Source organism: Streptomyces sp. NPDC002835 (assembly GCF_053591995.1).
This window is the reverse complement of sequence record NZ_JBSFUW010000026.1, coordinates 56,118-108,288: the sequence shown is the minus strand read 5'-3', so window position 1 is coordinate 108,288 and position 52,171 is coordinate 56,118. Positions and strand designations below refer to the sequence as shown.

The following is a 52,171-nucleotide window of genomic DNA, read 5'->3' as shown; positions in this document are numbered from 1 at the left end:
GGTCGTTCCGGGCTTGGTCCCGTCGTCGACGTCCGCGCGACGCATCCACTTCCACAACGTCATCGGATGGACTCCGAAATCGGTGGCCACCTGCTCGACCGTCACACCCGGACCGCGGTTCCTCGCGACCCGCACGACGTCCTGGCGGAACTCCTCCGGATAAGGCTTGGGCACAGCGACATCCTTCCCACCCGCCCCACAGGGCAAGCCAGTTCAGATGTCACCCGATCGTGCGGCAGACCCGTTCATCAGTGTGAGCGCTTCGGCGCCCACCAAACTTGTGACCCGCGGAACGAAGCTCGACGAGCCGACGTGCGTCGCAGTGCTCGTCATGACGCGTCCCGGCCGAAGAGGATGGACAAGGAGTCGGGGTTGTAGGCCGGCTCGTCAACAGGCACAGGAGTCTCCTCGCGTCGCTTCTCCTGACGGGCGTGGTGGGCAAGGCCGGCTCTGATGACGTCGTCCCTGGTCGGACGGTTGTAGATGTCCAGGGTCGACAGGTACTTGTGGCCGAGGATCTTTTGCACGTAGACCGGCGGCATGTTCGGGTCATCGAGCATGAGGAACGTCGCCGTGTGCCGCAGATCGTGAAGGGTCCAGTTAGCGCCCAGGAGATCGTTAGCGCGGTTGAACATCATGCGCGCCGCGTCGTACTCCAGCGGCCGCCATGGGCGCCGCAGCGTCCACCACAGCGGATGGTGGCGGCCCCGAGGGACGCCCTTCTTCCAGGCGGACTCTTGGTAGAGCCGCAGCCAGACGAACGCGTCCGGGGTGGCGGCCAGGTCTTGGTAGTCGCGGGTGCCCTTGCGGATCACACTGACGGTCTGCTCGCCAACAACCGCGCCGCCCTGCTTGACGGTGAGCAGCTCCTCGGCGCGGGCGCCAGTGGCGACCCAGAAGGCCAGCAAGGCGCGGTCACGGTGAGAACGGAGCCCGGCGAAGACCCTGGTGTACATCTCGTCGGGAATCCGCCGTGGGACCCGCTGCGGAACGGTCGGCCGGTAGAGGCCCGTGCGTCGGTTCCGGTGCTTCTTCTCACCATCACGCTGTGTCCCGGGCTGGGCCAAGCGGCGCCCACGGACCAACGGGAAGGGGTTCACCAGCAACGAACCAGTGTTGTCATCCAGATGGAAGTTGTAGAACTCCCGCAGCACCGTCTCGCAATGAGCACGGGTTGCCGGCGAGTACTTGGTCCCGACCGTGGGTTTACCAGTCACCGGATTCGGTGTCCCCGGCGCCGGCCTGTCACTGCGAGGTGGTGGGATCTCGGAGAGAGCCTTGCCGCGGTGGCGCCAATGGACACGCTCTGGCTTGTCCGCCACCTTCATCCACAACATGAAGTCCCGGGCATCTTCCCGGGTCGCACGGTCCCACTCGATCCCGAGCGCCCATAAGAACCGGAACCAGCGCAGCAGATCCATGCCGTATGAACGTGGCGTCAACGGCGAGCTGTCCCTCGCCATCAGCTCCTTGAGGTATAGCGCAGTGGGCTCGACCGGCCTCCCGAGTCGATCCAGCACCCTGTACGGCTCCCAGGGATCTCCCGTCTTCAGTAACTGGCCTGACTCAGGCAGGACAAAGTTCCTCAGGTCCCTTCCGGGCCGCTGCTCATCAAGCACATCGGGAAGCTAGCAGATACCCGGTCTGACCTGCGAAGACAGCTGAGTTAGTTCGGTTAACAGGCCTCGCGCGCCTCTTCGACCAGTGGCAGTACACGTGGACGGCCGTTCTGCTGACGGCCGTCGCGGTCGTCGGCGCCGTGGTCGCCGTGGCCGGGTCGCCGGACGAGACCGTGCGTGTGGTGGTCGGGGCGGGGGCCGCCGTCGTGCTGTGGCTCTCGTCTTTCCATGTGGCCCTGCGGGGTTGAGCGGCCGGGCACACGGCAAAGGCCGGTGCCGGGGACGCGTGGGGGACGCGTCCCGGGCACCGGCCCGGTGAACCGAGTGCGACGGATCAGCCGTCGCGACGGTTCTGTCAGTAGGGGCCGTTCACGTTGTCGATCGAGCCGTACCGGTCGGCGGCGTAGTTGCACGCGGCGGTGATGTTGGCGACCGGGTCGTACAGGTCGCGGGACGTGCCGGGGACGTGGTAGGCGTCGAAGGTCGGCTGGATGACCTGGAGCAGGCCCTTCGAGGGCGTGCCGTTGATGGCGTTGATGTCCCAGTTGTTGATGGCCATCGGGTTGCCGGAGGACTCACGCATGATGTTGCGGTGAATTCCCTCGTAGCTTCCTGGAATTCCGTGCTGAGCCATGATGTCCAGCGATTCCTTGATCCAGCCGTCGAGGTTGTTCGCGTAGGACGCGGGCTTCGCGGCGGCCTTCTCGGTCTTCGCCGCGGCGGCCTTCGCCACCGGCGCGCTCTTCCGCTCCGAGCGGTCCGCGCGGTCGGTCTCCGCGGTCCGGTCGGCCTTCTTGGGCGCGGCCTTTTCCTTGGCTTCCGAAGCGGCGCCGATCGTCAGCTCGAGACCCGGGTGAATCAGCGACGGGTCGCTGCCGACGGCCTTCCGGTTGTCCTTGTAGAGCTGCTTCCAGCCGCCGTCGACGGAATGCACGCCGGCGATCTTGGAGAGCGAGTCACCCGCGACCACGGAATAGATCACGGGGCCGGACTTCGCGGCGGCGGCAGGCGCGGTCACGGCGGCGGGCGCCACGGCCCGCTCGGCGAAGACGGGCTGCGCCGGGGCGGCCTGAGCAGTGGTGGCGCCCATGATCGGCAGGACGAGGGCCGCGCCGCCGGTGCTCGCGGCGATGATCCCGCGGGTGAGCGAACGGGCCTTGGTACGACGGTGCTTACCCTTTGCGGGCATGGCGAATTCCTCTCCGTCGCCTGCGAGGTGAGCTGTCGGGTTCGGGCTGGAGATGCCCGGCCGCATGGGAATGCGGCTTCACCCCGAGCCGTTCCGGATTCCGGATCGGCGACTTACCTGGTTCCCCCGCTCCTGCCGTACGTGAGTCGTTGTGGTCTGGTTTCCGGACGGCGGCAGGATTCGGCGGTCCACCCGGATTGACGGTGACCGTAAGCGAGAGCGTCCCGGCGAAACAAGTGGCGAATTGTCGATCACCATCCGAAAGGTGCTTTCGCGGGGGTGATTTCCCATTGTCATTACCGCGTCAAGGAACTCAAATCCCTTCCCGGTGAAGGGAAGTGGCGGTCGGGTGACATCGCCGTCGCACAGTGCCAGGTGACTGACATCACGGAGTGGCCGTGCAACCGTGGATACCGCGGCGCCGTCTCCGCGACGCCAACTCGCAACAATCGCCCGGAATTCACCTTCCGGTGCGAGTTCGGCCAAATTCTCCATAACGGACATTCACACCAAAGCGCCGTGGGATTCCCGGTGTCGGCCAGGAACCCCACGGCGCCGCCCACGGTCCGGCTCAGCCGACGGTGCAGGTCTCGTCGCCCAGGCCGAAGGCGTCGGGGCTGCCGTTCTCGCCCGACCACTCGCCGGTGAAACCGAAGCTCACGGAAGCGCCGACGGCCACCGTGCCGTTCCAGGAGACGTTGCCGGCCGTCACCTCCGCGCCGGTCTGCCGGTGTGTGGCATTCCACATCTGGCCGACCTTCTGACCGTCCGGGAAGGTCCAGCGCAGCTGCCAGCCGTTCAGGGCCGCGTCGCCCGTGTTGGTGAGCGTCACATCGGCCTGGAAGCCGCCCGACCACTGGTTGGTGACCTGGTACGTCACCGTGCAGTCGGCGTCCGCGGGCGGCTCGTCCGGGTCGGGGCCCGGACCGGGGCCCGGGTCGCCGCCACCGCCGTCACCGTCCGACGACTCGCCGTAGATGATGCCGCGCCCGTTGGTGGCCACGTACACCCGGCCGAAGACCCGCGGGTCGCCGGTGATCGCCGCCCCGGTCCACCCCCACTGGTGCGCGTCGTCGTTGATCCGCGTCCAGCTCGCCCCCGCGTCCGTGGAGCGGAAGATGCCGCGGACTCCGCCGATCTTCGCGCTGACGAAGAGCGTTTGGTACGAGGCGCCGGCCACCGCCTTGCCGAAGCCGACCGCGTCCGCCTCTTCCACGCCGGAGACCTTGGCGAAGGTCGCGCCGGAGTCCGTGGAGTGCCACAGCCCGTACGTCCCGTTCGCCGCGCCGCCCGCGAGCCAGATGTCGCCCTCCGTGCCCGGAACCGCCTTGAAGCGGACATTGCCCTCCGCCGGGAGGCCGGACGCCGTGGCGGTGAAGGTGGCCCCGCCGTCGGCCGACACATAGAAGGTCCCGGCCTTGAAGCCGTAGAACTTCTTCGGGTTCTCGCGGTCCGACTCGACGATCGCCCCTGCCGGGATGCCGCCGGCCGCCGCCCATGAGCTGCCGAAACCGGTCGTGTGGTGCACCCCGGCGCCGTCCGGGCTCCAGACGAAGCCGCTGCCGTCCGCCGCGGCGGCGACCGTGCCGCCGCCCGTCACGCCGGCGGGCTGCGAGCCCTGGAACCAGTTGGCGCCGTTGTCCGTGGAGAACCCGATGTGCGGGGCGGCGTCGGCGTTGCCGACCCGTACGACGGTGTCGGGAGCGGCCTCCGCGAAGTCCAGGCTCGTGGTCGCCGACATGTTGGGCCGGGTGAACATCAGCTCGGGCACGGCGTCGAGGTCGGTGTGGCGGAAGCCGCCGATGTCGAGCAGGCCGCTGAGCAGCGGCGCACCCGACGGCGGGCTCGCCAGGTCGTTGACGGCCGTCTCCTCGAGACCCTTGACCATCGGCGTGATCAGGATCTTCCCGCCGCTGTCCCAGGTCCGTAGATTCTCGGTGCCGTAGATCGTCGCGCCCGTGCCGTACATCATCCGATTGGAGTCGAACGGGTCGATCTCCAGCGCCTCCGTCATCCAGCCGAGCTTGGGTGCGACCTCGGGGGGTGACGGGTTCGCGCCCCAGGTGAGCCAGGGGACGGAGGAGACGTCCTGGATGTAGCGGAAGGACCGGTTCGGATAGCTCGTGTAGTCCCAGGCCCTGGTCCAGGTCGCGCCGCTGTCCGTGGAGCGGAAGATCTGGGTGTCGGGCCACCAGGAGCTGTACGCCGTGGCCATCAGCGTGCCGGGCCGCTGCCGGTCCACGCTCAGACCGCTGAAGCCGGAGTAGGTGTCGGCCTCGGCGGTCGGGCTGATGTCCGTCCACTCCCCCGTGGCCGTGTCGTAGCGGGCGATCCGCCCCTTGGCGCCGTCGTACGGGCCGCCGGTGTCGCTCAGGGTCAGACAGAGGTGACCGGTGGCGGAGTCGAGGACCCCTTTGTGGGCCAGGTATCCGGTCGGCTGTCCGGCGATCCGGGACCAGGTCGCGCCGGCGTCGGTCGAGCGGTAGACGGTGTTCTCCTTGTCGGCGACGCCGACGTAGATGTCCCGCGTGGCGCTGCCCGCGCTGCCGGACCGCTCGTCGAAGGTCACCCACACGACGCCCTGGTTGTCACTGGCGTACCCGCTGGTGTCGGTCGGGTCCTGGGCGTAGTTCCCCGGGTTCGGGAAGGCGGTGACCTCCGACCAGGTCACGCCGGAGTCGGTGGAACGCCAGAGGCCGTTGCCGCTGGGAGCGCCCAGGTAGAGCACGGAGTTCTTGTGGGGGTCCACCGCGAGGCGCTCCCCCATGGCGCGGCCCGGCATGTTCCCGCCGAGCTTGAAGGGGAGGGTGGCGGCCTTCCAGGTGGCGCCCCGGTCGGAGGAGCGCAGGACGGCGCCGTTGGTGGGGTCCCAGCTGTTGGTGTACGTGCCGACGGCGGCGTACACCTTGTCCGGGTCCACCGCGTCGGAGGCGAGGCTCGCGACGCCGGTCCAGCCCCATCGGTCCCAGTCGACCCAGTCGAGCAGCGGGGTCCATTCCTTCGCCGCCTGGTTCCAGCGGTAGGCGCCGCCTATGTCGGTACGGGCGTACGCGAGGTTCTTCTCCGACCGGTTGAAGACGATGCCGGGCACGAAGCCGCCACCGTCGATGCGCACGTTCTTCCAGGTGTAGCTGTCCGCGGCGGCGTTCGTGACCGTGTTCGCGGCTGCGTCCGCGGACGCGGACACATCGGATGGTTCGGCGGCCGGCGCGGGTGCCGTGGAGCGGGCCGCGGCCGGACTGCCGGTGGCGAACAGCCCGGCCGTCAGGGTCAGGGCCGCCAGTAGGGCGGCGAATGGTCTGGCGCTTCTGCGCACGGAAACGTCCTCTCCGAGCGGGACCGCCAGGGTGGCGGTACGAGACGGGGTGCGGCGTGGTGCACGGAGTGGGAGCGCTCCCAGTGCGGACGATGGTAGCGGCGCGGGCCGTCGGGGAGAAGGGGTGCCGCAGGGGCTGCCGCGCCGGATCGCGTCCCACTCATCCGATGAATGCCGCGACCGGTGGTCCGTGCGCTCAGTCGACCGGCCAGGTGTGCGCCGGGGCGTTCAGATGCATGTAGTCGAGGTACTGCCGTGTCATCAGGCGCAGCGCCTCGTGATGGTCGACGCGGGACGTGGCGTCGATGTGGTGGTACATCTCCGCCTGCCACACCGCTCCGTTGCGTCCGGTGACACAGCGCTGCTCGATGATGCCCAGCAGCGGCTCCCGCCACGCCGAATCCATGCCGGAGACCTCGAGCCCCCGGTGGGCCAGGGGCAGCAGGCGCCTCAGTACGAGTTCGGCCACCGGGACCTCGCCCATCCCGGGCCAGTACAGGAGGGCGTCGATGCCGTGCCGGGCGGCGGCGTGCAGATTGTCCTCCGCCGCCTGGAAGGACATCCGCGACCAGACCGGCCGTTCCTCGTCGACGAGGGCGCGGGTGAGACCGTAGTAGAACGCGCCGTTGGCGAGGGTGTCGGCGACGGTGGGCCCGGCCGGGAGCACCCGGTTCTCGACGCGCAGGTGCGGCTTGCCGTGGGTGACGGCGTACACGGGGCGGTTCCAGCGGTAGATGGTGCCGTTGTGCAGGGTGAGTTCGGAGAGGTCGGGGGTGTCCCCGCCGTCGAGCGTCTCGCGCGGGTCCTCGTTCTCGCACAGGGGCAGCAGGGCCGGGAAGTAGCGCACGTTCTCCTCGAAGAGATCGAAGACGCTGGTGATCCACCGCTCGCCGAACCACACCCGCGGCCGCACCCCCTGCACCTTGATCTCCTCCGGCCGGGTGTCGGTGGCCTGCTCGAACAGCGGGATACGGGTCTCGCGCCACAGCTCCTTGCCGAACAGGAACGGCGAATTCGCCGCGAGCGCGACCTGCACCCCGGCGATGGCCTGCGCGGCGTTCCAGTAGTCGGCGAACTCGTCGGGCGCGACCTGGAGATGGAACTGCGTACTGGTGCACGCCGCCTCCGGCGTGATGGTGTCCGCGTACGTGCGCAGCCGGTCCACCCCGTCCACCGCTATCCGCAGGTCCTCCCCACGGGCCGCGAAGATCTGCTCGTTGAGCAGCCGGTAGCGCGGGTTCTCCGACAGCGCCGCCTCTCCCACGTCCCGCTGCCGCAGCGTGGGGAGGATGCCGATCATGGCCAGATGGGCCCCGACCTGGGCCGCCCGCCGCTCGGCGTGGTTGAGGGCGTCGCGTATCTCCTGCTCCCATGCGTAGGGGCCGCCCGCGGTGAGGGTCCGCGGCGGGATGTTGATCTCCAGGTTGAACCGGCCCAGCTCGCTGTCCCAGGCCGGGTCCGCGATCGCCTCGAGCACGTCGGTGTTCCGCATCGTGGGCTCGCCGGCCGCGTCGACCAGGTTCAGTTCGATCTCGAGACCCACCTGCGGCCGCTCCGACTCGAACCGTGCCTCGCGCAGCATCTGCGCGAACGTGTCGAGGCAGGCCTGCATCTTGTCCCGGTACCGGCGGCGGTCGTCCCGGGTGAAGACGAGCGCCGGGACGTCACGCCCCATGGGCCCTCCCGAGTCTTGTGCGTCTCGTCGGGCAGACGGCTTCCCCTTCAGCGTCCCACTCCCCGGCAGGGCCTACCAGCGGTGGGGACGGAGTGCGCGTCCGCGAGCGGATGCAGTGGTACCGGCCCGAGGGCGTCACCCCGACGGCGCAGCACCGGGGCCGCCCGCCTCGTCCCCGGGACCGGGCCGCCCGAAGACAAGAGCGTGACACATCGACGCAGGACGCCGAGGGACATGACCGCACACGACACGACGGAGGGGAACGGTCCCATGCGCACTGACGGGGGCGACCGGGGGGAGCTGATCGACCGGGACGACCGGGTCCGCGACGGGGGCGACCGCATCGGCCGGGGCGCGGCGCTGCGGCGGTCGGGGCTCTGCGCCCTGGTGCTGCTGGCGCTCACCGGGCCGTTGCTTGGCGCCGCGTCGGCCGACGCCCCGCCGCAGGGACCGCGGGCGCCGGAGGCCGCCGGGGACATCGTCACCTGGGACGTGGAACTGGACGGGACCACGGAGGGCGCTGACGACGCCAACGTCCACCACTCCGGCACCGCCCTGCGCATCCGCGACACCGGCCTCGCCGCCGCGTCCGGCCGCACCGGCCGCGGCCAGGGCTCCGCCGTGCTGCCCGTACGTCACCTGGCACACGGGGTCGACCGGGTCGCCGCCGAGGTGACGGCGGAGGTGCCGCCGGGAGCGCAGGTGCTGGTCGACATCCGCGGCCGTGACGCCGGCGGCCGCTGGACCGAGTGGCGCGAGGCCTCACCGGGGGCTCCGGCCGAACTGCCGCGTACGGTCATGAACGTACAGGCACGGCTCCTCCTCCGCAGCGGTCCTGACGGAACGGGCCCCACCGTCGCCGGGCTGCGGCTCACCGCCGACTCAGCGGGCGTGGCCGAACCCGTGCCGGAGGCCGCCGCCCCGTTCAGCGCCCGTATCTTCGCCACCCGCGAGGGCCTGGTCGGCGGCACCACGGCCAACGGACATGTGATCCGGCCGAACGACCATTTCGTCGCGCTGCCCTCACGGCGCGGTCTGTCCCCGAAGGGCAGCGCCGAGTACTCGGTGCGGGTCTGCGGTCCGGCCCGCTGCGAGACGGCGCCGGTGTGGGACGTCGGCCCGTGGAACATCCGCGACGACCACTGGAACCCGTCCTCCGTACGCGAGATGTTCAAGAGCCTGCCGCAGGGCCTGCCCGAGGCCCAGGCGGCGTACGAGGACGGCTACAACGACGGGCTCGACGGCTTCGGCCGGCGCGTCCTCAACCCGGCCGGCATCGACCTGGCCGACGGAACGTTCTACAACGTCGGTCTGAACGACAACGGCTGGGTGACCGTCACCTATCTGTGGACCGGCGACACCGCCACCATGCACGGGACCGGCGACGCGCGCACGGCTTCGGACTCTGCTTCCTGAGCAGGCCGGTCAGCCACCCTGGGGCGAAGTCACCGGCTGCCGTGGGGCGTCGGGCTCGCGGGAGAGGGCCAACCTGCGCCACTGCCGGTCGACTTCGGTGACGACGACGGTGACTTCGTCACCGACCCGGACCGTGTCCGCCGCCGCTGCCAGGGGCGGCCGCGCGGGCCGCTCCCCCGGAACCAGGCCCACGACCGCGTCGGCGACCTGGACGAAGACGCCGATCGGGGTGAGCTTGGTGACCCGGCCGTGCAGTGTGCTGCCGGCCGGGGTCGCGTCGGCGAAAGCCTGGAACGGGTCCGGCTGCGTCGCGCGCAGGGACAGCCTGGCCTCTCCGTGCCAGGTGTCGAACAGAAGGAACTCGCACGACACGCGCTGCCCGACCTCTACGACGTCCGACAGGGCGTCGATGTGCCGCCAGGACAGCTCGGGCACGGTGACGAACCCGACGCCGGGGAAGACCGGGTGATCGGGGCCGTCGTCCAGGGCCACGAACACGCCGAACCGCTCGACCGCGGCGACCGTGCCGGAGAGGATGTCGCCGCGGTGCAGTCCGTTCAGGAACGTCCAGAGCTCCGGGTGCTGGGCGGCGGCCATGGACAGCCGGACCATGCCCTCGTCCCAGTCGACACCGGTCACCTGGGCGGTGATCCGCCGGCCGACCACAGGGGCTCTGTGTTCACCCCAGGGAAGGTCCAGCGGCCCCACCGTGCCCAGCGGCCGGCCGGCGAAGCCGTCCAGAACCACCAGTGCCACATCGGAACGCGCCATTTCTGTGACGGTCCCCGTGCGGATGTCGCCGACGCGGACCGTCGCCAGGAACGCCCGGGAGGCCTGATCAAGGGACACATCACGCATGGAGCCGAGTGTTCCACGGGCAGTTGTGCGACACGGACCGCCCCCGCTGCACCGGGGCACACGCGGCGGACGTGGCGGACTCGGCCGGGCGGGGAGGGCAGTTGGTGGAGATCGGCACATCGGTGGATCGGGCGCCGATACCGTGACGGGATGAGTGACGACAGGATCAGGCCGGAGGACGAATGGCCGCTGCCGCCCGTCTGGATGTGGGCCTGCAAGGACTGCGCCGGCCTGTACCGGACCATGAAGCACGTCCAGGACGAGACGGAAGAGGCCCGGCTCACCTGCGGGCCGGGCATCGACTTCGACCCGATGGACAGCGCCATCGGCACGCAGATCGCCCTCGCGCAGCACATGGCCACCGCGCACCCGGACCAACTGCCCGACTGGGACCCGGCCTGCGCCGGCTGCAAGAGCCACCGCGACGCGATCGCCCGTGACCCCGGCACCGCCCCGCGTGCCGCGTCGGCCTCCCACTTCGGCAACGAGCACCGGGCGCGGCACGTGTTCGCGCCGCCCAGCATCGTCGGACTGCACTGACTGGCGCGTTCTCCCGGTCGCGGGCTCTCACACGGCACGACGGCGCTTGTTTGCCGAACTCCGGCAACGCCCGGCTCGCCGGTCTGCCGGGCGGCAGTGGTGTGCCGGGCGTGCCTGCCGATCACCATGGCCGGGGAGCGCGGGCCGGGTCCGCGGCTCGGGAGGGGAAGTGAGGGGCGGGTGGACATGTCCGAGTTCGACAGGCTCATCGACGTGGTCCCGCTGCTGATGGGACCGCTGATCGCGTATTCGGGATGGTGCGTGTGGCGCAAGCCGGACGAGGCCCCCCATCTGGCGTCGGGCAATCCGCGATGGGGCCTTCTCTGCTGGTCCGTCGGCTTCGTACTGCTGGGCGTCACGGTCACGGCTCTCGGCGGCTTCGGCCTGGCGGGCCAGGAGGAGCCCCGGCCTCTGGCACTCGTACGTATGGCGGCCGCAGGGCTGGTGGCTGTCGCGATCGTGGTCGCAGCGGCGTGCCGAACCCGGAGGCGTCGCGGCCGCCCGCGTCGTGCGCAGGGGACCGGAGGCGGATGAACGCGCGCGGCGTCCGGCGCGGCGGCTGCTACTCCGGCTGCCGCTCCGGCGCGCCGTGGATCGGGGCCGTCTGCGGGGACGGCCCGTGGTGCGGAGCCTGTGCTCGGCCGAACCATTCGGTGAGCGCCGCGCCGCCTTGCAGGCCCAGGGCGAGGAACATCAGGGCCGGGAAGAGTGCGGGCAGGAAGAGGTCGGCGACCTCGCGAGGCACATCCGACAGCCGGACGACCGAGTGCAGCATGCCCCCGACGTACAGGACCAGCAGCGAGACGCCCTGGACCTGGGTCCGGGCACGGGTCCGGCGTCCCCGTGTCCACCGGGGCATCCAGCCGCGCATCGCGGCGACGGCGAGGGGCAGCACGGTCGTCGTGAGCAGTCCCATCCAGCACCAGAGGAAGATCTTCACCAGCGGCTCCTGTCAGGTGAAGTGAGGTTAGAGCCGCCGGCCGTCGGAGTCGATGCCGGACTCCGGCAACGAATCGCCGTCGCGGCAGCCGGTGCGCGCCCTGGATGTTCGCCGCCGGGCCCGACCCACCGCGTGAAGGGCCCCCGTAGGTGTGGTCGGTGACAATGCGCGGTCCGCGCCGCTCGTTTCCCGCTGGAACGGCCGCCTCCGCGAAAGAGGCCTGGAACTAAACTTTACTCAACTAAACCAGTTTACTAGACAACGTTGTCAGCTCCATGCACGGTGTCCCCCGCAGGGTGGGACCGATTTCTTCTGCCGGGAAAGGCTGACGCGATGGTTGTGTACGGAGCACTCGACATCGGCGGTACGAAGATCGCCGGAGCGCTCGTGGATACGCGGGTCTTCGATCTTGAGCGGTGCGCCTCGCCTGACACCCTGACTCTTCGTCACAGTAGGTGACCTGTGGGGGTCATTGGTGCCCCCTGATGCAAGGAGCCCGTGGTCCTGAGTGATCATTTCTGTTCTCTAGGCAGAACGATCATGTGGGAGCCACGGGCTTGGTCAACGATACGACGTTGCTGCTCGACCTCGACGGGGTGTCCGTCATACGGGTCGAGCGGCTTGAGGACGGCACCCGCCGGGTGCATCTGGCCACGGCGGAGGAAACGGCTCGCGCCTGCCCGGAGTGCGGGGCCTTCGCCTGGAAGGTGAAGGGCACAGCCCGGACCCGTCCGCGGGATCTTCCCTACGGGGAGCGCGGGCTGGTGCTGTTGTGGCACAAGCGCCGCTGGTGGTGCCGCGAGCCGAAGTGCCCGAGGAAGTCGTTTACCGAGAGCGTCGCCCAGATACCGGCCGGGGCGCGGATCACCGCCCGGCTGCGCCAGGCGGCCGGGCGCCGGGTGCGCGATGCCGGCTCCACGGTCATCCAGGCCGCCCGCGACCTGCATCTGTCCTGGCCGACGGTGATGGGTGCCTTCCGCATATCGGCGCGCGAGGTCGTCGACGCCCCGCTGCCCGAGGTGAAGGTACTCGGCGTCGACGAGACCCGGCGGGGCAGGACGAAGTGTGAGCAGGACCCCGAGTCCGGCAAGTGGCGCCTGACCCGGGATCGGTGGCACACCGGGTTCGTCGACGCGCTGGGCCACGGCGGGCTGCTCGGCCAGGTCGAGGGCCGCACCGTCGCCGACGTCCTGGCCTGGCTGTCCACCACGCCGCTGACCTGGCGCAAGAACATCACCCACGTCGCCATCGACATGTCGGCCACCTACCGCGCCGCGATCCGCACCGGCCTGCCCGACGCCACCGTCGTGGTCGACCCCTTCCACATTGTCCAGCTCGCCAACAAAATGCTCTCCACACTCAGGCGCCGCACCACCGCCGAGGCCCGCGGCCGACGCGGACGCGCCAGCGACCCGGAATGGAAGGCCAGACGACGTCTCCTGCGCAACCGCGAGGACCTCACCGATGAGCAGTTCGCAAAGATGTGGAACCCACTGCTGGACGAGGGGCAGATCGGGCAGACGCTGCTGACCGCGTGGATCGCGAAGGAGAGCCTGCGCAATCTCCTCGCCCTGGCCCGCACCAGCGCCGACCGACACCAAATCGGCCATGCCCGATGGAAGTTCCTCACCTGGTGCGCGGACTCGGACATCCCCGAGGTCGTCCGGCTGGCCGTGACCGTGGACCGGTGGTGGGCGGAGATCGCCGCATTCCTCGACACCGACCACAGCAACGCCAAGAGCGAGGGCATCAACCGCGTGATCAAGCTCGTCGCCCGCAACGCCTTCGGCTTCCGCAGCGCAGAGGACCAACGCCTACGCACGCGCTGCGTCACCACCCGCCGAGCCCGCGGACACCTCCGCACCGCTCAACATTGAAGACCCATCAACCCGCCGTGTCCGTGGCTGCGGACCGCTGGACGGAGCCGCGGGGAAACGGCGCGCGGGCCGATGCCGGTCCGGCGGGAGCGTACAGCGGTGCGCGGTCCATGGGCTGGGACTCCTGCCCAGGCGACGATGATCCGGTGCACCCATGCTGCGGCGGCGACACCGTCGGCGGCATGAGTACGACCTCCCATGTGCGGCGGGGCACGCACTCAGGCTTCTCGATGGCCCCGGCCGATGCGGGTGGCGGTGAACGCCTTCATGGCGTGAGCCGCCAAGTGGTCGATGACCAACCGCCGCAGACCACCGGGGCAGGAGAGGAGAGTCCTTCGCCGGGCTCAGTGTTCCTTCGCGTACGTCACGATCCACGCGACCGTGAGCGTCACTCCGAGCACACCCGCCGCGAAGAATCCGAGGACCGGCAGGATTCCGGATCCCTCGAGCAATCTTCTGACGGCGCCCGCGAAGCCGACCACCGAGGCGCCGATTCCGAGGAGGAATGTGCGATGCCCTCTGGGTTTCAGCCAGTTGGAGGAGAAAGGTCCGCGGTATGAGGTGGGTTTGTTGCTCGCGTGCTTCATTTGTTGTACTCCACCCGGCGCGGTGCATCGGGGGCGAGAATCTTTTCGTCGCCCGGCTCCTTGTTTGATCCCGGCGGGGTGTAATAGAAGTCGACCACGGTGGCCACGACCGCTACCGGTGCGCCGAATACCTTGCCGCCGAACTTGCCCAGTATGTTCACCGCGGACGGTTTACGGTGCAGCCCGCCGCCGCCGATGTTCTTCTCCAGGCCGCCGGCGACCAGGCCGGCAGATGCCGAGGGCGCACCACCCATGAAGTACTTCCAGCCCTTGTCCATGTCACCGCGCAGGAAGTACTCGCCACTGTTCATCCACGAGCGGTAGCTGAGGAATTCGGCCACCGGCTTGATGGTGCCGCTGCCCCACTTTGGCTCGGGCTGGTGTTTCAGCTCGTCCAGCCTCATTTGCGCTTCGTTGGCCGCGCCCGCCGCCGCGTCCTTCAGTGAGCCGTAGTGCAGGCTGTTGAATTCGCGGCTGTCCTTGGTGAGGTTCGCCAGGCCCCAGGCGCAGGCCGCGTCCGCGTCCACCGCGCGCTGGAGTACGGCCTCCATCCGTTTGAGGAGCGCCTCGGCCGCGCCTTCGTCGGCGTCGGAGTCCTCCCGGTAGCCGACGACACCGTCGGGGGCGATGGTGAGGCCCTTGGGCGGGTTCTCGTAGATCGTCTTCAGGTCGGCCTTGGCCTTGGTGAACGTACTGTGGGCGTCCTTGAGCAGATTGAGGATGCTCTCGGCTTGCGTCACCGCGTCCTGGAACTCGTACGCCGTCCTCGTCACGAACGGCTTGGTGACGTTGGCGTTCTCGCCCCTCCAGGCCGTCCCCTGTGCGTAGGTGCCCATGTCCCCGGCACCCTTGGCGAGTTCCTTGAGCTTCTTGAGCATGGCGACCCAGTCGTCGATCGCCTCGTCGAGCGGCTTCGTCTTCAGATTGAGAAGCTGCTGGAACACCAGCATGGGTACCTCGCCTAGCGACTAGAACCTGTACGCGGGTGGGGGGAAGGGGGGGCCGGGGAGTGTGGGGGATCAGATGATCGGGCCCTGAGGCTTCGTCACCGAAGGTGCGCCGGAGTCGGCGGGCTTCTCCTCGGGCACGTCGTAGTACTTGGAGATCTTTGACGCGCCGACCTGAGCGGCGACCCACTCGTCGTCCTTCTTCTTCGACGCCTTGGTGAAATCAAGATGGTTGGAGATGTGTGCGCAGGCGTCGAGCAGCGTCCCGACCTGCTTCTCCCACACCTTGGCCGCATCGGTCAGCGCCTTGCCGGTCTCGAAACCGTCCGCCGTCAGGCTCGTACCGGCGGCCTTGCTCGTGGTCTGGGCGTGTTTCCCGTCGGCCTTCAGGTTGTTGTGCAGCAGATAGGCAGAGTGGCCGATCTTGCCCAGCTCGTCGTCGTAGATGACGAGGTCGCCGTCGGACGGTGAAGGGTGCGGGTCCATCGTCGGCGCACCGTTCAGCTGCATACGGGCAGCGGCCGCCGCCTTGAGACCGGCCCACTCTTCTTCGAAAGACATGACCCTCCTGGCGACAGGATGTGACGTGCAAGGTACGATTATTGACCGATCTTGCCGCACGTCGCATCCACCAACCCGCGTCATACCCTTAGAAGTTGGACATATCCATCCGTCACAAGTCAGTGACAGCGACCGCCGCCTGCGGCCGGATGGGCAGCCGGTTGACCGGCCTGCCCGTGGCCGCGCGCACCGCGGAGGCCACCGCCGCCGGGGACGTCACCACCGGCACCGCACCCGCGGCCTTCACCCCGAAGGGCGGACGACATCCCGCTCCTCCACCAGTTTCACGATGCGGATGTCCGGGGCGTCCAGGAATGTGGGGAGGGCGTACCCGGTGAGGTCCGGGTGGCGGAGCAGGCCTCGGGTGGTGCGGAGGTTCTCCGTCAGGGCCGTGCCGACGCCCTGTATGATGCCCGCCTCGATGCGGTGGCCAGTTGGGCCGGATTCAGGACGCGGCCCATGTCCTGCCACCGCCATCTCGACCACGCGGATGGAGCCGATTTCGATGTCGACGTCCACCACCGCGCGGATCGCTCAGAAGGCCAGGCCCACGAAAGCGTCGCCCTGGCCCGCCTCGTCCAGTGGCTCCGTGGGGTGGGGCGGCACTGGGCCGTCGCCCACAGTTCCTTGCCGTCCATCGCCTCGGTGACCGTCGTGGAGAGCACGCCGTCGTACGAGGTGATCTTGCCGTCGGTGACCTGGAGAAGCTCCGTGGACATACCTCACTTGTGGGCCAGGGGCTGGAGGAGCTGGGTACGGACCATCTTGGCGGCCCGCTCGACCGCGCCGCCCGAGACCCAGGTGTGGCGGCCGTGGGCCGCCGGGCCCGCCGGGGGCTGGTCGGTGTCGACCGAGACCACTCGGACCTCGTCGATCCCCAGTGTCTCCTGGAGGTTCTGGCGGGGGAGCGTGGAGAAGCCCTGGCCGGTCTCCACCGCCGCGCAGATCACCGTCGCGATGCCGTCGTGGATCGGGGCGCGGGACGGCGAGGCCGGCCTCGGCGCCGATGGGGCCGGGTCACCGACTGTGACGAAGAGTCAGGGTGTCAGGCGAGGCGCACCGCTCAAGATCGAAGACCCGGATACGCGGGGCCGTCCTGTGGTCCGGGCGCAGCGGGCGACGCCCGCCCGGGAGTCGGCCGAGGTGCTGATGGGGGCCGTCACCGCCGTGCTCGACGAGCTGGCCTCGCACGCCGCGTGGGAGGCCCTGGCCTGCATGGGCGTCGCCAGCGCCGGGCCCGTGGACACGGTCGCCGGGACCGTCAGTCCGGTCAACATCCCGGAGTGGCGCGGCTTTCCGCTGGTGGAGCGGGTCGGCGGGCATCCGCGGATGCCCGCCGGCATCCGGCCGGTACTGGTCGGCGACGCCGTCGCCATGACCGCGGCCGAGCACTGTTCACTCACGCACGAAATCCTGGCACGGCCCATTTCCCGAGAGCAACGTGGAAACCCGCCGATGGCGCCTGTGACGAATACCTCCCGGGCTCGCCCCTCAGTGCTGTCTCACGCAATCAACTCCCCCCGATCGCCACGAACCAGCCGTCCGGACGAGCCAGTTCGCCGTCGGTACACAGCGCCTCGGCCGCTGTGCCCGTCCGGAGGCGGGCCCTGGTCGCGGCTTGTCTCCCGGATCAGCCGGCCGGAGGCAGCGGCCCCGTGCCGGCCGGCACGGGCAGAAGAGGTTCAGTGCTCGCAGAGGGAGAATTCTCGTTCGTAGAGCTGCTCGTTGTGTTCGTCGACGAAGAACTTGCGTTCCTGCATGAGTTGTTCGCGGTAGTTCTTGCCCTGTTCGAGCGTCATGGTCGAGGTGTCCGACCATGGTTGCTGCGGTGGTACATCGGATGTCGAGACGATCTTTTCCGACGGGTCCACCAGGAAGAACGCGAGTATTTTGCGATGTCCCGGGCGGATGGGGTCCGTGAGGCGGAATGAGCCGACGCGGTGCTGCAGGATGTTCGGGAACGCCAGGCAGCGGCCCGCCGGCGTGGATGTCGACCCCAGCGTCTGGTTCAGTGCGTCTTCGTCCTCCAGGCCGTAGACCTCCCGCACACCGGTGTCGTCGTTCTGTTCGTAGTGCGGGTCATTGAGTGCCGCCCGGAAACTCAGCCGACTTTCGGTGATGTTCTCGCTGTCCCAGTAGTAGATGCCGGTCGAGACGATCCGCTCGTTCAACATCCCCTCGACATGCCAGGAGCCGCCGGGGTACTCGGGCTTGTCCGGAGTGAGATGAATGGTGGCGAGCTTGACGATGACCTGGAGACGGCGGCCGCGCAGGTCGACCCGGGCGGATTCGTCGGGCAGCTCGGGCGAGGTGAAGGCCGGGGCGTCCGGGACGACCGGGCGGCGGTTCTCCCACCAGCCTTCCCAGGCCTCTCCCCACGCGGCGCGGGCTTCCTGGTAGGCCGCATCGTCACTGTAGGAGGCTCTGTCCGGATACTCCGGCTCCGAGTCGTACCACCCGTAGGGATCGGCCTCGATCCGCGGGGGCCGCGGGTGGCGCAGATCGGTGAGCACGTTCTCCAGCAACGGGCGGAAGCGTGCGAACAAGTCCGGCAGCACAGAGGCCAGTTCGCGATGAGTCTCGGGGTGGACGTTGTTGACGTACGAACGGAAGGTGACGTCGCCGTCGTCACTGACGTCGACGTCCGTGGGCAGCCACTGGAACTTCTCCGAGAATTCGTACTTCGAGTAGTGGTCCGTCGGGTTCTGCCAGGCCCGCTCGGGCGCGCCGCTCACGTCTCTCACCAGGCAGAACAGTGAGGGATGCACCAGATCCAGTACCTGGCCGTCGGATCCGGGATGCCAGTCCAGTTCTGCCTCGGGGACCTGCTCCAGAACCCGAACCGCCTCGCGCAGCCGGGTTCTGAGCTTGTCGTCGACCAGTGTGTCGGACTGCCATACCCCGTCGACGGCGGACACCTCGACGCCGGTTCGTCCGTCCCGCAGCGCGGCGTAATGCCGGAGTTCGGCAAGCACGTAACGAACCTGCGCCTCGGTGAGGCCCTGGACGAGCGCTTCTTGCGTCCACCTGGCGACGATGTCGGCATCGTTCATCTTGTCGGCCCACCCCGGCTTCGCCCGAATATGGGCGCTGCACTCCATCATCTGAAGCTCCCGCAGCGTTCGGGGTGTCGCGAACGAAATGGAACGGGAAGCATGGAAGGGCAGCGGGAAAGCAGACAGGCCGGTCAATTCTCTTGATCCTCACAGTCGGTGTGCGGTGGCGGGCAGGATACGTCAGCAGACTGACACCGCAGCGGTGGCGGTCCCTGTGTCATCGCTGGTCCGGGCGCCGGGACTTCGGCATGGTCGCGTGAGAGGGGCCGTCGCCCTGCGGGCGCCGCAGTCAGGACGGCCGGCGCAGTCCCGCGACGAGGAGTGCGGCCAGTCGGCGGGGGTCGTAGCGGGAGTCGCCCTCCGCGCCGATGCAGAGGTTTCCGATGCCGCGCATGAGGTGGTAGGCGTCGTTGTCGGAGCGGATCTCGCCGGACGCGGCCGCAGCCTCGAGGAGTTCGGTGCACACCGGCAGGAGGCGGTCGAGGAAGTAGGCGTGCAGCGTCTCGAAGCCGCCGGCGACAAGAGCCTGCTCACCCTGTTCGGCGCGGAACACTCGCTCGGCGGCATCCCCGGCCACGAGGTCGCAGAGACGACCGACGAGAGCCCGGCGCGCGTCGCCCTGATCCAGCAGCTCACCACGGCCTACCTGCGCAGCGCCCTCCACCCCGGGGACACGAGCTGGAAGACGGCCGTCACCGCGCTGGAGGCGGACCCCGACCCGCTGGGGAAGGTGCGGAGCAAGTAGCCCGTCTCCGGGACGAGACCGGCTACGAGGCCCGGGTACGAGGCCGCATACGACACCGAGCGCGCGGCCCGCTACTACATCGCGTGGCTGCGCGCGGGCAACAAGGGTTGAGTCGACTCCGCGGCCCGGCGCCTGCCTCGGGCACCCTGGCGCTTCCTCCCCTCCTGGCCCTGCGCGTCCGTGCCCGCCCGGTCGCCGGCCGGGCCGCCGGTGCGGGGCCGTCCCGTACAAGGACGGCCCCGCACCGTCGGTGGGTGCTACGGCGTCACCCCACCCGTCACCGACGCCGGCGCCGGGGCGTAGCCGGTGGGGCGGGTGGTGAAGGTGCCCCGGCCCTGGGTGCGGCTGCGCAGGCGGGAGGCGTAGCCGAAGAGTTCGGCCAGCGGCACGGTGGCCGTCAGCGTCGCCGTGCCGGACCGTACGCTCTGGCCGGTGACCCGGCCGCGGCGGGCCGCGAGGTCGCCGAGGATCGTGCCGACGGCGTCGTCCGGGACGGTGACCGTGACCTCGACGACCGGTTCCAGCAGTGCCGTCGCCGACGCACGCAGCGCCTCGCGCAGCCCGAGCCGGCCCGCCGTACGGAACGCCATCTCCGAGGAGTCCTTGGAGTGGGTCGCCCCGTCGGTCAGCGTCACGCGCACCCCGGTCACCGGGTGCCCGCCGAGGGGGCCCTCCGCGAGGGCGTCCCGGCAGCCGGCCTCCACCGCGCGGACGAACTCCTGCGGCACCCGCCCACCCGTGACGGTCGACGCGAACGCGAAGCCCTCCGCCCGGTCGTCGTCCGGGTCCAGCGGCCCGACGTCGAGGACGATGTGCGCGAACTGCCCCGCGCCGCCGTCCTGTTTGACGTGCCGGTGGACGAAACCGGACACGCCGCGGGTGACGGTCTCCCGGTACGACACCTGCGGACGGCCGACGCCGACCTCCAGCCCGTGGGCGCGGCGGATCTTCTCCACCGCGACCTCCAGGTGCAGTTCGCCCATGCCCGACAGCACCGTCTGACCGGTCTCGGGATCGGTCCGTACCGCGAGGGACGGGTCCTCCTCCACCAGCCGGGCGAGCGCCGTCGCCAGCCGGTCGGTGTCGAGCCGGCTGCGTGCCTCGACCGCCACGGTGACGACCGGAGCGGCCGCGGTGGGCGGTTCGAGGAGCAGCGGCGCGGCCGGTGCGCACAGCGTCGCGCCGGTACGGGCCGACTTGATCCCGATGACGGCGACGATGTCCCCGGCCTCCGCCCGGTCCACCTCGGCGTGCCGGTCGGCCTGAACGCGCAGGATCCGGCCGATGCGCTCCGAGCGGCGGCTTCCCGCGTCGAGCACGGCGTCCCCCTTCCGAATCGTTCCCGAGTACACGCGTACGTACGTCAGCCGGCCCGTGGCCGTCGAGTTCACCTTGAACACCAGCCCGGCGAACGGCGCTTCCGGATCGGCGGCCCGCTCCAGGTCCGCACCGCCTTCAGCGCCGCCCTCCGCACTCTCGTCGACGCCGCGGACCGGCGGCACGTCCAGCGGTGAGGGCAGATACGCCACGACGGCTTCGAGCAGTGGCTCGATGCCGCAGTCGCGGTAGGCCGCACCGCACAGCACCACGACGCCCTCCCCGCTGCGGGTCAGGTCGCGCAGCGCCGCCGTCAGGGTGGGCACGGTGAGCGCGGACCGCTCGCAGAACTCCTCCAGCGCGGCGGGGTGCAGTTCGGCGACCGTCTCCTCCAGCAGGCGGCGGCGCCGTTCGGCCTCCGCGCGCAGGGTGTCGGGCACCGGGCCCTCCTCGTACGTGTCGTGTCCCTTCCGCCAGATCAGGGCGCGCATCCGCACCAGGTCGACGACGCCGGTGAACTCGTCCTCCTGTCCCACGGGCAGCTGGACCACCAGGGGGAGCGTGTGCAGCCGTTCCCTGATCGAGCGCACGGCCGAGTCGAGGTCCGCGCCGGCCCGGTCCAGCTTGTTGACGAACGCGATCCGCGGCACGGCGTGCCGGTCCGCCTGCCGCCACACGGCCTCGCTCTGCGGTTCCACTCCGGCGACGGCGTCGAAGACCGCGACCGCGCCGTCGAGCACGCGCAGCGAGCGCTCGACCTCGTCGGCGAAGTCGACGTGGCCGGGGGTGTCGATCAGGTTGATCCGGTGGTCGTCCCAGACGCAGCTCACCGCCGCGGCGAAGATGGTGATGCCGCGATCGCGCTCCTGCGGGTCGAAGTCGGTGACGGTCGTGCCGTCGTGGACCTCGCCGCGTTTGTGGGTGGTGCCGGTGAGGTAGAGGATTCGTTCGGTCACGGTCGTCTTGCCGGCGTCGACATGGGCGAGGATGCCCAGGTTGCGGACGCGGCTCAGCGCGCTGGTGAACGTGGCGGAACGGTCGGATCGGTGTCGCGGGTCGGTACGCACGGCCCAGGGCCTTTCAAGGATGTCGAGAGAGCGGGGCAGCGCGATTCCCGGGGCGAACGGCCTGGTGGAGAGACTGCGCCGGCATCCGCCGCGGCACGGGCGCGCGTCACGGCGCACCCGGCCCCGGCGACCGGACGGTCGTCAGGGCGGGCCTGCGGGAAGCTGAGGCGGCGGACGGAAGGAGATCAGGCGTTCGTCGCGGGTGTCCGGTGGCGGCCGCGCAGCCGGCACCGGAAGGACGAGGACACCAGGATCACGTCGTAGCGTGACCGGGAAGCGGCGGCGGTGCTGGTACGCATGGCCGGGCTCCCCTCCGTGGTCGATGTGCGCCGCGGTGCCGTTCGTTCACACCGCGCGAGGTGAGTCTAGGGAGCGGGGCCGGGCCGAGGACACCGGTTTTCCACGGGAGTTGGCGGCGGGCCCCCGGCGACGCCCCCGGGGCCGTACCGTACGAGGTCGGGGTGGCGCGGCGCGGCCCGTACCGCTCACCACCTGCGACGCTCCCCTCCCCCGTCTGCCACCCTGGTGGGATCGCGTCGCGTCACAAGGGCGTCAGGGGCGCGTCGAGAAGACGGCATCACGAAGAATGCATGACGAACCGGGGGGCACGGTGGCAAGGCGGACGATTCCCGAGGAGTACCTGGCGGGGTACACGGAGATCCTGACCGAGGTCGCCGCGACCGGGCGGCGGCTCACCCGCGACGAGTTGCAGTCCCGGCGGGCGCTCGGCGAGCAGGCCGCGGAGGCCGGCCTGGGGCTGCGCGCGCTCGTCGTGCAGCATCTGGCCGCCACCCGGGCGGCCTGGCCGGGCGCCGCCGCGGACAGCGTGCTCGGGGCGGTGGAGCAGGCGATCGACGCGTTCGCCGAGGGGTACGAGCGGGCCCAGCGGCTGGCGGTGCGTCAGGAGGAGGCGGCCCGCCGGGAGTTCATCGACGACCTGCTCTACGGCGGCAGTGACCTGGGCCGTCTCGCCGAGCGCGCCGAGCGCTTCGGGCTGCGGCTCTCCCACGCCCACGCCGTCGCGGTGGCGGGCAACCTCGCCTCGTACGAGGAGACCGGCTCGGTGCTGCGGAAGGTGGAGCAGGCGGTGTACGCCCGTTTCGGTGACCGCCGCATCCTGCTGACCACCAAGGACGGCCGGCTCGTGTGCATCGCCCCCGGTGACGACGCCGACATCCTCACGTTCTTCGCCAAGCACGCCCACGCCGCCACCGACGGCGGTCAGGTCGCCGTCGGGCGCCCCCACCCCGGCCCCGGAGGGGTGGTCCACTCCTACGAGGAGGCGCTCAACGCCCTTGATCTGGCGCGGCGGATGCATCTCGACGACCCCGTCCTGCGCGCCGGGGACCTGCTGGTCTATCCGGTACTCACCCGTGACCGGGCCGCGATGGCCGATCTCGTCCACAACGTCCTCGGACCGCTGAAGACCACCCGCGGCGGGCCCGGGCCGCTGCTCGACACCCTCACGGCGTATTTCGACTCGGGCTGCGTCTCTGCGGAGGCGGCCCGGCGGCTGAATCTGAGCGTCCGGGCGCTGACGTACCGGCTGGCGCGGATCCACCAGGTCACGGGCTCCAATCCCACCGACCCGGTGCACCGCTACACTCTCCAGACGGCGGTGATCGGGGCCCGGCTCCTGGACTGGCCGTCGTCGGACTCGTGACGCGGCTGTCGGCGGACTCGTGACACCGCCGTCGCAGGACTGACGCGGCCGCCATCGGGCGTCACGCGCAGTGGCCGGACTCGTGACGCCGCGTGGCCGGATGCGTACCGTGACGGCCCCCGCGTCCGCGCGACCGGGGAACCACTGGATTGCGCCGTGGATCACCTGCGGCTTCTCTCGGGTAGCGTCGGCGTATGAGTCATCCACATCCCGAATTGAAAGCCGCCCCTCCGCTGCCCGCCGGAGGACTGAGGGTCGTCGCCCTGGGAGGTCTGGGCGAGATCGGCCGCAACATGACGGTGTTCGAGCACGCGGGCAAGCTGCTGATCGTCGACTGCGGTGTGCTGTTCCCCGAGGAGACACAGCCCGGGGTGGACGTGATCCTCCCCGACTTCACCTCGATCAGGGACCGCCTCGACGACATCGTGGCCGTCGTCCTGACCCACGGCCACGAGGACCACATCGGCGGCGTGCCGTATCTGCTGCGTGAGCGCAGGGACATTCCCGTCGTCGGCTCCAAGCTGACCCTGGCCTTCCTGGAGGCCAAGCTCAAGGAACACAACATCAAGCCCCGGACGGTACGGGTCCGCGAGGGCGACCGGCGGACGTTCGGCCCCTTCGACTGCGAGTTCGTCGCCGTCAACCACTCCATTCCGGACGGTCTCGCGGTCGCCATCCGCACGGGCGCCGGCATGGTGCTGCACACCGGCGACTTCAAGATGGACCAGTTCCCGCTGGACGACCGGATCACCGACCTGCGGGCCTTCGCCCGGCTCGGCGAGGAGGGTGTGGACCTGTTCCTCACCGACTCCACCAACGCCGAGGTCCCCGGCTTCACGACCTCCGAGCGCGAGCTGAACCCCGCGATCGAGCAGGTCCTGCGCACCTCCCCGAAGCGGGTCATCGTCTCCAGCTTCGCCAGCCATGTGCACCGCATCCAGCAGGTGCTGGACGCCGCGCACCAGCACGGGCGGAAGGTGGCCTTCGTGGGCCGCTCGATGGTCCGCAACATGGGCATCGCCCGCGAGCTGGGCTATCTGAACGTTCCCTCCGGCCTCGTCGTCGGGATGAAGGAACTGGAGAAGCTGCCGGAGCACAAGATCACGCTGGTGTGCACCGGCTCGCAGGGCGAGCCGATGGCCGCGCTCTCCCGGATGGCCAACCGCGACCACGTCATCCGCATCGGCAAGGGCGACACGGTGCTGCTCGCCAGCTCCCTGATCCCGGGCAACGAGAGCGCCATCTACCGGGTGATCAACGGCCTGACCCGCTGGGGCGCGAACGTCGTCCACAAGGGCAACGCCAAGGTCCACGTCTCCGGCCACGCCAGCGCCGGCGAGCTGGTCTACTGCTACAACATCGTCAAGCCCCGCAACGTCATGCCGGTGCACGGCGAGTGGAAGCACCTGCGCGCCAACGCCGACCTGGCCATCCGCACGGGCGTGGACCCGGACCGTGTGGTGATCGCCGAGGACGGCGTCGTCGTCGACCTGGTCGACGGGCGCGCCTCGATCACCGGCAAGGTGCCCGCGGGCAACGTCTACGTCGACGGCATGACCGTCGGCGGCGCCACCGAGGCGTCCCTGAAGGACCGCGTCACCCTCGCCGAGGAGGGTGTGGTGACGGTCGTCGCGATCGTGGACGCCGACACCGGGGCGCTCGCGGAGACGCCCGACTTCCTGGCCCGTGGTTTCGTCCACGACGACTCCACCTTCGAGCCGGTCATCCCGGTGATCGAGAAGACCCTGGCCAAGGCCGCCGAGGAAGGCGTCGGCGACGCGCACCAGCTCGAGCAGCTCATCGCCCGGGCGGTCGCCAACTGGGCGTTCCGCACCTACCGCCGCAAGCCCCTGATCATCCCCGTCATCATCGACGCCTGACCAGGGCCGGCACCGGCCGGGCGGGGACGTCGGTGACGCCCCGGCCCTCCGGCCGTTGCCCCGGGTCTCCCCCGCTCCGCCTCTTCCCGTAACCGGGGCTCCGTCCCACCCCCGTGGGGCCGCAGCCCCGGTCGGCGCCGCCGCTGCTCTGCGGCGGCCCGTGTCGGCCCGCATCGGCCCGTATCACGTGCGGGCATGACCCCGGTTCGGGTGATGCGGAGCGTCACGTGCGGCAGCTACGAACAAGGAACGGAGCAGAAATGAGCGCGCGGTTCGCCGAGCTCGACTGGAAGCCGACACCGATGGGCGACATCTGTCTGCGGCGTCGACGGGACCCGGGGTCGGGTGAGGACGTGTACGAGGTGAAACTCGGCGACGAGTACCTCATGTCCAGCCTCTTCACGGCGGGCGAGATCGCTCTCGCCCGCCTCGGCCTCGCCGCTCTGCCGGACACCGGACTGGACGTGGCCGTCGGCGGTCTCGGCCTCGGATACACCGCACGGGCCACCCTCGACGACCCCCGGGTGCGCTCGCTGATCGTGGTCGACGCGCTCGCCGAGGTCATCGACTGGCACGAGCGCGGGCTCGTACCGCTGGGCCCCGGCCTGGTGTCCGACCCGCGCTGCCGGCTCGTCCACGGCGACTTCTTCGCCGGCGTCGCCGAGGGCGGCGCCCTCGACCCGCAGGACCCGGACCGCCTCTTCCACGCGATCCTGCTCGACATCGACCACTCGCCCCGCCAGGTCCTGCACCCCCGTCACGAGGCGCTCTACCGGCCTGCCGGGATGCGCGCCCTTGCCGAGCGACTGCGGCCGGGCGGCGTCTTCGCCCTGTGGTCCAACGACCCGCCCGAGGACGGCTTCAGCGCCGTGCTGGCGGAGACGTTCGCCGAGTCCGAGGCCCATGTCGTCCACTTCGACAACCCGCTGCAGAACGGCACGGCCACCAACACGGTCTACGTCGCCCGTAAGTGACCCGCGGCGGCTCAGTCGGCTCCGCTGTGCGTTCAGGACGGGCCCGGCCGTGCGGCGACCGATGGGTGTCGGACACCTCGCTCCGGACGACGCCGCGGACGGGCTCCTCGGCGAGGAACAGGGCGAAGTCCCGGCCGGGTACGCGGCCGTGGAGCACGGCGTTGGCGGCGAGTTCGGCGACGACCAGCGTGACCGTCTCGTACGCCGCCGTGCCGTACGGGTGCCCTCGGCGAGCTGGTGCGCGGCCGGCAGCCGGGCAAGACGCGCTCCGCGCCGGGTGGCGGAGAAGCGCTGCGCGAACGTGCGGCGGGGGGTGGGGAGCCACCTCACCGTGTCACCCGACGCCTGGGCGGCGTTCAGACCCCTCGCGGCCGGGGCGCACGGCTGACCGGGTCGGGCAGGGACTCCCGTAGCAGCGTAAGTTAGGTTAGCCTTACCTCAATCGAGGAGGCTGATCCCTGGCCCCTGCCCGGAGTCGCCACGTCCCGCGAGGAGTTGCCTTGAGTGCCGCCGCAGACACAGCCCTGCCCGAGCAGACCCCGGCGGAGCACGTCCGGTCCGTACTGGCCCGGGCGGTGTCTCTGTCGCTCACCACGGAGGGGCAGGCGTACGACCTGATCGGGATGCACTCCGTGGGCGGCAAGGGGCGGATCACGCTGCGTCCCGGCGAGGACAGCCCGTTGGCCGCTCAGGCCGCCGTCGCGCCGCGCGGCAGCCTCGCCGCCCTGCTGGAGTTCACCGACATCGCGCCCACCGCGCTGCGTGACCGCGTACGGGCGAGGGTGACGATCTCCGGCTGGCTCGCCCCGGTGGGCGACGACGCGCTCCGGCTCGACCTGGCGCGCGTCACGTTGCGGACCGCCGCGGGGAGTCAGGACGTCGGGCTCGACGAGTTCGCTCTCGCCGAGCCCGATCCGCTCGCCGGCGAGGAGGCCGCGATGCTGACGCATCTCGCCCACTCGCACGAGGACATGGTCGCGGACCTCGTCGCCCGCGCCGGGTCGCGGCTGCCGCGCGGCGTGGTGCGGGTCCTGCCGCTCGCCGTGGACCAGTACGGCATCGCCCTGCGCTGCGAGTACCGCCAAGGCCACTGCGATCTGCGCCTGCTGTTCCCGGCCACGGCCCGGGACGCCGCCGAGGCCGGGGAGCAGGTCAGGCAGCTCCTCACGGCGCCGCGCTGTACCCACCACCGGCACCCGTCCGCCCGCCCCTGACCCCGGCGTCGCGAACCACACGAAACCGAATCGACGCGTCTCCGCGCGCGGCCAGGGGGCAGACCATGGGACACGGCTGGCAGGGCGTCGCCCTGAAACTCTTGCGAGGCCGGGACTTCACCTTCACCGTGCGCTCGAACGAACGGGTCTCCGAGCATCTGCACCGGCTGACGTTCACCGACGGCGGGATGCTGAGCGTCACCGGCACGCATCCCACGATGTGGGTGCGTCTCTGGTTCGACGACGACGGGCGTCCGCATCAGCGGGCCTACACCCTGGTGGACCCGGACCCCGCCGCCGGCACCTTCGGCATGGAGTTCGTCCTGCATCCGGGGCGGGCGAGCGACTGGGCGCGCGCCGCCCGGCCCGGCGACAGGATCGACGCCACCGTCCAGGGCACCGGGTTCACCGTGCCGGACCCCCCGCCGTCGCGGCTGCTCGTGGTCGGCGATCCGGCGTCGCGGCCGGCCATCAACTCCCTGCTGGCGTCGATGCCGTTGACCCCGGCCACCATCTGGTTCGAGACCTCGGACCGGACGGACCCCACGGACCCCTCGGACGCGGACGGCATCGCCGATCAGGGCACCCCCGGCCGCCAGGTCGTCCGCGTCCCCCGGCGCGACGGCGGGGCCGCTCTGGTCGAGACCGTGCGGTCGAGCCTGCCGGAGCAACTGGACGCCGGCTCCTACGTGTGGATCGCCTGCGACACCGCGACGACCCGTACGCTCGCCGCCTTCGCGCGCAAGCAACTCGACGTCCCCAAGGAGCGGTTGCACGCGCTCGGCTACTGGCGGGACGCCTGATCCGAGCCACCACAGGCGCAGATTTAGGTTAGGCTACCCTAAACACGCCGGGCCGTGACCGAGGCCCGCCGCGCGGCTCCTGATCGACAGGGCGCCGCCAGACGTTCGCCGGGACGCGTGACCGAGTCCCCGTGGCGGCAACCCTGCGGCGCCCACCCTGTGACGTGCGCGCACGTACCGAGAGAGCATGGACCGAGAGAGACGGACGAACATGACCGTAAGGGTCGCGGTGGCCGGTGCCAGCGGCTACGCGGGCGGGGAACTCCTCCGCCTGCTGCTGTCGCATCCCGGCGTGGAGATCGGCGCGCTGACCGCGCACAGCAGCGCGGGCCGGCCACTCGGGTCCGTACAGCCGCAGCTGGCCGCGCTCGCGGACCGGGTACTCGCAGAGACCTCGGCGGCGGTTCTGCGCGGGCACGACGTCGTCTTCCTGGCCCTGCCGCACGGGCAGTCGGCCGCGCCGGCACGGGAGTTGGACCCCGGCACGCTGATCGTGGACTGCGGCGCGGACTTCCGGCTGCGCGACCCGGCGGCCTGGGAGCGCTTCTACGGCTCCGCGCACGCCGGGACCTGGCCGTACGGACTCCCCGAACTCCCCGGCGCGCGCGACGAGTTGCGGGGAGCATCCCGGATCGCCGTGCCCGGCTGCTACCCCACCGCCGTCACGCTCGCACTGTTCCCCGCCTACGCGGCCCGGCTGGTCGAGCCGGAGGCCGTGATCGTCGCGGCCAGCGGTGCGTCGGGCGCCGGGCGGGCGCTCAAGCCGCAACTGCTCGGCGCAGAGGTGATGGGCGCCATGAGCCCGTACGGGGTCGGCGGCGGCCACCGGCACACACCCGAGCTGACGCAGAACCTGTCCCGCGTGGCGGGCGAGCACGTCACGGTCTCCTTCACCCCGACGCTGGCGCCCATGCCCCGGGGCATCCTCGCCACCTGTTCCGCACGCCTCCGCCCGGACGCACTCCGGGGCGGGGAGGACGAGGTGCGCACGGCGTACGAATCCGCCTACACCGAGGAGCCGTTCGTACGGATGCTGCCGCCCGGACAGTGGCCCTCGACGGCCGCCGTGCTCGGCTCCAACACCGTCCAGGTGCAGATCGCCGTGGATCCGGACGCCGGCCGGCTGATCTGCGTGAGCGCCGTCGACAACCTGACGAAGGGCACCGCGGGCGGCGCGGTGCAGAGCATGAACGTCGCCCTCGGCCTGCCCGAACAACTGGGCCTGCCCGTGAATGGAGTGGCCCCGTGAGCCTGACCGCTGCCCGTGGATCGCTGGCGAGCGGTACGGCCGCCGACGACGAGGCGGCCGATGCGGCCGCCGACTGCCTGCCGGACACCCTGACGGCCGGCGGCCTGCCCTGGCTGGAGGAGCTCCAGGGCCGGACCGTCGTCGTCAAGTTCGGCGGCAACGCCATGGTGGACCCCGACCTCCACCGGACGTTCGCCCAGGACGTCGTGGAGCTGTGGCACGCGGGCCTGCGCCCGGTCGTCGTGCACGGCGGCGGACCGCAGATCAGCGCCATGCTCGACCGCCTGGACCTGGAGGTCCGCTTCGAGGCGGGGCTGCGGGTGACCACACCGGAGACCATGGACGTGGTCCGCATGGTGCTGACCGGCCAGGTCCAGCGCGAACTCGTCGGCGCGCTCAACGCCCACGGCCCCTTCGCGGTGGGGATGTCGGGCGAGGACGCGCACACCATGACCGCCGTCCGGCGCCCGGCATGGGTGGACGGCCGGGCGGTGGACATCGGTCTCGTCGGCGAGGTCGTGGCCGTGGACCCCGGGACCGTGCGCACCCTGCTGGAGGAGGGCCGCATCCCCGTGATCTCGCCCGTCGCACGCGGCGCGGACGGGGAGGTCTACAACGTCAACGCCGATCTCGCGGCGTCCGCGCTGGCCGTCGCCCTCGGGGCGGAACGGCTGGTGGTGCTGACCGACGTCGAGGGGCTGTACGCCGACTGGCCGCGCAGCACCGAGGTGATCGACCGCCTGACGGCCGGTGAACTGGCCGCCCTGCTGCCGGGGTTGGCGAGCGGCATGCTCCCGAAGATGGAGGGCTGTCTGCGGGCCGTACGGGCGGGTGTCCGCAGGGCCAGGGTCATCGACGGCCGGGTGCCGCACGCACTGGTGCGCGGCGTCTTCGCCGAGGACGGCCCGGGCACGACGGTGATCCCGGACCCCCTACCGGGGGAGCCCGGGCCGGAGGGCGAAGGCGGCGCGTAAACCGGTGCCGTAAGCGGACGCTCCACAAGTTCCACGAGGGCGGGCCCGGAAGCCGTATCGGCTCCCGGGCCCGCCCTTCACATCGCCCGGCTCACAGCACACGGGCCAGCACCCGCGCGTTGCGGCGCGGGTCCAGGGACTGCGCCCAGGCCGCGGGGGCCAGGCTCGGGCTGGCCGGTGCGAAGCCCTGCCGGAGGAAGAGGTGCCCGCTGCCGGTCGTCGCCGTGAACACGGTCCGCAGCGACTGGTTCCGTGCCCTCGCCAGCGCGGAGTGCAGCAGGCGGACCCCCATGCCGCAGCCCTGCCGGTGCCCGGCGACGCAGAAGTTGTAGAGGACGCCGGTGACGGGCGGCCCCGCGGACGGCTCCGCAGGGTGGACGCTCAGCCCGAGGCACCCTTCGAGCGTGCCGTCGGGTGCCTCGGCGACGAGGAAATCCGGTGCCTGGGAGGCGTATTGGGCCCGTGGGCGCTCACGCAGCGCTCCCGAGCGTACGAACGGCCGCGAGAGGGCGACCAGCGCGTCGGCATCGCCGGGACGTGCGGGCCGGACGGAGAACGGGGGGAAGCCGGTCGGTGGGAGCGCGCGGTGCGGCAGGGCGGCGGGGCGCGGCGTGGCCGTGATCAAGGCATTCCTTCCTCGGTTCCACCGTGCGGGAAGGCGGTTGAATCGCCGCGTGACCCCGATGGAACGCTCAGAGCAAGGTTAGCCTTACCTAACTCGATCTCCAAGTCGCCTGATCGCGGCCGTCCTCCGTACGGAGCGCACAGGCCGCCGCGTACCCCGGAAGGGCCTGCACGTCGGTGACCGACCAGCCGGGTACGGCCGCCGGGACGTCCCCCGTACCCACGTAGGTGACCGACGGGTTCTCGCCGAGGCCGATGCCGACGCCCTTGAGGTACGCCTCCTTCCGGGCCCAGCAGCGCCCGAACGCGGCGGGACGGGCCGCGCGCGGCAGCGCCGCCAGTTCGGCGCGCTCGGTGGCGTGCAGCATCTGCCCCACCTCGGCCGCCACGTCCTCGCTCGGCCACTCCTCGACGTCGACGCCGACCGGCGTGTCAGCGAAGGCCAGCAGGACGGCGTCGGCGGCGTGCGACAGGGAGAAGTGGAGCGGTGCGGGCCGGGCGCCGGCCACCGCCGGACGGCCGTGCGGCTCACCGCAACCGGGGCACGGCTCCCGCTCCAGCCGCACCGCCGCCGGGTCGTATGCCAGGTAGCCGCCCAGGAGTTGACGGAGCGCCACATGGGCGACCCGGTACCGGTCCCGGTCGGCGGTCCGCGCGAAGCTGCGGTACCGGTCCCGCTCACCGGCGTCGAGCAGCGTGTGCAGCGAGCCGGCCCGGGTCGCGTACTCACTGACCCGTACGCTCCACAGTCTGGCGCCCTGCCCGCCCGGCCACCCCGTCGGCAGGGGGTCGGTACCCAGGCGCGCCGGAACGGTCAACGCCCGCACGCCGAGGCCCCGGTGGTCGTCGCTCACAGCTTCCGGCCCTCCGTCGCCTCGCGTCCGTCCACGAACGTCGCCAGAACCTCGATGTCCCCGATGCGGGACGGGTCGACGGCGCGCGGATCGTCACCGAGCACGACGAGGTCGGCGCGCCTGCCCGGGCCGAGGCTGCCCGCCGTGTCGTCCCACCGGCAGGCGTACGCGCCGCCGACCGTGTAGGCGCGCAGCGCCTCTTCGACGGTGATCGACTCGTCGGGGCCGATCAGCGCGCCCGAGACGGAGGCCCGCTCGACCATGAACTGGACGGCCCGCAGCGGCGATCCGTCGGTGACGGGCCGGTCGGAGCTGCCGACGAGCGTGACCCCGTGGTCGAGGAAGCCCCGGCCCCGGTACATCCACGGCGCCCGGCGCGGGCCCATGATCGTCGCGTAGTCGTCGCCGAAGTAGCGCAGGAAGTTGGGCTGGACCACGGCGCTGAGCCCGAGCCGCGCGAAGCGCGTGAGCTGGTCGGGCCGGATCAGCCCGGCGTGCTCGACACGGTGCCGCGCGTCGGGCCGGGAGCGCAGCGCCTGCGCCCGTTCCAGGGCGTCCAGCGCGAGGTCCGCGGCCCGGTCGCCGATGGCGTGGACGGCGAGCTGCCAGCCGGCGAGATGGCCGTCCACGATGAGGGACGCGAGGCGCTCCGGGTCGTCCTGGAGCTCTCCGGTCCCGGTGGTGCCCTCATACGGCTCCGTGAGGGCGGCCGTGCGCGCCATCATGCCGCCGTCGGTGTAGATCTTGAGCGCGCCGACGGACAGCCAGTCGTCGCCGAACCCGGTGCGCAGTCCGAGGTCCATCGCGCGCGGTATGCCGTCGTGTTCGTGCGCGTCGAGCGGGCGGAGGACGCCGCCCCCCGGCATGAGCTGGACCCGCAGCGGCAGCCGGCCCCGGTCGCGCAGGAGTTGGTACGCGCCGAGCTCGACAGGGCTGTGCCCGAGCAGGCCGCCGCCGATGCCGGCCTCGGCGCAGGCCGTGATCCCCTCGGCGAGGCAGACCCGGCCGGCGTGTTCGATCGCGTCGGCGAGCTCCTCCTGCGCGTACGGGAGGCGCAGCCGGCGTACGGCGCCCATCGCACTCTCCACGAGGAGGCCGTCCTCGTGGGGGACGCCGGGCGGGAGCACGTCCAGGACGGCGCTGTTGACCACGCAGGCGTGGCCGGAGTCGTGCATCAGGAAGATGCGGCGGCCGTGGCTGACCCGGTCCAGTTCGGCCGCGGTCAGATGGCGTCCGAGGGCCCGCTGGTCGTAGCCGCCGATGTCCAGCCAGCCGCCGGGTACGCCGCCCAGGGAGGCCGCCTCCCCGACGGCGGCGAGGGCGTCCTCGACCCGCTCGCAGCCGGCGATGCTCGGCGAGTTCGCCTTCAGCCCCGCCCACGCCAAGTGGACATGGCTGTCGATGAAACCGGGCAGCACGGTGGCGCCCTGGAGGTCGATCACCTCGCGTGCGGGCAGACCGGCCACGGCGTCGTCCAGACCCACGACCCGTCCGTGCCAGATGCCCAGTTCGCGGGCGACCGGACGGTCCGGGTCCATGGTGAGGATGCGCGCGTTGGTCAGCCTGGTGCACAGCATCATGGGCGTCCGTCCCTAGGAGGTCTCGGCCAGCACGGCGCCGGCGGTTTCCGCGCCCTGCGGGTCGCGCGCGCCGGCCCGCGCCTCGTACCGCCGGGGCGCGGCGGGCACCATCAGCGGCGTGCCGGTCTCGGGGTCCTCGATGATCCGGCACGGCAGTCCGAACACGTCCTCGACCAGCTCGGCGGTCATCACCTTCGCCGGGTCGCCCTCCGCCGCGACGGTGCCGCCGGCCCCCATCACGATGAGGTGGGTGGCGTAGCGGCACGCCTGGTTGAGGTCGTGCAGGACGGCGACGACCGTGTGGCCCTTGCGCGCGTGCAGTTCGGCGCACAGGTCGAGCACCTCGACCTGGTGGGCGATGTCCAGGAACGTGGTGGGCTCGTCCAGCAGCAGGATGGAGGTCTGCTGGGCCAGGACCATGGACAGCCAGACGCGCTGGCGCTGGCCGCCGGAGAGGTCGTCCACGGGCCGGTCGGCGAGCTCCAGCACGCCGGTCTGCCGCATCGCCTCGGTCACGGCCGTCTCGTCCTCGGTGGACCACTGCTTCAGCATCCGCTGGTGCGGGTAGCGGCCGCGGGCCACGAGGTCGCCGACGGTGATGCCGCCGGGAGCGTTGGACGACTGCGGGAGCAGCCCGAGCCGGCGGGCGACTTCGCGGGAGCGGTACGAGGAGATGGCCTCGCCGTCGAGGTAGACCCGGCCCGCCTTCGGGGTGAGCATCCGTGAGAGCGCCTTGAGCAGCGTCGACTTGCCGCAGGCGTTCGGCCCGATGATCACGGTGAAGGAGTGGTCGGGGATGTCCACGCCGAGCGAGGTGGCCACCGTCCGCTGGTCGTAGCAGAGCGTCAGGTCCTCGGCGCGCAGCCGGGGTGCGGGGGCGTTCGTGTCTGTCATGCGCGGCTCTTTCGCGACTCGGTGATCAGCAGCCAGATGAGGTACAGCCCGCCGATGGTCCCGGTCGCCGTGCCCACGGGCAGGAGCGCGGGCGCGAAGAGGCGCTGCACGACGAGGTCGCTCAGGGCGAGCAGGAGGGCGCCCATGAGGGCGGACGGCACGAGGGCCGGAGCGGACGACCGGGTCAGTCTGCGGGCCAGTTGGGGAGCGGCGAGGGCGATGAACACGATAGGACCGGCGACCGCGGTGGCGAAGGCGGCCAGGGCGACGCTGATGACGAGCAGCGCGGCTCGGGTCCGGGTCACGCTGACGCCGAGGGCGGTCGCGATGCCGTCGCCCATCTCCACCATGGACAGGCGCCGGGCGAGAAGGAGGGCGAGCGGGACGAGGACCACGACGGCGAGACCGATGGTGTGCGCGTGGATCCACAGGCGGTTGCCGAGGCTGCCGATCAGCCACGCCTGGGCCTCCAGCGCCTCCTGCCAGCTGGCCCGGGTGATCAGATACGAGTTGGCGGCAAGCAGCAGGGCGCTGACGCCGATGCCGACCACGATCAGCCGGAAGCCCTGCAGTCCCCGGCCCGCCATGAGCAGGGACACGGCCGCGGCGGTGGCGAGGCCGCCGACGAGCGCGCCGAGGGCGATCTGGGTCATGCTGCCGTTCAGCACGACGATGACGACGAGCGCGCCGGTGGCCGAGCCGTTGGTGAAGCCGATGATGTCGGGGCTGCCCAGCGCGTTGCCCGTCAGGCTCTGCAGGATGGCGCCGCTGACGGCGAGGGCGGCGCCGACGCACACGGCGGTCAGCAGCCGGGGCATACGCAGGGTGTTGACGATGAAGTCGGCGGCGCCGGAGCCGTTGCCGAAGAGGGCCTGGAGGACCTCGCCGACGGTGAGTTCGAAGTCGCCGGTGGTCAGGGTGATGCCCATGACGAGGACGAGCAGGGCGCCCAGGACGACGGTGACGGCCAGGGCGCGGCCCTGGACGCGCAGGGAGAGCCCGCCCCTGCGGGTGCGGACGACGAGCCCGGTGACCACTCGCGGGGTCGTGGGCGCCTTTTGTCCGCCATCCACCGCGTCCCCTTCCGCGCGCACGGCGCTCGCCTCGTCCCCTTCCGTTTCCGCGCGCACGGCGCTCACCGCGTCTCCTCCCCGTACGGCGCTCACAGCATGACCAGCTTCCGGCGGCGGCACAGCGCGATGAACAGCGGGGCGCCGAGGAACGCGGTGACGATGCCGACCTGGATCTCGCCCGGCGAGCCGAGGACCCGTCCGAGCACGTCGGCGCCGATCAGCAGGACGGGCGCGAGCAGCATCGAGTACGCCAGCATCCAGCGCTGGTCGGGTCCCACCACGAACCGGGCGATGTGCGGAACGACCAGGCCCACGAAGCCGATCGGGCCGGCCGCGGCCGTCGCCGCGCCGCACAGGAGCATCACGGCGACGGCGCCGAGCACGCGGGTCCGGCCGACGTTCACGCCCAGGGCCCGTCCCATCTGGTCGCCCATGGCCAGGGCGTTGAGGGACGGGGCGAGGCCGAGCGCGAGGACCAGTCCCAGGGCGACGAAGGGCAGGGCGATGAGCACCATGTCCATGTCCCGGCCCGCGAGCGAGCCGACGGTCCAGAACCGGAACTGGTCGAAGGCGCGCGGATCGAGCAGCAGCACCGCGGAGTTGAAGGCCATCAGCACCGCCGTCACCGCCGCTCCGGCGACGACGAGCCGGTCCGGTGTGGCCAGCGTGCGCCCCGAGGCGCCGAGGACGTAGACGAGCACCGACGCCGCCGCCGCACCGAGGAAGGCGAACCACACATACCCGAGCGCCGTGGCGACGCCGAAGAAGGCGATGGCCACGACGACTCCGGTGGACGCTCCGAGACTGACGCCGAGCAGCCCCGGGTCGGCGAGCGGGTTGCGGGTCAGCGACTGCATGAGCGCGCCGGACAGTCCGAGGCCCATCCCGACGAGCAGCGCGAGGAGGGTTCTGGGGATCCGGTACTCATGGATGATGACCGACGCCTGCGAGCCGTCGGGCTCCCACAGCACGCTCCAGGTCGAGGTGAACGGGATGCCCCGGGTGCCCACCCATACGCTGAGCAGCCCGACGAGGAGCAGGGCGGCCAGCGTCACGAGCAGGCCCAGGCCGCGCAGCGCGGCCACGGACCGGCGGACCCGGGGCGCGGCCGGGCCGTCTTTCGCTCCCGCGGGCGCCGCCCGGGTTTCGACCGACAACGACAACTCCCCCTGGCGGCGACTCGCGGACGAGACAGCACATGTGATGGCACAACAGACAGCAGCGACTTAGGTGAGCCTAACCGAATCCGCGCGGCAGGGTCAACGCACCGCCCCCGCGCACACAGGGCGACCACGGCGGCGCCCATCCGGGCCGGCGACGGCCTTGGCAGAGTGCCCGATTAGAGTAGGCTTACCTAACTAATCAATGTCGTCGCGGAGGTACCGCATGCCCGTGGGGGGACCGCACGAGGAGGGTCCGACGGGGGGCCTCGTCCTCCGCAGAACGATCAGGGGCCAGCGCCGGCAGGTCGTCGGGGCGTCACTCCTCGGCATGGGGCACCAGGCGTGCGAGGCCCTCGTCCCCGTCGTGATCGGCGTCATCATCGACCGGGCGGTTTCCACCGGTTCGTCCGAGGCGCTGCTGCGCTGGCTGCTCGTCCTCGCCGTCCTCTTCCTCGTCCTGTCCACGTGCTACCGGACCGCCGCCAGGATCACCGACGGGGCGGGCGAACGCGCCGCGCACCGGCTCCGCGTCGACCTCGGCACCCGGGTGCTCGACCCCCGCGGCGGCGCCGACGCCGGACGGCTGCCCGGCGCGCTCACCGCCGTCGCCACCGGTGACGCGACGCGCGTCGGAGCCGTCGCCGCCGCCGTGCCGTACGCGATCTCGGCGCTCACCGGACTGGTCGTCAGCGCCGTGGCGCTGCTCCGCGTCTCGGTGCCGCTCGGTCTGCTCGTCCTGCTCGGCGTCCCTCCCCTGCTGTGGCTCGGCCACCGGATCAGCCGCCCCCTCGAAGCGCGCAGCGAGATCGAGCAGGAGCGCGCCGCGCACGCCTCCGGTGTCGCCGCCGACCTCGTCGCGGGCCTGCGGGTGCTGAAGGGCATCGGGGCGGAGGCCGCCGCCGTGTCCCGCTACCGGCGCACCAGCCGCGACTCCCTGGGCGCCGCGCTGCGGGCGGCGAGCAGCCGGGCCTGGCACGACGGCGCGATCCTCGCCCTCACCGGCATCTTCATCGCGGTCATCGGCCTCGCCGGGGCCCATCTGGCCATGCGCGGCTCGATCAGCGTGGGCGAACTGGTGGCGGCCGTCGGGCTCGCCCAGTACCTCCTCGGACCCTTCCAGCTCCTCACGTACGTCAACGGCGAGTTGGCCCTCGGCCGCGCCTCCGCCGACCGGATCGCCGAGGTGCTCGCCTCGCCGCCCGCCGTCACGGCGGGCCGGACCGTGCTCCCCGGTCCCGTCGCCGGCCGGGTCCGGCTGCGCGGCCTGGGACACGGCGCCCTGCGCGGCGTCGACCTCGACATCGCCCCCGGCTCCGTCCTCGGCGTCGTCGCCAGGGACCCGGCGACGGCGCACGACCTGCTGCTCTGCCTCGGGCGGGAACTCGACCCGGCGGAGGGGGCCGTGGAGCTCGACGGCGTACCGCTGACCGAGCTGGACCCGGAGAGCGCCCGCCGCGCGATCCTCGTCGCCCACCACGACGCCGACCTGTTCGAGAGCAGTCTGCTCGACAACGTACGGGCGGGATCCGGCGCGCTGGAGGCCGACCTCGCGCCCGCCCTGGCCGCGGCCACCGCCGACGACGTCGCGCGGGCGCTGCCCCAGGGGACGGCCACCGTCCTCGCCGAGCGCGGCCGTTCGCTCTCCGGCGGCCAGCGCCAGCGCGTCGCCCTGGCCCGGGCGCTCGCCGCCGACCCGCCGGTGCTCGTCGTCCACGACCCGACGACCGCGGTCGACACCGTCACCGAGTCGCGGATCGCCGCCCGCCTGCGGGAGCTGCGGGACGGCCGTACGACGATCCTCGTCACCACCAGCCCCGCGCTGCTCGCCGCGACCGACCGCGTGGTGCTGCTCGACGGCGGCGCGGTCGCCGCCGAGGGCAGCCACCCCGAACTCGTCGCCTCCCACGAGGCGTACCGCGCGGCGGTGCTGGCATGACCCTGAACGACGAAGGACGCGAGATGACCGAGCCCCGTGCGGCGGACGGCGACCACGACCGCGGTGACCGTGCCCTGCTGCCCACGGCGACCGGCGCGCAGACCTTCGCCGCCGTCCGGACGCTGCTGCGGGGCCACCGGCTGCCGACCGTGCTCGCGGTCACCGTGCTCGTCACCGGCACCGGCATCGGCCTGCTGACCGCCCCGCTGCTCGGACGCATCGTCGACCTCGTCGCCGATCAGCGCGGCACGGGCGCGCTGACCGGGCCGATGGTGGTGCTCCTGGTGGTGGCCGTGGCCCGCGGCGTGGCGACCGCGATCGGCCACTCCCTCGTCGCCCGTCTCGGCGAGAGCGTCCTCGCGGACCTGCGCGAGCGGTTCGTCGGACGGGCGCTGCGCCTGCCCCTCGAACGGGTCGAGCAGGCCGGCTCCGGCGATCTGACCTCGCGGGTGACCGGCGACGTCACCATCATCGCGAAGGCGGTACGCCAGGCCCTGCCCGAGTTCGCCGCGGCCCTGCTCACCATCGCCCTGACCCTCGTCGGACTCGCCGTACTGGACTGGCGTTTCCTGCTCGCCGTCCTGCTGGCCGTGCCGGTGCACGTCCTGACGGTCCGCTGGTACATCCCGCGCGCCTCGACGGTGTACGCCCAGCACCGGGTGGCCAACGGCGCGCTCCAGCACCAGCTCCTCGACAGTGTCGGCGGCGTGCGCACCGTGCGGGCGTTCCGGCTCACCGGCAGCCACGCGCAGGCGCTGGAGCGGCGCTCCGGGGACGCCGTCGAACTGGCGCTGCGCGGCATCCGGCTGGTCTCCGGCTTCTTCTCCCGCCTCAACGCGGGCGAGTTCATCGGCCTGACCGGGGTCCTGGTGACGGGCTTCTTCCTGGTGGACAACGGCTCGGTGAGCATCGGCACGGCGACCGCGGCCGCGCTGTACTTCCACAGCCTCTTCAACCCGATCAACGCCGCGCTCTTCCTCATCGACGACGCCCAGTCGGCGGGCGCGAGCCTCGCCCGCCTGGTCGGGGTGTCGAACCTGCCGGTCGAGCCCGACCCGGACCCGGCCGCCGCGGCGAAGCCGGTGGACGGCTCGGTCAAGGTCACCGCGCTCAGCCACGCGTACGTCGACGGCCACCCGGTCCTGAGCGACGTGGACCTGGAGGTCCGCTGCGGCGAACGGGTCGCCCTGGTGGGCGCGAGCGGCGCCGGGAAGACCACCCTGGCGAAGCTGGTCGCGGGCGTCCACGAGGCGTCCGCCGGTTCGATCGTGCTCGGCGGCGTCGAGGCCCGCGAGCTGGGCCCGGCCGGCGTCCGGCGCGCGGTGACGCTCATCAGCCAGGAGGTCCACGTCTTCGCCGGCCCGCTGGCCGAGGACCTGCGGCTCGCCCGCCCCGAGGCCACGGACGAGGAACTGCGCGCGGCGCTGGAGCGGGTGGAGGCCCTTCAGTGGGTCGACGCGCTCCCGGAAGGCCTCGCGACCGTGGTCGGCGAGGGCGGCCACCGGCTCACGGTGACCCAGGCCCAGCACCTGGCCCTGGCCCGCCTGGTCCTGGCGGACCCGCCGATCGCCATCCTGGACGAGGCGACCGCCGACGCGGGCAGCGCCGGCGCCCGCGTCCTGGAGTCGGCCGCCGTCCGCGCCCTGGAGGGCCGCACGGGCCTGATGGTGGCCCACCGCCTCCCCCAGGCCGCCTCCGCCGACCGCGTCGTCGTCCTCGACCAGGGCCGCGTCGTCGAAACCGGCACCCACGACGAACTCGTCGCGACGGGCGGCCGCTACGCCGCCCTGTGGTCGGCCTGGTCGGCCAGCCGCCGGGACGCGCCACGGGGGGCGTGAGGCCGCGGGGTCCAACCGCGTGCACGCGTGGCACCGAGAGCCCGTACCGGCCCGGTACCGTTTCCGGTACTGCTCAGGAAAAGGGTGCCGAACGTGACGATCAGTGCCGGCGAGGCCCGCAAGGACTTCTTCTCGCTCATCGAGCGGGTCACTGACGACCACGCTCCCGTGCGCATCAACGGTCCCGAGCGACCGCTTCCATGAGCTAGGGCCTGCGGAAGCAAGAAGCCGTAAGCCCTGGAAGTCCGCCGCACGCAGCACGCCGCCGCCCGTGGAGGAGATCCTCCACGGGCGGCGGCGTACCGGGGCGCGGTTCAGGACTGCTGGGCCGCGAGGCTCTTGGGGCGGAGGTCCGTCCAGTGGGACTCGACATGGGCGAGGCACGCCTCGCGGGTGTCGTCGCCGAAGGCCGTGTGCCAGCCGGACGGGACCTCCGCGAAGGAGGGCCACAGCGAGTGCTGGTTCTCGTCGTTGACCAGGACCAGGAAGCGGCCCTGCGGGTCCTCGAACGGGTTGGTGCTCATGCGTCGTCACTCCTCGTGGACATTGCGGTGAACAGCTCGGAGAGCGGCTGTTCCGGGTCGGCCGCCGCGGTGTGCAGCAGGGTCTGGAGTTCTCGGGCGAGTTGGCGGGCCTTGTCCGGGCCGAGCACGCCGGCGGCGTGGATCAGTTCGCAGTGCACCGGGCCGTCGCCCTGGGGTTCGTAGAAGCTGAGGGTCAGTTCGGCCCGTGCCGCGCGGGTGGGGACGGCGTGGAAGGTGCCCAGGCCGCCCTCCAGCCGGCCGAGGTCCGCCTGTTCGTGGTGGATGACCATGACCTGCGGGCCCTGCGGGGGCAGTCCGGTCGCGCGGACGACCGCGTCGAACGGGACGTCCTGCCGGTCGAGGGCGCCGAGCGTGGTCTCCCGTACCCGGGTGAGCAGCTCCGCGAAGGCCGGGTCGCCGGCCGTGTCGGTGCGCAGCACCACCGTGTTGAGGAAGCAGCCGACGAGGTCGGCCAGCTGGTCGTCGCCACGGCCGGCGACCATCGTGCCGATGGGCAGGTCGGTGCCCGCGCCGTGTGCGGTGAGCAGCGCGGCCAGGGCAGAGTGCAGGACCATGAACATGCTGGTGCCGCTCGCCCGGGCCAGTCCGTCGACGGCCGCGTGCAGTCGCTCGTCCAGGACGAACCCGAAGTAGCCGCCGTCCTCGGCGCCGGGGCGCGGGGCGTCCGTCGGGAGGCCCAGCCGGGCGGGTACGCCCTCGAGGGCGGCCCGCCAGTGGGCGAGCTGCCGACCGCCCCGGCTGTCCGGGTCGGCGAGGTCGCCGAGGACCTCGTGCGCCCAGCGCGTGTAGTCGGCGTACGTCACCGGCAGCGGCTCCCAGTCGGGCGCAGAACCGGCGGCGCGGGCAGCGTACGCCGTGGTGAGGTCGCGGAACAGCGGCACCACCGACCACTCGTCCACCGCGAGGTAGTGCGAGGTCAGGAGCAGGGCCTGGTGGCCGGCCGGGTCGGTGAGCAGGGTGGCCCGCAGCGGGGCCTCCCGCTCCAGGTCCGGGGTCTGCGCGGCGAGTTCCGCGAGACGGGCGTCCAGGTCCGCGCACCGGTCGAATGCGAGGGCCGGGGCCTCGGCCGGCCGCTGGAGGACCGTGCCGTCGTGTGCGGTGAACGCCGTGCGCAGCGGCTCGTGGCGGGCCACCACGTCGGCGAGGGCGTCGGCGAGCGCGACGGCGTCCAGGCCGCCGTCCGGTACGCGCAGGGCCAGCGCGTGGTCGAAGCCGGGGGTGCGGCGGTGCGACTGCCACTCCCAGCGCTGGACCGGGGCGGCCGGCAGCGGTGCGCCGTCGCCGGACCCGGTGGCGCGCAGCGCCGGGCGGGCGGCCACCGCGCCCTCCAGCTTGCCGGCGAGGCCGGCGACGGTCAGCGCGTCGAAGACGTCCCGGATGCTCAGCTCGACGCCGAACTCCGTGCGGATACGGCCCAGGAGCCGCATGGAGGCCATGGAGTGGCCGCCGAGCGCGAAGAAGTTGTCGTGGACGCCGACCTTCTCCAGCCGGAGGATCTCGCAGAACAGCTCGGCCAGGCGGGCCTGTGTTTCGGTCGCCGGGCTCGCGTCGCCGGCCAGCGCGGACCAGTCCGGCGCGGGCAGCGCCTTGCGGTCGAGCTTGCCGTTGGGCGTCAGTGGAAGGGGCCCGTCCAGCGGTACGACGAGCGTCGGGACCATGTACTCGGGCAGCAGCCCGGCGACGTGCGCGCGCAGCGCGTGCGGGTCGAGTTCCCCGGTCTCCGGTACGGCGTAGCCGACGAGGCGCACGATGTCGCCGTCGCGGTCCGGCAGGACGGCGGCCTGGGCGACCGACGGGTGGGAGGCGAGGGCCGCCTCTATCTCGCCGAGCTCGATACGGAAGCCGCGCACCTTGACCTGGGTGTCGACGCGGCCGAGGAAGTCGAGGTTGCCGTCGGTGCGCCAGCGGGCACGGTCACCGGTGCGGTACATGCGGCTGCCGGGCGGGCCGTACGGGTCGGCGACGAACCGCTCCGAGGTCAGTCCGGCCCTGCCGAGGTAGCCGAGGGCGAGGCCGCGTCCGGCGACGTACAGCTCGCCCACGACGCCCGGCGGGACGGGCCGCAGCCGGTCGTCGAGGACGTAGCAGCGGGTGTTGGGGTCGGGCCGGCCGATGGGGACCCGGCCGCCCGGGCGGCCGCCGTACTCGCGGGCGGGCCACAGCGTGGAGTTGACCGTCGCCTCGGTGAGTCCGTACGCGCAGATCAGATGGGCCGTGGCGCCGAAGCGCTCGAACAGGTCCGGCGGCACCGTCTCGGTGCCGACGAGGACGGTCGAGCCCTCGGGCAGTTCGCAGCCGGGCGGCAGCGCGGACACCAGGGACGGGGGCAGGATCATGTGGCTGATCCGCTGGTCCGCGAGGAAGTCGGTGAGCGCGGGTCCGGCCACGCGGGCCTCGTCGGTGATGAGGACGAGCCGGCCGCCGTGGCAGAGAGCCATCGACAGTTCGAAGACGAAGACGTCGAAGCCGATCGAGGCGAACTGGAGCACCCGGCTGCCGCGTTCCAGGCCCATCCGGTCGACCGCGGTGGCGACCAGGCTGGCGATGCCCTCGTGCGGGACGACCACGCCCTTGGGGCGGCCGGTCGAACCGGAGGTGTAGATCACGTACGCGGGCTGGTCCAGCGGGACCGGCCGGGACTCGACGGCGGTCTCCGGCAGTCCGTCCAGCTCGGCGGCCACGGCGGGCTCGTCGAGCAGCACCACCGGTACGCCCGCCACGTCCGGGATCTTCCCGGCCACGGGCTCGGTGCCGACCACGAGGGCCGCCCGCGAGTCCTCGATCATGTAGGCGAGCCGGTCGGCGGGGTGTGCCAGGTCGAGCGGCAGGAACGCGGCGCCGAGCTTGAGCGCGGCGAGCACCGCGGCGACCATGTCGGCGCAGCGGGGCACGGCCACGCCGACGACGCTGCCGGCGCCGACGCCGCGCGCGGCCAGCAGCCGGGCGATCCGGTTGGCCCGCGCGTCGAGGCGCTCGTACGTCACCGAGCGGGAGCGGTCCACGACGGCGACCGCGTCGGGCCGTTCTGCGAGCCTGCGCGCGAACATCGCGGGCAGGGTCTCCTCGTCGACGGGCCGCGGGACGCCGTTGAAGCCCTCCAGGACCAGGTGGCGTTCGTCGGCGGCGAGGATCTCCGCCTGCGAGACGGGACGTTCGGGCGCGGCGACGAGGGCGGCGACGAGCGCCCGGAGCCGGTCGGCGATCCGCTCGGCGGTCTCGTGGTCGAACAGTTCGGTGGCGAACTCCAGGCGGCAGACCAGGGAGCCGTCCGAGCCGTCGCCGTCCGTGTGCTCGGTGAAACTGAACACCAGGTCGAACTTGGCGGAGCGGATGCGGAAGGGCACGTACTCGACCTGGAGTCCGGCCAGTTCGAGTTCGTCGCCGGTGCGGGCGTGGTAGCCGACCATCACCTGGAACAGCGGGTTCCGGGAGAGCGAGCGGGTCGGGTTGAGCTTCTCCACGACCGACTCGAACGGCACGTCGGCGTGGGAGAAGGCCGCCAGGTCCGTCTCGCGGACGCGGGTCAGCAGCTCGGTGAAGCTCGGGTCGCCGCTCAGGTCGGTGCGGAGCACCAGGGTGTTGACGAAGAAGCCGACCAGGTCGTCCAGCGCCTCGTCGCCGCGGCCCGCGATGGGCGAGCCGAGGGGGATGTCCGTGCCCGCGCCCATGCGGTGCAGCAGGGCGGCCACGGCGGCGTGCACGACCATGAACATGCTCGCGCCACTCTCGCGGGCGAGCCGCTTCAGACCCGCGTGGACGTCGGCGTCGAAGTCGATGTCCAGCTCGGCTCCGGTGAACGCGGGGCGGGCGGGCCGGGGCCGGTCGGTGGGCAGTTCGAGCTCTTCGGGGGCGCCGGCCAGCGTCGACTGCCAGTAGTCGAGTTGCCGGGCGGCCAGGCTGTCCGCGTCGGCCGGGTCGCCGAGGAGGCGCTGCTGCCACAGGGCGTAGTCGGCGTACTGGACGGGCAGCGGCTCCCGGTCGGGCGCCGCACCGGAGACGCGGGCGGCGTAGGCGGTGGCCAGGTCGCGCAGGAACGGCCGGTCGGACCACTCGTCGGTGGTGATGTGGTGCAGCAGCAGGATGACGACGTGGTCGTCGGGCGCGAGCTCCACGATCGTGGCCCGCAGCGGCAGTTCGGCGGCGAGGTCGAAGGGCCGGCCGGTCTCCGCGTCGACGATGCCGGGCAGCTCGTCCTCGGTGGCGCGGCGGTGCTCGACCACCGGCCGGGCCTGCTCGGGCGGCAGGACCCGCTGGAACGCCTGGCCGTCGCGCGCGGCGAAGACCGTGCGCAGGGCCTCGTGGCGGGCGGTGACGTCGGCGAGCGCGGCCGTCCACGCGTCGGTGTCCAGCGCGCCGCGAAGCCGCATCACCAGCGGGAAGTTGTACGCGGACGAGGTGCACTCGATCTGCTGGACGACCCACAGCCGCTGCTGGGCGTGGGACAGCGGCAGCTCCTCGGGCCGCTCGCCGGCGGTCAGCGCGGGGCGGGCGGCGCCACCGGAACGGGCCGCCCGTACCGCCAGTTCGGCGACGGTAGGCGCCTCGAACAGGTCGCGGATGGCCAGTTCGGTGTCGAGCGCGGTGCGGGCGCGGCTGACCAGGCGGGTGGCGAGCAGGGAGTGGCCGCCGAGCTCGAAGAAGTCGCTGTCGATGCCGACGCTGCCCGCGGGCAGGCCGAGCACCTCGGCGAAGAGGGCGCACAGCGTCTCCTCGCGCGGGGTGCGCGGGGCGCGGCTGGGGCCGGTGCCGGCGAAGTCGGGCGCGGGCAGGGCCCGGACGTCGAGCTTGCCGTTGACGGTCAGCGGCAGCGTGTCCACGGCGACGAGCGCGGAGGGGACCATGTAGTCCGGCAGGCCGGCCTTCACGTGGTCGCGCAGCCGCTGGAGCAGGTCGTCGCCCGCCCGGGCGCCGTCCTCCGTGACGACGTAGCCGACCAGGCGCCTGGTCCCGGTGGCCTCGTTCACGACCACGGCGGCGTGGGCGACCTCGGGGTGGGTGGACAGGGCGGAGGCGATCTCGCCCAGCTCGATGCGGTAGCCGCGGATCTTGACCTGGTCGTCGGTGCGGCCGAGGAAGTCCAGCAGACCGTCCGGGCGGCGGCGCACCAGGTCGCCGGTGCGGTACATCCGCTCCCCCGGCTCCCCGAACGGGTCGGCGACGAACCGCTCCGCGGTCAGGCCGGGCCGGTCGTGGTAGCCGCGGGCCAGTCCGGTGCCCGCGATGTAGAGCTCGCCCGGGCAGCCCGGCGGGACGGGCCGCAGCATGGCGTCGAGGACGTAGGCGCGGGTGTTGCGGATGGGCACGCCGACGGTGGGCGTCGCGCTGTCGGTGGTCGAGCCGCCGAGCGTGTTGATCGTGTACTCGGTCGGCCCGTACAGGTTGTAGCCGTAGCAGCCGTCGGTGCGGCGCAGTTCGCTCCACACCGTGTCCGACACCGCCTCGCCGCCGAGCAGGACCAGCGCGGGACGGTGCTTCCCGGTTGCCTCGTCGGCGTCGAGCAGGCCCTCCTCGATGAGGAGCTGGGCGTACGTGGGCGTCACGTTGACCACGTCGACCCGGTGCCGGTCGCAATAGGCGACCAGCGCCTCGGCGTCGCGGCGCAACTCCTCGTCGCAGACGTGCACCTCGTGTCCCTCGACGAGCCAGAGCAGCTCCTCCCAGGACATGTCGAAGGCGAACGACACGGTGTGCGCGATGCGCAGCCGCCGGCCGCCGGCCGCGGCGATCGCCGGGTCGAAGATCTCCTTCTGGTGGTTGAGCTGCATGTTCGTCAGGCCGCGGTACGGGGTGACGACGCCCTTGGGCCGGCCGGTCGAGCCGGAGGTGTAGATGATGTACGCCGGGTGCTCGAGGCGGTCCGCCCGGTCGGAGGCGAACGCGGGCCGCTCGGCGTCGGTGATCGTGCCGCCGTCCAGGGCGGCCAGTTCGGCGGCCACGGCCTCGTCGTCCAGGAGGAGTTCGGGCGCGGCGGGGCCCGCCTCGCCGCGCAGGGCGGGGGCGACGGCGGCCGTGGACAGCAGGCAGAGCGGCCGGGTGTCCTCGACCATCATCCGCAGCCGGTCGGCCGGGTGGTCCAGGTCCAGCGGCAGATACGCGGCGCCGGTGCGCAGGACGGCGAAGAGCGCGGCCACCATGTCGATGGAGCGCGGCAGCGCGAGCGCGACGGCGGTCTCCGGTCCGGCGCCCCGGGCGAGCAGCAGCCGGGCGATCCGGTTGATGTGCGCGTCGAGCTGGGCGTAGGTGAGGGCCCGCTCGCCGAAGACCAGGGCCACCGCGTCGGGCGTACGGGCCACCTGGGCGGTCAGCATGTCCGCGACGGTCTCGTTGGGCACCGGCTCCCGGCTGGCGGCGCGGTCGGCGGAGAGGGTCTCGCGCTCGCCGGGCAGCAGCAGGTCGAGGGCTCCGACCCGGGTCGTCAGGTCGCCGACGAGCCGTTCCACCAGGGCGCCGAAGCGGTCCAGGGTGGCCGCGGCCTGCTCGTCGCCGATCAGGTCGGGGCGGTACTCCAGTTTGGCCTGGACCGTCTGCGCCGGGTTGACGATGAGGGTCATCGGGTAGTGGGTGGCGTCGACGCTGCCGACACCCGTGATGCCGTGGCGCTCGGTGAGCTCCCGGAAGGCGCCCTCGTCGGCGAAGTTCTGCAGGACGTACAGGGTGTCGAAGAGGGTGGGGTGGCCGCCGGCGCGCTGGAGTTCGGCGAGGCCCAGGTACTCGTGGTCCATCAGGGCGACGCGCTCGCGCTGGACGCGGCGCAGCAGGTCGCCGACCGGCTCTGCGGGGTCGAGGGTGATCCGCTGGGGCACGGTGTTGAGGAACATGCCGATCGTCGTGTCGACTCCGGGCACGTCCGCCGGGCGTCCGGCGACCGTGGCGCCGAAGGTCACGTCGTCACGGCCCACGGTGGAGGACAGGACGAGCGCCCACGCGGTGGAGAGCACCGCGTTGATGGTCAGTCCGTGCTCGCGGGCGAAGCCGCGCAGCCGGTCGCTGAGGGCGCGGCCGAGGCCGAGGGTACGGCGGCGCGGGATGGTCGGCTCGTCGCCGCGTTCGCGGGCGACGAGGGTCGGCTCGTCGAGTCCGGTGAGCGCGCCGCGCCAGGTCTCGCGGGCCGCGTCGAAGTCCTGGCCGGCGAGCCAGCTCAGATAGTCGCGGTAGCTGCCGGCGGCGGGGAGGGCGCTGTCGTCGCCGGCGGCCGCGTACAGGCCGAGCAGTTCGTCCAGGAAGAGGGACTGGGACCAGCCGTCCCACGCGACCAGGTGGTGGCTGAGCATCAGCCGGTCGGTGGTGTCGGTGAGCCGGAACAGGGTGAGCCGGAACAGCGGGGGCGCGGCGAGGTCGAACCGCTGCCGCCGGTCGGCGTCGGACATCTCGACGAGCCGCGCCTCGCGCTCCGCGCCGCTCAGCCCGGTCAGGTCGACCTCGGTGAGCGGTACGGGCAGTTCGGCGGCCGGGCAGACGAACTGCACGGGCTCGGGCAGGCCGTCGCTGACGATGCCCGCGCACAGGCTGGGGTGCCGGCGCAGCAGGGCCGCGACCGCGGCGCGCAGCCGGTCGGCGTCGAGCCGGCGGTCGAAGTCGAAGGTGTCCTGGGCGGTGTAGACGTCGAGCGCGTCCGTGTCGTAACTGGCGTGGAAGTAGATGCCTTCCTGGAGCGGCGACAGCGGCCAGATGTCGGCCACGGGTGCCGGGCTCACCCGCTCGACCAGCTCGATGTCGCCCTGGGCGAGGGTGACCAGCGGCACGTCGGACGGGGTGAGGGAGGGCCGGGCGCCGGGCGCGGCGGCGCCGGCGACGAGGTCGCGCAGGGCGTCGGCCCAGGCGCCGCCCAGTGCGCGGACGTCCTCCTCGGTGAGCGCGTCGCCCTCGGGCCAGGTCCAGGTGGCGCGCAGCTCGGGGCCGTTCGGGGTGTCCGCGCAGACGGCGTTGACCTGGAGCGCATAGGGCATCGCGAGGTCGGCGTCGGGGTCGACGGCGAGCGCGTCGGACTCGACGGCGGGCGCCCAGTCGTGGGTCTGCTCCGCGGGGAGGCGGCCGAAGTAGTTGAACAGCACCTGGGCGGTGGACAGCTGGGCGAACACCGGGGCGAGCTGCGGGTTGAGGTAGCGCAGCATCCCGTATCCGGCGCCCGAGTCCGGGGCGGACCGTACCGATTCCTTGACCTGCTTGAGCGCGTCGAGCGGGTCGCCGGCGGCGGGCAGCCGCACCGGGTGGAGGCTGGTGAACCAGCCCACGGTGCGGGACAGGTCGGCGTCCGTGCCGTCCCGTCCGTGGCGCTCCAGGTCGACCAGCAGGTCGCCGTCGGCGTCCGGGCGCCACCGGGTGACGGCGCGCCGGAGGGCCGCGAGCAGGACCTCGGTGACGTCGGCGCCGGCCGCCGCTGGTACGGAGGTGAGCAGCGCGCGGGTCTCCTCGGCGGGCAGGGTCACGACGTGCTCGCGGGCCGCGCCGACCGTGCCGGTACGAGTGGCACCGGCGACCAGGTCTGCTCCGGGTGCCAATGTCTTGGCCCAGTAGGGCAGTTCGGCCTGGCGCTGCGGGGAGCTGGCCTGCTCTGCGACGTCGCGGGCGAACCTCCGCAGGGAGACCGGCACCGGTTCCAGCTCCGGGGACGCGCCGCGTGCCACGGCGTCCCACGCGGCGGCGAGGTCGCCGAGCAGCACGCGCCAGGACACGCCGTCGATGACGAGGTGGTGGACGACCAGCAGCAGCCGGCCGGGCCGGTCCGTGCCGGCGTCGAACCAGACGGCCTGCACCATCACGCCCGCGTCGGGGTCGAGACGGCCCGCCGCGGCGTCGGACTCCTCACGGACGGCCGTACGCAGCGCGGACTCGTCGAGGCCGCGCACGTCGACCCGGCGGAGCAGCGCGGCCGCGTCGACCTGGCCCGCGGGCACCGTCAGCGCGGACCAGAGAGCGGGGATCGCCGGACCGAGGTCCATGCGGGTGAGGGTGAGCCGCAGGCCGTCGTGGTGGTCGAGGACCGCCTGGAGGACCCGCGTCAGCTTCCCGGTGTCGGCGGCGGCGGGCGCCTGGAGCAGCATGGAGAGGTTGAAGCGGCTGATCGTGCCGCCGTCCTCGCGGAGCTGGTGGACGATCGGCAGCAGCGGTACGTCACCGACGCCGTCCGTGTCGGCGGCGGGCGCCGGGGTCGCGGTCGCCGCACCGGCGGCGGCGGCCAGGGCGGCCGGGGTCCGGTGCTCGAAGACGTCGCGCGGGGTCACCGCCAGACCGGCCTTGCGGGCGCGGCTGGAGACCGCCATGGACAGGATGCTGTCGCCGCCCAGGACGAAGAAGTCCTCGTCGGCGTCGACCCCGTCGATGCCGAGCACCTCGGCGAAGATGCCGCACAACTGCTGCTCGTAGCCCTCGCGGGCGCTCGCGGTGCGGCTCTTCCTGCGGGCCTCGGGGGCGGGCAGGGCCTTGAGGTCGGTCTTCCCGCCGGGGGTGAGCGGCAGCGCGTCGAGCCGTACGAAGTGGGTGGGCACCATCGGCGCGGGCAGCGAACCGCTCAGCGCGGCGCGTACGGCCTCGGTGTCCAGTTCCCGCGTACCGGCGGCCGGGACCAGATAGGCCACCAGCTGCTGGATCCCGCGCTCGTCGTCGCGTGCCGTGACGACGGCGTCGGCGACGGCCGGCTCGTCGCGCAGCCGGGCCTCGATTTCCCCGAGTTCCACCCGGTTACCCCTGATCTTGACCTGGTGGTCGGTGCGCCCGAGGTAGGTGAGCACACCGTCTCCACTGAACTGGACCATGTCGCCGGTGCGGTACATCCGCTCCCCCGGCTCGCCGAACGGGTCGGCGACGAAGCGCTCCGCGGTCAGCGCGGCGCGTGCGTGATAGCCGCGGGCCAGTTGCGCGCCCGCGATGTAGAGCTCCCCCGGCTCGCCCTCCGCGACGGGGCGCAGGTGGCGGTCGAGGACGTAGAGGCGGGTGTTCCACACCGGCCGCCCGATGGGGACGGTGGCCCCGTCCGCCGGGGCGGAGTCCGCTTCCCAGCTGGTGACCTGGATGACGGCCTCGGTGGGTCCGTACACGTTGAACAGCGGCACTCCGGTGCGCTCCTGCCAGCGCCGGGCGAGCGGCACGGGCAGCGCCTCGCCGCCGCTGAAGGCACGGCGCAGGCTCGCCCACCACTCCCCTGCCTCTTCGGCGAGCAGCGCCCCGTAGAGGGAGGGCACGAGGTCGAGGCCGGTGACCCACTCGGTGCGGATCAGGTCGACGAGGTACGCCGGGTCCCGGTGGCCGTCCGGGCGGGCGATCACCACGGCGCCGCCGGTGAGCAGCGGCGTGAAGATCTCCAGTACGGACGGGTCGAAGCTGGTCGAGTACTGGTGCAGCACCCGCTCGTCCGGCCCGTAGCCGAACCGCTCGGCGGTCCACAGGAGTTGGCCGACGACCGCGCGGTGCGGGACGACGACGCCCTTGGGGCGGCCGGTGGAGCCGGAAGTGTAGATCAGGTACGCGGCGCTGTCCGGGTGGACGTCCACCGTGACCGGGGCGCCCTCGGGGGTCTCCTCGCCGGTGACGACGGGAGCGGCGGCCGGGTCCTCGCCGGTGACGACGTGGGTCACGCCGTCGAGGGCGGGCAGCCGGGTCAGGGACGCGGCGGTGACGACGACGGTCCGCGCCCCGGAGTCCTCGAGCAGGTACCGCACCCGGTCGGCCGGGTAGTCGACGTCGACCGGCAGATAGGCGGCGCCCGCCTTGAGCACGCCGAGCAGCGCGGCCAGGTTCTCGGCGGAGCGGGGGACGGCGACGGCGACGACGGACCCGGGTGTCACGCCACGGGCCAGCAGCGTGGCGGCCAGTGCGTCGGCGCGCGCGTCCAGTTCGGCGTAGGTCGTCCGTCCGGCCTCGTGGATCAGCGCGGTGGCGTCCGGGGTGCGGCGGGCCTGCCGGGTGAAGGCCGCGTGCAGGGTGTCGCCGGGCAGGTTGTGGTCCGGGCCGGCCAGCAGGTCGAGGGCGGCGCGCTCATCGCCGGGGGCCTGCAGGGCGAGCCCGGCCACCGGGCGGAGCGGGTCGGTGACGAGCTGGTCGAGCAGGGCCCGCAGCCGGCCGGCGAACCGGCGGGCGGCCGCGGCGTCGAGGCGGGCCGGGTCGTGGTCCAGGCGCAGCCGGAGCCGCTCGCCGGGCAGGACGGTGAGGGCCAGCGGGTAGTGGACGGCGTCGCGGATGTGCGAGCCGGTGATCCGGACCT

35 protein-coding genes, 4 pseudogenes and 1 riboswitch (1 of these 40 running past the window's edge) are annotated in these 52,171 nt (G+C 72.2%); of the genes and pseudogenes, 15 read left to right on the top strand and 24 right to left on the bottom strand.

Annotation, left to right across the window (positions count from 1 at the left end; all coding sequences use genetic code 11):
* The 5 genes from ACWD01_RS25415 to ACWD01_RS25395 all read right to left on the bottom strand — a co-directional run.
* On the bottom strand, positions 1–174 hold a 174-nt coding region (locus tag ACWD01_RS25415), incomplete at its 3' end, for a transposase (protein ID WP_451165103.1).
* A gap of 155 nt (positions 175–329) precedes the next feature.
* On the bottom strand, positions 330–1,520 hold the full coding sequence (locus tag ACWD01_RS25410; RefSeq protein ID WP_451165094.1) for a tyrosine-type recombinase/integrase: 1,191 nt from the start codon (positions 1,518–1,520) through the stop codon (positions 330–332).
* A 454-nt stretch (positions 1,521–1,974) separates the two neighbouring features.
* Positions 1,975–2,808 (bottom strand): LysM peptidoglycan-binding domain-containing protein, encoded by an 834-nt coding sequence (locus tag ACWD01_RS25405; protein WP_451165093.1) that lies wholly within the window; start codon positions 2,806–2,808, stop codon positions 1,975–1,977.
* Positions 2,809–2,812: 4 nt separating this feature from the next.
* A riboswitch (cyclic di-AMP (ydaO/yuaA leader) is annotated at positions 2,813–2,970 on the bottom strand.
* Between the two features lie 409 nt (positions 2,971–3,379).
* On the bottom strand, positions 3,380–6,124 hold the full coding sequence (locus ACWD01_RS25400) for a cellulose binding domain-containing protein (RefSeq protein ID WP_451165092.1): 2,745 nt from the start codon (positions 6,122–6,124) through the stop codon (positions 3,380–3,382).
* Positions 6,125–6,320: 196 nt separating this feature from the next.
* Positions 6,321–7,799 (bottom strand): glutamate-cysteine ligase family protein, encoded by a 1,479-nt coding sequence (locus ACWD01_RS25395; protein WP_451165091.1) that lies wholly within the window; start codon positions 7,797–7,799, stop codon positions 6,321–6,323.
* A gap of 270 nt (positions 7,800–8,069) precedes the next feature.
* Here ACWD01_RS25395 and ACWD01_RS25390 point away from each other — a divergent pair, with 270 nt between their 5' ends.
* Positions 8,070–9,215: a hypothetical protein gene (locus tag ACWD01_RS25390; protein ID WP_451165090.1), complete on the top strand. Its 1,146-nt coding sequence runs from the start codon at positions 8,070–8,072 to the stop codon at positions 9,213–9,215.
* 9 nt (positions 9,216–9,224) lie between these two features.
* On the opposite strand, the gene ACWD01_RS25385 is transcribed toward ACWD01_RS25390, so the two are convergent.
* On the bottom strand, positions 9,225–10,073 hold the full coding sequence (locus ACWD01_RS25385) for a S1 RNA-binding domain-containing protein (protein WP_451165089.1): 849 nt from the start codon (positions 10,071–10,073) through the stop codon (positions 9,225–9,227).
* Positions 10,074–10,223: 150 nt separating this feature from the next.
* Here ACWD01_RS25385 and ACWD01_RS25380 point away from each other — a divergent pair, with 150 nt between their 5' ends.
* Together ACWD01_RS25380 and ACWD01_RS25375 are read left to right on the top strand one after the other, a co-directional pair.
* On the top strand, positions 10,224–10,613 hold the full coding sequence (locus tag ACWD01_RS25380; protein WP_451165088.1) for a hypothetical protein: 390 nt from the start codon (positions 10,224–10,226) through the stop codon (positions 10,611–10,613).
* 186 nt (positions 10,614–10,799) lie between these two features.
* Entirely contained in the window at positions 10,800–11,147 is a 348-nt protein-coding gene (locus ACWD01_RS25375; protein WP_451165087.1) for a hypothetical protein, read from the top strand.
* A gap of 28 nt (positions 11,148–11,175) precedes the next feature.
* Here the strand turns inward: ACWD01_RS25375 and ACWD01_RS25370 are convergent, their stop codons facing one another.
* The gene (locus ACWD01_RS25370; RefSeq protein ID WP_451165086.1) at positions 11,176–11,553 is read right to left on the bottom strand and encodes a hypothetical protein; all 378 of its coding nucleotides are present in this window, start codon (positions 11,551–11,553) and stop codon (positions 11,176–11,178) included.
* A gap of 557 nt (positions 11,554–12,110) precedes the next feature.
* Between ACWD01_RS25370 and ACWD01_RS25365 the strand changes: the two genes are divergently transcribed.
* Positions 12,111–13,430 (top strand): ISL3 family transposase, encoded by a 1,320-nt coding sequence (locus tag ACWD01_RS25365; protein WP_451165085.1) that lies wholly within the window; start codon positions 12,111–12,113, stop codon positions 13,428–13,430.
* Positions 13,431–13,774: 344 nt separating this feature from the next.
* Here ACWD01_RS25365 and ACWD01_RS25360 read toward each other — a convergent pair whose 3' ends face one another.
* The 5 genes from ACWD01_RS25360 to ACWD01_RS25340 all read right to left on the bottom strand — a co-directional run bounded on the left by ACWD01_RS25360 (position 13,775) and on the right by ACWD01_RS25340 (position 16,475).
* On the bottom strand, positions 13,775–14,017 hold the full coding sequence (locus tag ACWD01_RS25360; RefSeq protein ID WP_269730250.1) for a hypothetical protein: 243 nt from the start codon (positions 14,015–14,017) through the stop codon (positions 13,775–13,777).
* Positions 14,014–14,967, bottom strand: coding sequence for a hypothetical protein (locus ACWD01_RS25355; RefSeq protein WP_451165084.1), 954 nt, complete (start codon positions 14,965–14,967; stop codon positions 14,014–14,016). Before ACWD01_RS25355 ends, ACWD01_RS25360 begins: the two co-directional genes overlap by 4 nt.
* A gap of 69 nt (positions 14,968–15,036) precedes the next feature.
* The gene (locus ACWD01_RS25350) at positions 15,037–15,525 is read right to left on the bottom strand and encodes a hypothetical protein (protein WP_451165083.1); all 489 of its coding nucleotides are present in this window, start codon (positions 15,523–15,525) and stop codon (positions 15,037–15,039) included.
* Positions 15,526–15,768: 243 nt separating this feature from the next.
* A complete protein-coding gene (locus tag ACWD01_RS25345) occupies positions 15,769–16,044 on the bottom strand; it encodes a molybdopterin cofactor-binding domain-containing protein (protein WP_451165082.1) in 276 nt (91 codons plus the stop codon).
* 203 nt (positions 16,045–16,247) lie between these two features.
* A complete protein-coding gene (locus ACWD01_RS25340) occupies positions 16,248–16,475 on the bottom strand; it encodes a molybdopterin cofactor-binding domain-containing protein (RefSeq protein WP_451165081.1) in 228 nt (75 codons plus the stop codon).
* Between the two features lie 118 nt (positions 16,476–16,593).
* On the opposite strand from ACWD01_RS25340, the pseudogene ACWD01_RS25335 reads away from it, so the two are divergent.
* Positions 16,594–16,917 (top strand): annotated as a pseudogene (locus ACWD01_RS25335) (ROK family protein); the annotation flags it as partial.
* 290 nt (positions 16,918–17,207) lie between these two features.
* Here ACWD01_RS25335 and ACWD01_RS25330 read toward each other — a convergent pair.
* Entirely contained in the window at positions 17,208–18,716 is a 1,509-nt protein-coding gene (locus ACWD01_RS25330) for a DUF4246 domain-containing protein (protein ID WP_451165080.1), read from the bottom strand.
* Between the two features lie 154 nt (positions 18,717–18,870).
* Positions 18,871–19,092 (bottom strand): annotated as a pseudogene (locus ACWD01_RS25325) (TetR family transcriptional regulator); the annotation flags it as partial.
* Between the two features lie 3 nt (positions 19,093–19,095).
* Between ACWD01_RS25325 and ACWD01_RS25320 the strand changes: the two are divergent.
* Positions 19,096–19,326: pseudogene (locus ACWD01_RS25320) on the top strand (chlorophyllase); the annotation flags it as partial.
* 257 nt (positions 19,327–19,583) lie between these two features.
* Here the strand turns inward: ACWD01_RS25320 and fusA are convergent.
* Complete coding sequence (gene fusA / locus ACWD01_RS25315; protein ID WP_451165079.1) at positions 19,584–21,710, bottom strand: elongation factor G; 2,127 nt, start codon at positions 21,708–21,710, stop codon at positions 19,584–19,586.
* 610 nt (positions 21,711–22,320) lie between these two features.
* Between fusA and ACWD01_RS25310 the strand changes: the two genes are divergently transcribed.
* From ACWD01_RS25310 to ACWD01_RS25300, 3 genes are all read left to right on the top strand, one after another.
* Positions 22,321–23,373: a PucR family transcriptional regulator gene (locus ACWD01_RS25310; RefSeq protein WP_451165078.1), complete on the top strand. Its 1,053-nt coding sequence runs from the start codon at positions 22,321–22,323 to the stop codon at positions 23,371–23,373.
* 194 nt (positions 23,374–23,567) lie between these two features.
* On the top strand, positions 23,568–25,253 hold the full coding sequence (locus ACWD01_RS25305) for a ribonuclease J (RefSeq protein ID WP_356897775.1): 1,686 nt from the start codon (positions 23,568–23,570) through the stop codon (positions 25,251–25,253).
* Positions 25,254–25,513: 260 nt separating this feature from the next.
* Complete coding sequence (locus tag ACWD01_RS25300; RefSeq protein WP_451165077.1) at positions 25,514–26,227, top strand: spermidine synthase; 714 nt, start codon at positions 25,514–25,516, stop codon at positions 26,225–26,227.
* 61 nt (positions 26,228–26,288) lie between these two features.
* Here ACWD01_RS25300 and ACWD01_RS25295 read toward each other — a convergent pair.
* Positions 26,289–26,557, bottom strand: a pseudogene (locus ACWD01_RS25295) (ATP-binding protein); the annotation flags it as partial.
* 170 nt (positions 26,558–26,727) lie between these two features.
* On the opposite strand from ACWD01_RS25295, the gene ACWD01_RS25290 reads away from it, so the two are divergent.
* The 4 genes from ACWD01_RS25290 to argB all read left to right on the top strand — a co-directional run bounded on the left by ACWD01_RS25290 (position 26,728) and on the right by argB (position 30,467).
* Complete coding sequence (locus ACWD01_RS25290; RefSeq protein WP_451165076.1) at positions 26,728–27,441, top strand: DUF2470 domain-containing protein; 714 nt, start codon at positions 26,728–26,730, stop codon at positions 27,439–27,441.
* Positions 27,442–27,506: 65 nt separating this feature from the next.
* Positions 27,507–28,244, top strand: a complete 738-nt coding sequence (locus ACWD01_RS25285) for a siderophore-interacting protein (RefSeq protein ID WP_451165075.1) — start codon at positions 27,507–27,509, stop codon at positions 28,242–28,244.
* Positions 28,245–28,455: 211 nt separating this feature from the next.
* A complete protein-coding gene (gene argC, locus ACWD01_RS25280) occupies positions 28,456–29,493 on the top strand; it encodes an N-acetyl-gamma-glutamyl-phosphate reductase (RefSeq protein WP_451165102.1) in 1,038 nt (345 codons plus the stop codon).
* A gap of 164 nt (positions 29,494–29,657) precedes the next feature.
* On the top strand, positions 29,658–30,467 hold the full coding sequence (gene argB, locus ACWD01_RS25275) for an acetylglutamate kinase (protein ID WP_451165101.1): 810 nt from the start codon (positions 29,658–29,660) through the stop codon (positions 30,465–30,467).
* Positions 30,468–30,558: 91 nt separating this feature from the next.
* Here the strand turns inward: argB and ACWD01_RS25270 are convergent, their stop codons facing one another.
* The 6 genes from ACWD01_RS25270 to ACWD01_RS25245 all read right to left on the bottom strand — a co-directional run bounded on the left by ACWD01_RS25270 (position 30,559) and on the right by ACWD01_RS25245 (position 36,649).
* Entirely contained in the window at positions 30,559–31,092 is a 534-nt protein-coding gene (locus ACWD01_RS25270; protein WP_451165074.1) for a GNAT family N-acetyltransferase, read from the bottom strand.
* A gap of 88 nt (positions 31,093–31,180) precedes the next feature.
* The gene (locus tag ACWD01_RS25265; RefSeq protein ID WP_451165073.1) at positions 31,181–31,945 is read right to left on the bottom strand and encodes a 4'-phosphopantetheinyl transferase family protein; all 765 of its coding nucleotides are present in this window, start codon (positions 31,943–31,945) and stop codon (positions 31,181–31,183) included.
* A complete protein-coding gene (locus ACWD01_RS25260; RefSeq protein ID WP_451165100.1) occupies positions 31,942–33,522 on the bottom strand; it encodes an amidohydrolase in 1,581 nt (526 codons plus the stop codon). The genes ACWD01_RS25265 and ACWD01_RS25260 overlap by 4 nt, the downstream gene beginning before the upstream one ends.
* 15 nt (positions 33,523–33,537) lie before the next feature.
* Positions 33,538–34,419, bottom strand: a complete 882-nt coding sequence (locus ACWD01_RS25255) for an ABC transporter ATP-binding protein (RefSeq protein ID WP_451165072.1) — start codon at positions 34,417–34,419, stop codon at positions 33,538–33,540.
* The gene (locus ACWD01_RS25250) at positions 34,416–35,513 is read right to left on the bottom strand and encodes a FecCD family ABC transporter permease (protein ID WP_451165099.1); all 1,098 of its coding nucleotides are present in this window, start codon (positions 35,511–35,513) and stop codon (positions 34,416–34,418) included. Before ACWD01_RS25250 ends, ACWD01_RS25255 begins: the two co-directional genes overlap by 4 nt.
* Before the next feature lie 68 nt (positions 35,514–35,581).
* The gene (locus tag ACWD01_RS25245; RefSeq protein ID WP_451165071.1) at positions 35,582–36,649 is read right to left on the bottom strand and encodes a FecCD family ABC transporter permease; all 1,068 of its coding nucleotides are present in this window, start codon (positions 36,647–36,649) and stop codon (positions 35,582–35,584) included.
* 229 nt (positions 36,650–36,878) lie between these two features.
* Here ACWD01_RS25245 and ACWD01_RS25240 point away from each other — a divergent pair, with 229 nt between their 5' ends.
* Together ACWD01_RS25240 and ACWD01_RS25235 are read left to right on the top strand one after the other, a co-directional pair.
* Positions 36,879–38,591 (top strand): ABC transporter ATP-binding protein, encoded by a 1,713-nt coding sequence (locus ACWD01_RS25240; RefSeq protein WP_451165070.1) that lies wholly within the window; start codon positions 36,879–36,881, stop codon positions 38,589–38,591.
* Between the two features lie 23 nt (positions 38,592–38,614).
* Positions 38,615–40,429 carry an ABC transporter ATP-binding protein gene (locus tag ACWD01_RS25235; RefSeq protein ID WP_451165069.1) on the top strand — a complete coding sequence of 605 codons (1,815 nt, stop codon included), beginning with the start codon at positions 38,615–38,617 and terminating at the stop codon, positions 40,427–40,429.
* Between the two features lie 314 nt (positions 40,430–40,743).
* On the opposite strand, the gene ACWD01_RS25230 is transcribed toward ACWD01_RS25235, so the two are convergent.
* Positions 40,744–40,953, bottom strand: a complete 210-nt coding sequence (locus ACWD01_RS25230) for an MbtH family protein (RefSeq protein WP_451165068.1) — start codon at positions 40,951–40,953, stop codon at positions 40,744–40,746.
* Positions 40,950–52,171, bottom strand: partial view of an amino acid adenylation domain-containing protein gene (locus ACWD01_RS25225; protein WP_451165067.1) — the 3' portion only. It continues 4,336 nt past the right edge of the window; 11,222 of the gene's 15,558 nt are visible here — the last part of the coding sequence; its start codon lies beyond the right edge, outside the window; it ends in the stop codon at positions 40,950–40,952. The genes ACWD01_RS25230 and ACWD01_RS25225 overlap by 4 nt, the downstream gene beginning before the upstream one ends.

Excerpts from the sequence above, each read along its gene's own strand:
- ACWD01_RS25230 (WP_451165068.1), bottom strand. The coding sequence starts at position 40,953 with ATGAGCACCAACCCGTTCGAGGACCCGCAGGGCCGCTTCCTGGTCCTG.
- ACWD01_RS25260 (WP_451165100.1), bottom strand. The coding sequence starts at position 33,522 with ATGCTGTGCACCAGGCTGACCAACGCGCGCATCCTCACCATGGACCCG.
- ACWD01_RS25360 (WP_269730250.1), bottom strand. The coding sequence starts at position 14,017 with ATGAAGCACGCGAGCAACAAACCCACCTCATACCGCGGACCTTTCTCC.
- ACWD01_RS25380 (WP_451165088.1), top strand. The coding sequence starts at position 10,224 with ATGAGTGACGACAGGATCAGGCCGGAGGACGAATGGCCGCTGCCGCCC.
- ACWD01_RS25355 (WP_451165084.1), bottom strand. The coding sequence starts at position 14,967 with ATGCTGGTGTTCCAGCAGCTTCTCAATCTGAAGACGAAGCCGCTCGAC.
- ACWD01_RS25255 (WP_451165072.1), bottom strand. The coding sequence starts at position 34,419 with ATGACAGACACGAACGCCCCCGCACCCCGGCTGCGCGCCGAGGACCTG.
- ACWD01_RS25350 (WP_451165083.1), bottom strand. The coding sequence starts at position 15,525 with ATGTCTTTCGAAGAAGAGTGGGCCGGTCTCAAGGCGGCGGCCGCTGCC.
- ACWD01_RS25235 (WP_451165069.1), top strand. The coding sequence starts at position 38,615 with ATGACCGAGCCCCGTGCGGCGGACGGCGACCACGACCGCGGTGACCGT.
- ACWD01_RS25300 (WP_451165077.1), top strand. The coding sequence starts at position 25,514 with ATGAGCGCGCGGTTCGCCGAGCTCGACTGGAAGCCGACACCGATGGGC.
- ACWD01_RS25285 (WP_451165075.1), top strand. The coding sequence starts at position 27,507 with ATGGGACACGGCTGGCAGGGCGTCGCCCTGAAACTCTTGCGAGGCCGG.
- ACWD01_RS25240 (WP_451165070.1), top strand. The coding sequence starts at position 36,879 with ATGCCCGTGGGGGGACCGCACGAGGAGGGTCCGACGGGGGGCCTCGTC.
- ACWD01_RS25395 (WP_451165091.1), bottom strand. The coding sequence starts at position 7,799 with ATGGGGCGTGACGTCCCGGCGCTCGTCTTCACCCGGGACGACCGCCGC.
- ACWD01_RS25375 (WP_451165087.1), top strand. The coding sequence starts at position 10,800 with ATGTCCGAGTTCGACAGGCTCATCGACGTGGTCCCGCTGCTGATGGGA.
- ACWD01_RS25390 (WP_451165090.1), top strand. The coding sequence starts at position 8,070 with ATGCGCACTGACGGGGGCGACCGGGGGGAGCTGATCGACCGGGACGAC.
- ACWD01_RS25385 (WP_451165089.1), bottom strand. The coding sequence starts at position 10,073 with ATGCGTGATGTGTCCCTTGATCAGGCCTCCCGGGCGTTCCTGGCGACG.
- argB (WP_451165101.1), top strand. The coding sequence starts at position 29,658 with ATGGTGGACCCCGACCTCCACCGGACGTTCGCCCAGGACGTCGTGGAG.
- argC (WP_451165102.1), top strand. The coding sequence starts at position 28,456 with ATGACCGTAAGGGTCGCGGTGGCCGGTGCCAGCGGCTACGCGGGCGGG.
- ACWD01_RS25405 (WP_451165093.1), bottom strand. The coding sequence starts at position 2,808 with ATGCCCGCAAAGGGTAAGCACCGTCGTACCAAGGCCCGTTCGCTCACC.
- ACWD01_RS25305 (WP_356897775.1), top strand. The coding sequence starts at position 23,568 with ATGAGTCATCCACATCCCGAATTGAAAGCCGCCCCTCCGCTGCCCGCC.